This window comes from Belliella calami, assembly GCF_022549695.1.
Classification (GTDB): domain Bacteria; phylum Bacteroidota; class Bacteroidia; order Cytophagales; family Cyclobacteriaceae; genus Belliella; species Belliella calami.
On the sequence record NZ_JAKZGS010000005.1, the window covers coordinates 57,672 to 115,342 of the forward strand.

Consider the following 57,671-nt stretch of genomic DNA (forward strand, 5'->3'; position numbering starts at 1 on the left):
GCTTTCATTTTCTCTTTTTGTAAAATCTCCATTTTCATCTTTGACAATCACATTACCTATAGCTGCATCGTATCTACCGGTGACAGATTCATTACCATAGAAATTGCCAATTGTGAAAACCTTATTTTCTTTTTGGTCATAGTAGATACCGAAAATTGGGGCAAACTGCGATTCATTTGGCAGAGGATGAAGCGTGAATTTTCCGGATCCATCTTTTTTCATAAATGCACTTTCAAACTGATAAGCATTCAGTTCAATGGCATTTTTTCTTTGCTCCTTACTAAAAAATTCTTCCAAACTATATTTTGCGAATTCTGAATATTGGAGGAACCTGCTTTTCCATGAAGGCACTTGGCTGATTAGTTTGTCTCGACCTTCTACTGGATAATGTCCATCTATCAAGTAAGAAAACATAATTGGATCTATACTTTGGTTGTTATCAAAATCATCCGCTATCAATATCAAAGGTCTATCCTTGTCCACATCCCAGCGCGTGTTTTTCCCTGCATTGCCAAGGATATACTGTGGATCCCCTTTATCATCTGAACCTATAGCATGGATACTGTTCCACCAGCCATGTGATTTTTCACTAATGTAATTTTTGGAAACATCCTCAAATAATAGTTTGCCTTCCTTTCTAATCTGCTTAAAAAAAGTCACCGGCATCCACTCACCGACCACGAGCAAGTCGATTAAGCCATCTTGGTCAAAGTCTGTCCATATCGCAGAAGTAACCATCCCAATATCCACTATCTCAGGAATAACTTCTTTCGTTATATCCATAAAATCCCCTTCTTTGAAAGTCAATAATACTGATGGTGGCGGTAGCGGATATTTCCCGGGCCTGACCCTGCCTCCAACAAAAAGCTCGAAGTCTCCATTTCCATCAATATCTGCAGCAATAACAGACGAACCACTAAAGTTGGTATTGGGAATATCTCCTTCAAATTTTCTAAAATTACCCTTTCCGTCGTTTAGATAAAGCCTATCTGTGTAGCTTGGATCTTCATCTGGAAATCTACTTCCTCCACTGACTACATATAGATCCAAATCCCCATCTTGATCTATATCTATCAAAAGACAACCCATGTCATCTACATTCTCTTCGGTAAAGATTTCCTTTTTGATAAATCTCCCAGTTTGATCCTGAATAAACAGGTATCTTGGATATCCTGCTGAACCACCTATAAACAAATCATCAAGACCATTGCCATTAATATCTCCAACGGCCATACCGGGGCCATTTTCCGAATGCTTATGAGGCAAAATTCTTTGTCTGTTGAAGTCATTGTAGTTGCGGTGTTGGTGCGCATGTAAAATACCAATCTGTTCAGAAACCTCTTCGTAACTATAAAAAACTTTCTCTTCTAATGGAGTTTTAACTAGCTCAGCATTTCTATATTCGAGCTGTATGGTTTGGTTTACATTGAGGTTGTTGAGGATTTGTTTTTTGCCATCTGGCCAAGTAACTGTAAGGTTGATATCTTGACTATTACTATCGACCCCAAAGTGCGCTATCGCTTCAACGAAAGATTTGTATCCACGAGTAGGATAATGCTCGTAAAACTGCTTCTTTGATTTACCATTGAGTTTATATTCAAGCAAAAGTTTGGTACCCAAGCCCATGGAGTTAAGTTCGGATCCTATCAATTTAAACCTTAAAAAATCTGAATTCTCTGGATTCTTTTCCCTTAGAAGATTCTGATAAATGTGTGCCTCATCATTGAGATTGTTAAGTACCAAATCCAAGTCCCCATCATTATCTAGATCCACATACACAGCTCCATTGGAGATGGAGGCATGATTCATCCCCCAGTCTGAGCTTTTATCTGTAAATGTTAGATCTCCATTATTCATATAAAAATAATTTTCCAAGCGGACATCTTTCAAACTGGACATTCCTTCAAGTAAAAAAGCTCTTCGTTCTTCCTTAGTTGAGAAAGTACTCAAGTTTTGTTTGAAATTAATGTGATCCAAATCTGTTACATCTTTGCCATAACCATTGCTGATAAATAGATCTTTGTTGCCATCATTGTCAAAGTCAGCAAAAAGTGGACTCCAACTCCAATCTGTCTGTGCGACACCTGCCAAATAACCAATTTCACTAAATAGCCCATTTCCTTGATTCAACTGCAAGGTGTTCCTGACATATTGCGGTTCGTAGCCTCTTTCCAAATTATTGGTAAATAGGTCATAGTTTGCCGTAGGTGCAAACATGGTTTTTTGTCTGTAATTATCAGGAGGAAGCATATCCAATACCATGATATCCACAAGTCCATCATTATTGAAATCAGCAATATCCACACCCATTGCATTAAAGCTCTGGTGTTTTAGCATGTTTTCGATTTGATTGGAAAAAGTCCCATCACCATTGTTAATATAAAGGATATCATTGGTAATAAAATCATTGGCGACATAGATGTCCGGGTAGCCATCATTATTGATATCGCTGATTGCGAGACCAAGTCCATATCCCTCTATCAGAATGCCGGATTCTTTTGTCACATTGGTAAAAGTTCCGTCTCCGTTGTTTCTATACAGTTTGTCATTGCTTTTACCTTTCCCCGTTTTTTCTCTAGGTCGCGAAGTATTTCTCTGAAAAGACTCCATGGCGTTTGAAAGGATGTAAAGGTCCAAATGACCATCCAAGTCATAATCAAAAAATGCAGCTTGGGTATTGTATCCACGATCGTCTATCCCATATTCAGCGGCCATTTCCTTGAAAACAGGTATTCCATCATCATTTATTCCTTGATTGACAAAAAGCAGGTTTGGGTTGGGATTATTTTCATCCCTATTTGATATGCAAATATAAATATCCAGTAATCCATCATGATTGATATCCACAAGCGTGACACCTTCTGCCCAGTGGGAAGTTGTGACATTTGAAGCTTCACTGACATCTTTGAAGTTGAGGTTGCCTTGATTGATATAAAGTCTGCTGGAAGTTTTGTTTCCTGTAAAAAAGAGATCTGGAAGCCCATCATTGTTAAAATCCCCTACTGCAATCCCCCCACCGTTGTAGATGTAATCAAAATCCAAGATATTAAACTCCTCATTGATTTCGATAAAATTATTAAAGTCCACACCTGTTCTTGCCGAAGGGAGTAGCTGAAACAAGGTGTCTTTTGGCTGCTTTGTGTTACAAGCAAAAATCATCAATCCTGTCGAAAAAATGACCACAATCAAAGAACAAACGGAATATAAAAATTTGGTGACTTTGGCTTTTATAATTAGGATCTGATTTTTCACTTGGAGGCTATGTTGGTCTTTGTATTATATGACAGATCAGTTGGATTAAACAGATCTAACAAGTTCCTTATTGGGTTTGAATATAAGGACATTCAAGAATACGGATATACGGAACTTTGCCACAAACTAAAAAAAGCCTGATTTAGCATAGATCCGATATTTAGTGATATTAGATATTCATAGATATTGAACATAAGCAAGCAATCAACCTTGGAATTAAAGCTACTGGCAAAGAAGCGTATAATCATATTCAAGAAATTATTAATTTAAGAAAAGAACAATAATAACCATAAAAACCCAAAGAAAAACTTTGGGTTTTTATGGTTTTAATTATATTTTTTTTTCTACGCTAAATATTAATAACCTGGGTTTTGATCTGCATTTGTTAGAGCCGAATTGTTATCAATTTCAGCAAATGGCAAAGGCAACAAATCATGGTTGGCTCTGAAATTTGGAATGGGTTCATTCTGAAGATACCCAAGCCTTCTCCATCTTCTTACGTCTCTATTCCTAATCTGTTCACCAGGCAACTCCACTTGTCTTTCGTGCTGGATAGCGATTCTCATTTGTGTTTGAGAACCTACAGGATATTGAGAAGTTGGGTAAAGAGGCATATCAACATCAGCACGCTGTCTTGTAGTGTTGAGGTAAGTTAAAGCTGAGGCACTATTCCCAAGCTCATTCTCTACTTCTGCCATCATCAAAAGCACATCTGCATATCTGATAACTCGGAAATTAATACCAGAAGCCATATTTTCAGCACTTTGCTTATATATCATGGTATATTTTCTCCAGCTAGGTCTTTCACTATCTCCTTGCACTGCGTCAGGGGTGAGTGTATTGTTACCATTGTTATAAGTGTCACCTACTCGGTAGAAATTATAAGAGAATCTAGGATCATCTTTTTCGGCTCCATTGGCTACCTTTTCAAAAGCATTTACAAGACCTGGACCTGGTACAAGATTTCTCCAAGCAGTTGGACTATACTCTTGACCTCTGAAGGTGGAGAAGGAAATTCCTGAACCATCACCATCCCAAACATTTGCATCTCCAAAATCCCTTGTCATGTTCACCTCGAAAATAGACTCTTGATTGTGTTCATTTTCTTCCTCAAAATTTGAAAGGTATCTCGGTAAAAGTTCATATTCTCCAGAATTAATGACTGCTTCCAACAATGGTCTTGCATTTTCAAATTCTCCTTTGAAAAGATAAACTTTTGCTAACATGGCTCTTGCTGCAGCATTGGTAGCCCTACCAAGTTCCGCACTTCCATAAGTGCTTTTGTTTGGAAGTTTACTGATCGCCATAGTGAGATCACTGATAGCCTGTTGCATCGTTTCCTCTTCGGTAGATCTTGGTGTAGCACTTGCTATGGATGTGGCCATTGTTGTCATCAATGGTACACCACCCCAAAGAGAACCTAGCTCATAATAAGCCCAACCTCTAAGGAAATATGCTTCGCCCAAAATTCTTTCTCTCAACGGTTCTGTAATTTCTTCAGTGACATTCTCAGCATTGTCGATGACAATATTTGCACGATGGATCACCCTGTACCAACCTCTCCAATTAGAAATAATCAAAGGGTTTGAAGGGTCAATCGCTCCTTGCAAAACCTGGTTTCTATGGGCTTCCAATTGTCCACCACCTGAAGCCACATCATCAGAAAGAAGGTCATGAAGGAAAAAATATTCCCTAATGTAAAGATCAAGACCCTGCAAAGCTGAATATGCGGAATTAATTCCCGCCACCAATTGCGGACCGGAAACAAAAAATGTTTCTACGGATAGTTGATTGGGGTTCACAGGACTGAGTTTTTCATCGTCGCATGATACGATCCCCACCATTAGCAAGCACGCTGTAATTAATAATCTGATTTTCATTTTTTTATTCTTTTAATTTTGGGTTAGAAAGTAAGCTGTAAACCGCCTATTATTGTTCTAGCTGCTGGGAATTGTCCAAAGTCAATACCTTGTCCAAGTGTAGAATTTATGTCTGTTCTTGCTGCAATCTCTGGGTCATATCCAGTGTATTTGGTGAATGTCAAAAGATTTTGGCCTGAGACATACACTCTAACTCTAGATATTGAGCCCTTGCTGATTTGTTCTATTACCGAGCTTGGGATGTTATATCCTAGGCTCAAATTCTTTAACCTTAAGAAGGAACCATCTTCAATCCATCGAGAACTGGCCCTTGCATTTCTGTTAGGATCACCATTGATGGCTCTAGGCACATCAGTCACGGTATTCACAGGAGTCCATCTATCCAAGACTTCTGTACTTGAATTGAATAGTCTAGTCATACCTTCTGTATGAAATCTAAGAAGGTTGAAAATTTCATTTCCTTGAACACCTTGCCAAAACATCGAGAAATCAAAGTTCTTGTAACTTGCCGAAAAATTTAGACCATAAGTAAAATCAGGCATATAGTGTCCAAGATAAGTTCTGTCATTTGCATTGATTTCACCATCTTCATTCAAATCAGTAAATCGAATATCTCCAGCTGCAGTATGAATTCTCGGATCATAAGGCTCACCTTCTGCAGGTAAATTTTGTCTAGGTGCAGAAATTGCCTCCTCATTACTTTGGAATATTGATTCTGTCTGCCAGCCAAAGAAATACCCGATAGGTCTTCCTGCCTCAGTGAAGGTCAAAGGATCTCCTTGGAATTCAGGTCCAAAAATTGTGTTTCCTGAACCCAATGAAACCAACTCATTTCTGACAAAACCAATATTTCCGTCAACTGAGAACTGGAAATCTCCAGAATACTTTCTGTAACCTAAGGTCAACTCAACACCTCTATTGGCCACAGTTCCAACATTGGCTACTGGAGCACCGTCATAGCCTAAAGATGGAGGAATAGGAACTCCTAATATCATTCCTTCAGTCGTGTTGTCAAACCACTCAAACGAAAAGTTTAACCTATCTTCGAACAATCCTAAGTCAAATCCGATGTTCTTCATCACGGTAGTTTCCCACCTTAAATCAGGATTGGCCAAAGTCGAAATGGTACTTGCTGCTGCCATACTTCCACCTAAAGGATAAAAGAAATTACTGTTGATAGTAGCTTGGTAAACATAATTTCCGATTTGGTCATTCCCTGTTTCTCCATAACTTGCTCGCAATTTCAAATCACTTACAGCAGTCAAATCCTGCATAAACGACTCTTCACTTATCCTCCAACCAGCTGAAATGGATGGGAAAGTCCCCCATTTACTATTTGGACCAAATCTAGACCCACCGTCTCTTCTTAAAGATGCGCTGAATAAATATTTTTGATCGTAATCATAGTTTAACCTACCTAGGTAAGAGATCAAAGCATATTCTAACTTTGAACTGTTTGCAGTTTGGTTTTGCACACCCTGAAGTTCCCTGATTTCATTTGTCAGGAAGTTTTGACCAGAACCTGCCAATGTTGTGCTTAAGAATGTTTGCTGCTCCACTACTGCCAACAAGTCAAGATTATGCTTGCCGAAAGACTTGGAATAGGATAATTGATTAGATATCAAAGGAGAGAAAAAACTAAACCTGTTTTGATCAATAACAGCAAAAGGCTGTTCATGAAAATCTCCAGACCTAAATCTTGGTGTATATTCGTTACCCGTTCCCAAGGCTAAATCAGTACCTACCAAAAACTTGTATTTCAAACCTTCATAAATATTGATATCGATGTAGGCTGTCCCCAGAATTTTGTATTCTTGCTGCCTGTTTGTTCTCAAAACAGCGTTCAATACTGGATTTTCAGGATCTGAACCATCTATCCTATCTGGAGAACGAAACCCACCAAGCCTAGTTTCATCTCTCACGGGGATGTATGGCACGGATTTTACCATGTGTTCGAGCTGTGTTCTTCCACTGGTGAATGGTTCCACATTTCTATTGGAATATGCTATGGTAAGCGTTTGACCGATTTTCACTCTTTTGGAGATCGTCATTTCGGTATTTGCCCTGAATGAGAACCTTTCGAAATCAGTACCTCTCATAATCCCTTCCTGTCCGAAATATCCCGCAGAAACATTGTAAACAATAGACTCATTTCCTCCTGATATTCCAACATTGTGACTTTGGATAGAAGCCGGTCTGAACATCTCCCTTTGCCAGTCGGTATTGACATCAGCCAAATCTCCTAGATTATCAAACCTTGAAGGTGCTGCTTCGCCTGCATTGCCGAGAAGGTCTCTACCAAATGCAATGTATTGATCCCTATCAAGAAGATCTAATGTTCTCCATGCGCTTTGGGTACCCACATACGAGTCAACCGATACTACAGCCTTGCCGATTTTACCTCTTTTTGTCGTTACGAGAATCACACCATTTGCCGCTCTAGAACCATATATCGCAGCAGCGGAAGCATCTTTGAGAACTTCTATGGACTCAATATCAGCAGTATTGATTTGATTCAAACCGCCTGCTGGAATACCATCTATTACGTACAATGGATCATTATTCCCAACAGTACCGATTCCTCTAATTCTTACTACAGGATTGGTTCCTGGTGATCCAGCATTTGTGATGTTCACCCCTGCTGCACGACCTTGTATCGCTGAAGCAAGATTTGGAACAGGTAGTTCTGTAATTTGGTCAGATGATATAGAAGTGATGGCACTGGTCACAGTTGCTCTTTTCTGTGTACCATATCCTACTACTACCACCTCTGACAATGATTCTTGCGAAGATTCGAGTGTTATATCGAATATAGTCGTGTTGCCAACGGTTCTTTCCACTTGCGTGTAGCCAATAAAAGAAAAAACCAAGACTGATCTGGAGGAAGGAACAGTCAGACTAAAACTTCCATCGATATCTGTTGCTGTTCCTGTCGTTTCTCCTTTGATGAATACATTGACTCCCGGAAGCGTTTCTCCTGTATCACCATCTTTTACAATTCCTGAAACCTGAATTTGTTGATCTCCTGATTGTGCAAAAGTATCAGTTGGTAAAATTGTCTGCCAAAGAAAAAGCAACACCGATAGTGCAGCGCATTTCCTTAAGATGTTTGATTTTTTTGGGTAAATTAGTTTAAACATTGATTTTTTGGTTTATAAATTTTCATAATTTAATTCAATCCAAAAGCAAATTGGTCGGGTTTGGATTAATTAACTATTGAATTTATAAAAAAGATTATTACTAAAAATCTCTTTTTTGGCCAAAAGACCTGATTTTGGTCATTGAATTTCGTTTAGATATTGGAAAAAAAATCTGCTGAAATTTAGCAATTCTACCTATTAAACCTTATAAATATCGTTTTATAACCTTTTTCGCAATTTTTCAAAATTGTGTTATTGCGCTTAAGTGATAAATGAAAAAATAGTTCAAATAACAAAGAAATCAACCATTTTCTCAAGATTTATGAATCCAAAAGGTTCGTAAAAACTATCAGCTTTGAAAAATTATAGCGCTAAAAACTTACATCTGACAACATGTAAAAATCACTTGTTTTGAAGCAAAAATTCAATCATAGGACACCAATCAAATACCGTATCTTTCCTATCGAGTTCAAAAGCCATGTTTTGCAGCACCAAACCTATCCAGCTTACTTTACTACTCTTTATTAAAAACCTCCCTTATAGCCTCCAAATAATCAAATTTATGACCTTCGGTAGGCTCAATGTAATTGCCTTCCAAATACTCATTCCAACAACACACCATTACCGTATTCCCATTCGTAGCTTTATTCTGGTCAGCAATCAATCTCGCCTCTTCTAGCTTAGCTTTAAAAGTAGATTTGTTGCTACGAACTTTGTCTTTGCCAGGCTCACTTGGTACACCGCTCTGCTGTGGCCACGTCCCTCCCATTGGTCTCATATCCCAACCCATCGCTACTGGAGGCTGAAACTCGAAGCTAGGGTCATTTTTAAATTCTTGAGTCCATTTTTCCCAATGACTTCTATAATTCTTCCTCATATCATCATAGCTCCAATTTGCTTTATTTTCATAGGTATGGTAGATATAAGCGGTCATTCCTTCAAATCCCATTCCTTTTAGCCTTTTGGCGTAATCTTGAAAAAGCAGTTTGTCTGTGTATCTACCACCCTTCCAAGGTTCTCTAGGATTATTGGCGACCCATTTTGTGTGCATTGCATAGGGCATTTCTGCCTGTGTCATTGCACCAGAGGTAGTTGCTATAAATTTGATCCCTGGAAATCCTGCCTTTCTAGCCAATTCCTTTGACCTATCGAGCAGTTCTTTCATGCTAATCCCGTAAAAAGCAGCCCTCGCTTCTGTATCGTGTGGGAAATAAAAATAGACAATAGGTCTTCCAATTGGATCTTTCAGATAATCTTTTCTTTTAAAATACTTATCAATCCAAAGCATAGTGATTTTGTCATGAACTTGCAGATAGGATGCCTTATCAGCTTTTTCACCAGCTACATTTCTTTTGGCTGCTATACTTTCTGGTGAGCCAACATCCAACCAAAGCAACCATTTGGCATCATCGTCATCACACCAGTTGATTGCCCACTTCATTTGCTTAGACTCTGGAAGTTTTTCATTCTCGCGCAACAAAACCGTCAACTGATCCTCCCACTGCTCAATCCCTGGTACTGCCACTCTCTTGTAATTGGAATCATCTACTTTCCATCCTTTTGGATAATATGTATTAGCCTGTGGGGCAAAGCCTAAATGGTAATAATAGTGCCTGCCAAAAAACCAATTATAAGCAAAAAAGTCTATCCCGTAGCTTTTCATATATTCCAATTGCTTTTTGGCAACTTTAGGATCATCTCTTTTATAAAATCCACCCAAACTGCTATGTGGCTTTCTTTCCAAAAAAGGCCCTTCATAAGGGTAACGATTGCTGTAAACTCGGCCTCTAGGCCCCCACATTCCAGTATTTTTAGTAAAACCACAGTCTTCAGGCTTATACAAACATGGCCAAAAACTGTCAACATCCCTATTTGGATCTGAGGAGACATTCCAAGAAGGCATAAAATAAACCCCTACCATGGCTTCACTTGAAGAAGCGACTGTTCTGGCACCAATCCCCTGAATATCGCTTTCATCTTTTTGGTTGATTCCACCATCAGGATTGATACCTGTATCATCTTGAGTAATCTGTTTCACTTCGCATCCCTCCGGAAGCCCTCCTGCAAAAACTAATATGAATAAAAAAGGCAAAAGTGATTTCATATAATTAAATGTTAGGTTGTAAAATTAGAAAAATACAAAGTAATTAAAAAGTTATGGTTCATTTGTGAATGATATAACTTAAAAACGCATCATTTAGTTACTTTTTGTTTCAATGTTTGTTCCGATTCAATCGGAAGCAAAAAGTAAAACGGGTCACCTTCACCTAACAAACCCTTTACCCTGTGGATGTACGCCTCAACACAAGTCAGTCAATGCGTCACAGGCCTACACAACAGCCACAAATACGATCGCTATCGGAACTATGATAGGTTTTCACATCAATCTGGGATTTTTTTCAAGGGCTTTCGGCTAGTGGGCTCAATCTTGTGTGTGGTATATCTAGTTAGCCTCAAACGTGATGTCAAATCCTTTGAGATAATCTTCTATTGGTTCTAACCCCAACTCCTGTCTTCTTTCATTGACAGTTTCTGGAGCTTCTAAATCATATAATTTGCCATTCTTAATTTGGCTTCCAAATATTTGAGGTTTACCCTCATCCATTAAAATTCTATCTTTCATTAAAGCGAATTGTTCATTGCTTAAGTCGCCATTTTTGACAGCTTTTTCAATAAGAGGAAAATACTTAACCCTATATTTATGTTCTGTATGTTGCAAGCCCAGCCAGATTGCATTCATTTCTTGTTGATTTACTTCATTTAAGGTCGGCATTCCGCATTTTTCAATTATACTTATGATCAATTCTTGATTCCTATGGTCTTCTTTTGCATACTTAATTAGATTTTTCTCTTGTCTTATTTTTTGGTCACTTATATAGACTTCACTAAGTATTTCTCTCTTCTTATTGCAGTCAACTTCAACGTAATCCACAGAACCAACATAAGCAAATTTATTTCTGTTAATAAACAAGAATATCGATACTATCAATAATAGAGATATAAAAATAGTGAGGAACACTTTTGTTTTTTTCATTTGTTTTTATTTTTAATTCTGACTAGTGCTAAGAAAATCGCTTAATTTGAGCTGATTACCAATCCTCATTAGTCAGACCGAATTTATCCATTTCCTTTTTAATTCTCTTAACTAAGCCCAACTTTTTTTTTAAAAAACCTTTCAAACCAAATCCCCCAACTTCTTGATCCAGTTACAGGATCTAAGAAATCAAAGGTTGGATCCAAGACGTGCTGAAAAATTAAATTCCCAAATAATAGGTAAGTAACTTATGCCCAATGCAAAAAAAACCACGTCATAACTATCGTTACTTAAAAAAACTACTTCTTAAAATCCAAAAATCATCCTACTATTCCACCTAGTAAACCCTTCACCCTATGGATGACATTCAATACGCCACTATTCCGATGGTTATCGGAACAATGATAGAGTTTTTCTAATATCAGAGCTTAGAAATAGTCTTCGGCATAAGGGCTTTTGGCTAGTGGGCTAAATGTTGGCTGCTGATGTTTTTTCATTATTTATTTTCGGTATTCTTATTTTTTTCGGACTTATAATAACGTAATTTGTTTTCTTTCCGCTGTCTTCTGCTTTCAACATTTCTTTTGCAACTAAATCTTGCAAATCTCGCAAAGCTGTGTCTGTCGAGCATTTGGTAAGTTTAGCGTAGGTTGATGTTCGTAAAAACCCAACTTCTTTACTGTAATTGTCATAAAGATAATTAATTACAAGCCGTTGTCTTTCATTAATGTTTGTAGACTTGTGTCTGTCCCAAAAGTGTGCTTTGTCCAAAATGATTTCCAAATTTTGTTCACTTGCTAACAATGCTCTTTCAAAACAACCAAGAAACCATTCTAAATATTTTGTGATGTCCGATGTTCCTTTTTGTGTTTCTTCAATGATCTTGTTATAGTGTTTGTGCTCTTTGAAGATTTGGTTTGATAAGCTGTAAAAACGAATTTTACTATTATCGCTTTTTGCTAGCCACATATCTAAAATTGCTCTCGCTATTCGTCCGTTGCCATCATCAAAAGGGTGAATTGTAACAAACCAAAAGTGAGCAATGATAGATTTTAGAACTAAATCTATACTTGTATCATTATTCAACCAATTTAAAAATTGTTCCATTTCGTAAGGAACCCTGTCGGCTGATGGTGCTTCAAAATGTACTTTTTCCCTACCAAAATTGCCAGAAACTACCTTCATGCCGCCTGAACGATATTTGGCAACATCTATTTGCTGATAACCACTAAAACCTGTTTGAAAAAGTGAGTTATGCCAACCTAAAAGGCGTGTTTCTGAGAGTGCTTTGTCGAAATTTTGTGTAGCATCTAAAACGACATCAACAATTCCTTCAATATTTCGCGGTGTCTTTATAAAATCAGCATTTTCAATACCTAATTTTCGAGCTATAGACGAGCGAACAAGTTCGGTATTTAAAAATTCACCTTCAATTCTTGATGTATCTACAACATCCAATATAAGCGACTCCAAAGTTGCACGCTCTATAAAATCGAAACCTAAACTTTCCATACGGCCCAATAAACGTCCTTGTAAATGCCTTACAGAAGCCAAGATTGGTGATAACTTATCGTTATCCCAAAAGAAGTTTGTCCAATTTTCTTTTTCGTGTATGTACATAATTACCACCGCAAAGTATGCGGTGAAAATACTGCTTTTAAACCGCAAAACAATCCTTTGCTTTAAAAACCTTTATTTGTCAGATAGTTTGTTCCTTGCTGGGTTGTCTTTTTTACACTTTTGACTGACGCAAAGAAAATCGCTTAATTTGGGCTGATTTCCAATCCTAATTAGTCAGACCGTTCCGATCCTCGGGATGTTTATTTATTCTCTTAACTAAGCCCAATATTCTTTTCTAATCTAAGATAACAAAAACCTCTCAAACCAAATCCCCCACCTTCTTGATCCAGTTACAGGATCTAAGAAATCAAAGGTTGGATCCAAGACATCTCTAAAGCAGAATACCCCAATTTTGGGTAGGGGCTTTTATGCCTTTTCCACAGGCATTGGTCAAATAATAGTAGAAATCGTAACTAATGAAAAATAATTAAACCCATAAAAAGAGTACTAATACACCTAGCAAACACTTCACCCTCCAGTTGTCAGTCAATACGCCGCAGCGCACACAGCAGCCACTAGCAAAAAGCCCTGATAGATTTTTTTTCCTATCAGGGCTTTTTTTCAAAGGGCTTTTCACTAGTGGGCTAAATGTTAGCAAATGTTTTTTTATTCGATTTCATTAATTGTTAGTTCAAAGCTTTCTTCACTTTTGTCTGCCTTATATATTTTAGTTGATGGTAAAAGATGTTTTTTGGCTTTTCCCACTATCTCTTTTGTCCGCTTTTCATCTGCACCACAACCAATTATAATTTGGTCTATCGTTTCTTTTTTTAATTTAACTAGTCTCTTCTCGATATGATTTTTACTTAGTCGCCATTCTTTTTCGTATTCCCATAATTCAGACTTATGAAAAAACTTTTTGTAAAATTGAATAGTCGTGTCGTCTGTCCCGTTAATGATTGGATATTCTTCCTGATATTTTATTGGCTCTAAATAATCAAAATCGTAATCGTTGATTAAGGATTCTGTTCTTAAACCCACAACAAATCCCGTGTGATTCAATGAGTAATGTGACCACATTAAAATATTGTCATTCAGTTTGGAAAGCGAAAATAAACCAATGATTGAATTCCATTTTTCTAATTGTTCTGGTCGTTCTTTTCTAAGCTTTTCAGGATGCCATAAAGTCTTTTCGTCTGTAACCTTTTTGGCATATTCTCTTACCATTTTTTGGTCTTTGTCTTTATGGACTGTGTTAATTAACTCTAGATTTTTTTCAAAACACTCTTCATAGGTCATTAAATCCCATCTTACTGGAATATTTCCGTCAAATGGGTCATTAAATTCTGATGGTCTGGGTAAGTAAATTTCTTGATTTGTAATTAGCTTTTGATGAAATTTATTAGTCCAATCTCTGTATTTAAAGAGTATTGAAGGGATTTTTTCATCTGTTATTCTGCTAATCATATCTTTTAAAGTGTCATTTGTCTTAAAATATTTGCTAACGTTTTGCATATTTGCGAAGGCGGGGATTTTTAGCACAAATGTTCATTTGAAAAACTGAACTTGAACCTTGCACTAAACTTTCATAGAAGCACGAAACCCCCGCTTTTGCAAATATGATGTTAGCAAACGTTTTTTTTGATTTTATCCATCAACTTTTTTGTTATTATGTCAGATATTGTATCATAATCCATCGAAGTTTTAATTTTCAATTCTGATTTTTTTTCTTTTACGATTAGAGTTTCTTTAATTGTTAACTCTTTTTTCAATTTTGTAAGCATAATTTTATTTATTAAAATAGTTAGCCATAAATTGTTTATTTAAACTTTCTTCAAAGTAGTGTTTTCTTTTTTTCCAAATAAATCCATCTCCTTTACTAATTATAGCAACATCAATAGGTCCTCCAACGCTTTCTTCTGTTGATGAAATCCTTCTTTTAAGATAAGTTAGATAAATAAGACTTTCCGCCATTTCAGCCAAGTCTTCTTTTGATAAAATAGCAACGGTGTCAAGAGTCGGTGATATTTGTTTTTCTCTTTTCAAATGGTTCAATTGATTTTTAAATTCATCAACAAGTATTGATAAATCAAAATCATTTACTTTTTGGGCTAAATCATCATTTTCTCCATTTAACAATCCAACAATTGTGCTTGTATACTCTTTTAGTAATTTTTCGAATACAGAAATATAAGTATGGTCTATTTCTGGGTCAATCCCTTTAATGAACATATTTATAACATCAATTTGAGCGTATGGCATTATTGCACCATTATTGTAATCAGAAATTTCACATTTATCGAAATCACAATAACGTAATCTATTGTTGAAAACTTCTGCAACTTGAATAGAAACCATTGATGGGTATATCTCTTTTTCTCCAAAGCCTCCAAACACAATTCCTGTTGTTATACCAATGAAGTTTGTTGTTCTTAAATGGTTAAAGTATAATTCAATTATAGAATTAAAAATTTCATCATTGATTTCTATGCCTTCAAATACTGTATCAGTAACTTCTTTTATTCCGACTTCTGCATATTCTTTGAAATTTTCCAAAGTATAATCTGAAAAATCATTGAGAATATTTGTTGCACCTTCATAGGACTGAATATTAATTTTTAAATCTTCAAGGATTAATTCTTGAAATTCAATTGATAGTTCTATCTCGGTTTTTCCATCTGATAAATTTCCTATTGTTCTGTTTTTTAAAACGTCTAATTGCCAATAAAGAAATTGTTTTAAGTTTAATAGTTGAAAGTCAGTTGTTGTATAATAATCTTTTCCCTTTAAGTATTTTATAAAGTCATCTTTGTATTCTTCAATCGTGTCGAAACTTTTATCTTTTAGTTCTTTTCTATAAAGTTTGATAATTATTTCCCAAGGTGTTGACATAAAAGTTGAGGAATCATATATCATTATACCTACTGGGTGATGTTTTGATAATGTAAAAAGTTTATTGGCAGTATTGTAAATCTTTTTTTGATTACCGCCTGTTACTGTTACTGCACTGTCTGCTGCCATAGTAACTCCGTGTTTATTCAATATTCCTATTACTGCTGTCATATTTTTAAATGTTTGCTAACGTTTTGGCGCTTGGCGCAGTGGCGGATTTCGGAGCACAAAACTGTCAATATACCACAAAAGTTGATGCGAGGTAGAATGTTCAATTAACCACGTCACCCGCCATTGAGCCAAACGCCTGTTATAGCCAGTTATTTTTTTAGTTTGTATCTCTCAACTTGTTTAATTTCTCCCTGACCATAAAATTCAGTCTCTTTTTCTAGAGCTTCTTCTAACTCTTTATTATAAGACCAATCGTCTTTAATAAAAGTCCAATTAATATCAAAATATTCTCCTGTTTTATAAGCCAATACACCAAGGCATTTATTCAATTGGCGTTTATATTTATAAATTGTTGTAAAATTTAGTAGCGCATTTTCCCAATATTCTATTTTATCTTGAAGTAGAGGAATAAATACAAACCCACAACCTGTTCTTGAAATTGTGAAACGATATGGCAAAGAAAGATTTTGAGATTTTACATCTTCAATTATTTGTTTGAATCTTTTTTTAAACTCTAGCAATTCATAGCGCTTTAAACTTGCTATTTCTGTTAAAATCAAATAGTAGTCCTTTGATTCCTTTTGTTCTGCAATACGAATTTTTTCTAAAAAATTATTTAAGAATCCTGAAATATCAAAGTCGTCAATATCATTTGCTAATTTTGAAAAAGTCTCTACATACTTTTCTTGAATATTTGAATCGTCCTCTGTATTAAGAAAATGTCCTAAAATATATTGTTCTGGGTAAAGAGTTATTGTTTCTTTATGCTTTAGGTAAATACGTTCTCTAAACTTCAAATATTCGTCAAGTTCAGTTGGTGTTATGAGAAATTTACACACCCATAAATAATCCTCGATATTGAAAATATGAATATTACCCGATTTTTTACTTTCATAGAACTTCATTGACCTTTTCTCACGACTAATCGGTGAGTTATTAGGCATATAAACAATGACTTTATTAATTCCTATTTTGTTAGCTTTAGATATATCAATTGAATGATTCCTGACATTTTTAATTCTTATCTCCGTGTATCTGTTTAAGTATTCAATTGAGTTAGCAATTTGTTCTTTTGCTTTTTTTATAACCTTGTTATCAAACCAATCGTTTTCCTCGGCTTCAGATTTTATTTCATTGACGTTTCTTTCCTTTACCTGTATTACAAATAACAAGTCACCCAGCCAAAGGACTGTGTCAGCAAGTTCCTTCTTTCCATCTTCTGGATAAAAGTCGTTCTTGTCAAAAGTGAATTCTTTATAAAACACATTTGAACTGATTTTTGCAACGATATTTTCCGATTCTGTTGTCATTTTATAATTGGCTATAACGTTCTCGCGCTACAAGCAGTTTGGGATTAAATTAAGCTTATTCTTCGGATTTGCCCAATCTTCCTGACACAAAACCAACTTCAAATTAAGCCAAATGCCCAAATTGCTTGTAGCGTGTGTTGGCAGTAGTATTTTTATTCATACCAACTATCTGTATCTACTTTATAACTTTCAATTTCAACTTTTGATTTTTCTAACTTTTTTGCAAGTTTAACTTTGAGAATACTAGAAAACGGAAAATTATCTTCCATTTCGTGTCCATCGCCTCTTCTTAAATCTCCATCTGAACCATATTGTAACGTTACGTGAATTGTTCCATTTGCTTCGATTGTAATTTCATCACTTTCAATTATAGTTAATTTATGATTTTCAACATCTATTTCGTTTATTGTATGATGAGTTGCTAAAATATCTATCTCATCACTAACTTCCCACATTGCTTTTTCTATAACTTCATTAGTGATTTTATCTTCTAAAGTACTTAATATAATTTGTCTGCATTCTTTTATCATTTCTGCAAAATTTTCAAATGCGCTTATTACTTGTAAACATTGCTTGTCAATTTCAGATTGCGGAATGTCAAATGTATTTTCATTTACGTGTGTAAATTTATTTAAAAGCTCAATAGATTTAACCAACTTACTTTTCAAATCATTTATATAATCTATTTCAACAATTTCTCTATTTAAGAAAACATCTGTTAAGCCACCTTGTATTGCATATTTTATTCTTTCTCCTCTTGAAATTACATTTATATCTTTTGTTTCATTTTTGTACCAAACACATTTTTTAACATCATTGTCTGGCGATAAAGTTTTTAAAAAATGTCTAGATAATTCTCTAATACTATATGCGAAATTATTGAACTTTAATTCATTTTCGGTTTGTAAATTCTTAAAGCAAGCGTGAAGTAACTTTTTTTCAAAATCATTACTTACTAGGCTTTCTAAATTTTTTATCGTTTTATCGTAATTTTTCATTCAGCGATTTTTTTGGTAATATTACTGCCAACTCCAATATACCCGATACATCTTTCGCATAGTAAACTTCAATATAGGAAAATATGCGAAGGTTATACGCTAGAATTGGATAGGGTAATTTACTAATACCCCAAACCTACTCATTCCCCATCTTTTAAAAAATACCAACTACAGGGTATTTTTTGAGAATTTAGTAAATAAAACTTAATTTATTATTTCAAAATTGCCTAAGTCTCTCGATGTCTGCTTCCAGTTCTTTTAGAATGGCTTTTTTCTCATAATAAATCCGCCATCTGTGATTTTGTAAGCCAAACAGTTTCTACCTCCAATCGAACATCTACTTTGATATTGCCTTCTAGGTTTTGATAAATCTTGTGTAGCTATAGTTGATTATTATATATTCCAAAATGTCGAACCTTATTAAAACGTGTCCGTTTTTTGAACTTTTTTACCCATGTTATTGAAACATGGGTAATGTTTACCCATGTTCTCAAGATCCTCTTTTTAGCAATTTATATAGCTTGATATTCATGTAAATCACTACTTTTCCCTTTATCTCTGCTGTTAAAACCTCCAATTCTTCAAGGCTTTTCAAATAACTTCCCGCGGTTTTTCTATTCATCTTTAGATTTTCTACCAAAAACTCAATCTTGCAGTAAGGATGGATAAATAGCTGCTCTATCAAATCTTTTGAATAGATTCTAGGTAACTTCTCCTGTACTAATTTTTGTGTTTCGATGAATAGTAGATTGATTTTGTTGATTTGCTTTTATCTCTGCTACTTTCAGTGCTTGTGTTCCTAAATCTTCGTCTTGAATTTCATACAAAATCTTGTCCCTTAATTGATTAGAATGACATAAGTATTTTCCACAAAAAAACCACAGCTTATCTCTAAACTGTGGCTTGTTTTTAAAGAAATTGTAGATTTTAGATCTAAAATCTTAAATCTACAATCTAAAATCTAAAATCTAAACCTTACTTTCTTGCGATCGCTTTTTTAGCTGCTTTTACAATGTTCTCAGCGTTGAGGCCGTATTTCTCCAATAGTTCGGTTGGGGTTCCTGATTCTCCGAAGGAATCATTTACACCTACATATTCCAATGGCGCTGGATTGTTTCTGATAAGGGTTTGTGCGATGCTATCCCCTAGCCCACCATTCAGTTGGTGCTCTTCGGCGGATACTGCACAACCTGTTTTCTTTACTGAAGCGATGATCGCTGCTTCATCCAAAGGCTTGATTGTATGGATATTGATCACTTCTGCAGAAATGCCTTCTTCTCTAAGCATTGCCTCAGCTACTACTGCTTCCCATACCAAGTGGCCGGTGGCGAAGATGGTCACGTCTGTTCCTTCGATCATGTGCCATGCTTTTCCGATCTCGAACTTCTGGTCAGCTGGTGTAAATATCGGCCAGCTAGGACGTCCGAACCTTAGGTAAACTGGACCTTCAAAATCAGCGATCGCCATCGTGGCTGCTTTTGTTTGGTTGTAGTCACATGGGTTGATCACTGTCATGTGAGGAAGCATTTTCATCATGCCCACATCTTCCAAGATCTGATGCGTAGCACCATCTTCTCCCAATGTCAAACCTGCGTGAGAAGCACAGATTTTCACATTCTTGTCAGAATAAGCTACTGACTGTCTGATCTGATCATAAACACGACCTGTAGAAAAGTTAGCGAATGTTCCTGTGAATGGGATTTTACCATTAATCGTCATCCCTGCTGCCAAACCAATCATGTTTGCCTCAGCGATACCTACCTGGAAGAATCTTTCAGGAAATTCCTTCTGAAAAGCACCCATCTTTAGGGAACCGATCAAATCTGCACAAAGCCCTACTACATTTGGATTTTTTCTTCCTGCTTCCAGCAAACCATCCCCAAATCCAGAACGTGTATCTTTTTTCTCTGTATATGTATATTTTAAATCTAATGTCTTATCCATTGTTCCTGTTATTAATAATCCCCTAAAGTTTCTTCTAATTGACCTAGTGCATTTTCAAGTTGCTCGTCGCTTGGGGCGATTCCGTGCCACTTGTGTGTACCCACCATAAAATCAACTCCATATCCCATCTCGGTGTGTAAAAGATTCAATACAGGCTTTCCTTTTCCAGTCAGAGATTTTGCTTTTTCCAATCCTTCAAGTACAGCTTCCATGTCGTTGCCTTTGAAGGTTTCGATCACTTCCCAGCCAAATGCTTCCCATTTTGCCTTCAAGTCTTTCAGATCCATCACATCTTTGGTTGGTCCATCGATTTGCTGTCTGTTGAAGTCAATCGTCGCGATCAAGTTGTCCACTTTGTGGTGTGCTGCATACATACAAGCTTCCCATACCTGACCTTCTTGCTGCTCTCCATCTCCCATCAATACATAGACTGTGCTATCGTCTTTATCGATTTTTTTTGCTTGTGCAGCACCGATCGCTGCAGAAAGTCCCTGACCCAAAGAACCGGATGCAATTCTGATTCCTGGTAGGTTTTCCTCAGTTGCTGGATGTCCTTGAAGACGGCTATTCAGTTTTCTGAAAGTCTTCAATTCTTCTGCTGGGAAATAACCACTTCTTGCCAATACAGAATACCATACTGGAGAAATGTGGCCATTCGAAAGGAAGAAAAGATCTTCACCAGCGCCATTCATGTTGAAGTTGCTATCATGCTTCATTTGATTGAAGTATAGCGCTACGAAAAACTCTGTACAGCCTAAAGAGGCTCCTGGGTGTCCAGACTGAACGGCATGAACCATGCGGAGAATGTCTCGTCTGACTTGGCTCGAAATTTTAGTAAGTTGTGCTAAAGGTTGCTTATCCATTGGTTGGAATATTGTTATTTGAGAATTTGATTCGTGTGTTCTTTTGTTTTTACTTTTTCTATGATCTCTTCGATCTTGCCCTCTTCATCGATGATAAAGGTCGTACGTGCCGTACCCATGTATTTTCTTCCGTACATAGACTTTTCTACCCATGTGCCATAAGCTTCATGAACTGTCTTGTCTTCATCGGCAATCAATGAAAAAGGAAGCTCTTGTTTTTCGATAAATTTCTGATGGGATTTTTCAGAGTCTGTGCTGACTCCCAATACCACATATCCTGCTTTTTGCAAGGCTTCATAATTATCTCTCAAATTGCAAGCTTGGGCGGTGCAGCCCGGTGTATTGTCTTTTGGATAAAAGTAGAGTACTACTTTCTTTCCTTTGAAATCTGAAAGTTTGATAGTGTTCCCATTTTGATCTTTTGACTCAAACTGTGGAGCGGAATTTCCAACTTCTAACGACATAATTTAATATTTAAGGTTAATTATTTTATAGTGCCAGACCATACAGCTTCATTACCAGCCATATCTCGGACTTTCAATAAAACCTCTCCCTTGAAAGGTTGTTTATCTGATTTTTCGGACCATATAGTAGCTTGCTTATGCTCATAGCGCATCAATATCCATTTGCCATCAACAAAAGCTTCAAAATCCCTGATACCAGATTTGTCATCCGATATTTTGAATTTGATTTCATTGGCATTTACTTGAATTGGATAAATATTAGGGGAGACAAAATCGCTGTCGATTACAAAAGTACCAAAATTTCTGGTTTTAAAACGAATATCTTCACCTTCCCATTCACCTCCGACAAAACTTTTTCTACCGTTGTTCGCTAAGGAATAGATGTGACTCTTACTTTTATCACCTTTATAGTCCGTATTATTTACGTGAACAGTCATATTATTCTGAAGGTAGTCACCCGATGGATTGATGGTAATAGCTACATTTCCACTGGTGTTTTTTCTTGTCATTCTGAGAAATAAATCATCCAACAAGGTGTTTTCTTCAAAATCTATTCTTACATCCTTATTGCTAAAAGAAAGTTCCTGACCAAATGGAATCTTTGTCAAGACTTCCGGTACAATCACCTCTGTACATACATCTATTGAATCAGGAACACCGAAATCCATATCCCAAAGATATATCCTCTTTCCGTTTTCTTCATAAGCTGGAGGAATTTCCATAACCCTGGCATCGGTATATATTTTTGCCAAATTCCCTTCATTGGATTGCTTCGTCTCTATGACCATGACTTCCCGTTGGTAGTAAACCTTTGTCTTTTGGTCTTTTGAAAACGCTCCACCCTGCTGGTATGCTGGCGCCTCTCCTTCCACTTCAAAATTCAATACCCTCGTGTTTCCAAAATAATCCTTCAAATTCACTTGAAGCTTTTTCTTCGTACCAATCATTGCAGTGATTTTACCTTTGCTGATAGAATCTGCTTCATAGAGTTTAATTTGGTTGTTTGGATAGTCGTAAAGCCTAGTAAACCTATTCAAATAAGTATGGCTCAACAAAAATCGCCCCTTGTTGAAGTCTATGTTATCGACATTAATTCGGTAAAGCGGCTTTTCATCTTCGAGCAATTCATAAACTGGGATGCCAAAGATATTATTCACACCATCTTGCTTGTCAACTCCATAGATTTCAACACCTACGTTTCCTGAGATTTTTACAGTTTGGGGAATCACATAATTTCCTCCCTCCAAGATTGGCGTAAACTCCTGCCTTTCAAATTTCCCGTTGACCCTAGATTCATAATCCAAAGGTCTTAGCGCGACCTTGTATAGGATCGGAGGTGTGTTATCGACTATCTCTTTGCGGAAATTGAATTGGAATGGATCTATAGCCCTATCGAGACTATCCCTGATTTCGAAGTGCAAATGCGGCCCACCTGAGCTACCGGTATTTCCTCCATTTGCAATAATGTCTCCCCTCTTGACTGGAAGGGCATCTTCGTCAAAATATACCTCGAGCTCGTTTTTTTGAGCTTGGTACATTTCCTGTCGCATTCGCTCCGAAATCGTAGGGGAAAATTTCTGCAAATGTGCATACACGGATGATTGTCCATTGTAATGCTTGATGTACAAAACATTTCCGTATCCATAAGAAGAAACCTTTGCCCTATAGACATAGCCGTCGGCGATTACTCTGATCGGTTCTCCATCTACCCCTCCTATTTTCACATCTATTCCACTGTGAAAATGATTGGGTCGGATTTCGGCAAAATTCCCCGAAAGAAAATTCCTCTGCCCAGGCTTTACTGGGAAAAGATAATCTTGAGCGGAAACCTGAATGCTCAAAAAATAGACAAAAACGATTACAGCTTTATTTAACTTCAAAATCCAGTAGTTTTTGATCCTCAATATAAGCTTCCAAACGATCCCCTATATTTACCTTACCTACTCCTGCCGGAGTGCCTGTAAATATAAGGTCTCCTTTTTTCAATGTGAAAAACTGGGACACATATTCTATAATTACCCCAAAATCAAATAGCATCATTGAAGTATTTCCTTTTTGTCTTTGTTCACCGTTGATTTCAAGATGAAAATTGATGTTTTTCATGTCTTTGATTTCACTGGTTGGCAAAAACTCACCAATCGGCGCTGAGCCATTGAAGGCTTTGGCGATTTCCCAAGGAAGGCCTTTTGCCTTACATTTGTCTTGAAGGTCTCTTGCTGTAAAATCTATTCCGATCCCGATTTCTTCAAAATATCTATGGGCAAATTCTCTCTTGATATATTTCCCTTCTCTGTTGATCTTCAATACAAGCTCCACTTCATGATGGACATTTTCTGAGAAATCAGGATGAAAAAACGGCATATTATTTTTCAAAACCGCTGTGTCTGGCTTCAAAAACACAACTGGCTCAGTTGGTTTTTCATTTTGAAGCTCTTCTATATGCTCAACATAATTTCTACCTATTGCAATAACTTTCATTTTGGGTTAAATTAGTTTGGTTAATCACTCAACCTGCTTAGAGCTGGTTTAAACTTTATCCTTTGGTCTACGATTGCGCCTCTTTCGCTCACTCTTCGGCTATTTTCGGAGATGTAGCAAAGCTACGACCCCGAAAACGAGCCTCGATTGAACAAAACATGCATCAATCTCGGCTTCAAAAACAAAATTTAAACAAGCTCTTATGATCATAAATATAAGCAAGTAAAATTTTATTAAGTGTATTTTTTACATTTATTTTTTCAAATATTCTCCAATCAATCTTTCTGCACATCTTTCCCCATCCATGGCAGCAGAAACTATGCCTCCTGCATAGCCTGCACCTTCCGCACAAGGATAGAGCCTTTTTACAATTGGATGTTCAAATGACTCTTTATCCCTTGGAATTCTCACTGGCGATGAGGTTCTACTTTCTACCCCTATCAATTGAGATTCGTTGGTAAAATAACCTTTCATCTTATTTCCAAATGCCCTAAATCCATCTGCCAATCTATTGGAGATAAAATCAGGAAGTACTTCATGCATATTGACTGATTTCAAACCAGGCTGATACGAAGTATCCAAAAGCGATTGGCTTTGCTTTCTATTGACAAAATCAACCATTCTCTGAGCGGGTGCCGTCTGTGTACTTCCTCCTGAAATCCATGCTTTCTTCTCTACCTCTGCCTGAAACATCATCGCAGCCAAAGGCCCATGTTTGGCGTATTGTGGAAGATCTTCAAGTTCTACAGACACTACAATCCCCGAATTGGCAAATTTGCTATCTCTTCTACTTGGACTCATGCCATTCACCACCAATTCTCCTGGAGCGGTAGCCGAAGGAACGATAAACCCACCTGGACACATGCAAAACGAAAAAACCCCTCTTTGTTGTCCTTTGAATTTACTCTGATGCACCAAAGAATAACTTGATGCTGGCAAATATGGCCCTCTATCAACCTCGCAATGGTATTGAATCTTGTCTATCAAGTTTTGACTATGCTCTATTCTAACACCAAGTGCAAAAGGTTTTGCTTCAATCAAAATCTTCTTCTGATGGAGCAAATGGTAAATATCCCTTGCTGAATGCCCTGTAGCCAAGATGACTCCCAATCCTAGAATTTTCTCCCCATCATGGGTGACTACGCCTTTCATTTCGTTGTCTTCCAAAATAAAATCCACAACTTTGGTATTGAACAAGACTTCTCCTCCTGCTTGAATAATGGATTCTCTAAGTTCGGTAACGATTTTTGGAAGCTTGTTAGTACCAATATGTGGGTGTGCATCCACCAAAATCTCCTCAGTAGCACCGTGGGCAACAAATATTTCCATGATCCTTCGGATATCACCTCTCTTTTTGGATCTGGTATAAAGTTTTCCATCAGAATACGTTCCTGCTCCACCTTCTCCAAAGCAATAATTTGATTCTGGATTGACGATATGATCTTTATTGATCGCTGCCAAGTCTCTTCTTCTGGCACGGACATCACTTCCTCTTTCAATCAAAATAGGTTTCACTCCAAGTTCTATTGCCCTCAATGCTGCAAACATCCCAGCTGGGCCTGCACCAACAATGATGATTTGTTCTGCATTACTGACATTTTGATAAGGTTTTGAGGCATCCAACATGGGTGGCACCTGCTCATCGATAAAAACTTCTGCGGTTACATTTACCTTCACTTGCCTTCCTCTAGCATCTATAGATCGCTTGATTTGCCTTGCTTGGATTTTGGAATCTTGTAAAGATACCCCCAGTTTTTTGCTGACTGTTTGTTGAAAAACTACCTCATCATAAGCTTGTTGAGGGGTGAGTTGTAATTGGATTTCTTTTTTCATTTTAGTGTAAGGTTTTTATCCTTAAAGGTTTTATGTGAGATTGGGGAATTGGAAGACTTAAGGGTAATGGTTGGAATGTTTTAAAGTTGGAAAGTTAGAAGGTTGTGGGAGTTTAGAAGAACTTGTCCGCCGTGGTGGATTGGAAGATTATAAGATTTTAAGATTTTAAGATTGTAAGATTGTAAGATTGTAAGAAATTGTTAGTCGTGGTGGATTAGGATAGGGGTATCTGGTAGGTATTTTTTTTTTGGTTTTTTAAATTGTGTTACTTTAATCCTTTTCTCGTTCTGAAAATGGTTGACACTTTTTTATTTGATTTTTCTTTATTTTCGATTGCTATTCAATTGCCCTGTCAGGGCAGAGATGAATATATCTTTTTATCCAAGCATAGGGTTACAACCCTATGTTAATGTCAAAAGCCTCCCGATATCCTCGGGACAGGCGTTTCAGGGCAAATAGGGACGAGACCTCCCGGCAAGTCTGCGGGACAAGCTTCTCCCGAATGCTTTCGGGATCGAGGTGACAGGCTGTTCTTCATTCTTACTTCTCATAACTCAAATCTCACGTCTTGTTTCTCGCATCTCGCTTCTAGTCTCTCACATCTCACTCTTCTCCAAATATCTCCTTTACTACCCAGCCTTTGCCCCAATCATCTTTTTCTGAGTCTGTCCAAAGTTCGGGATAGAAAATTACTTTTTGAAATCTTGGAGGCAAGTATTTTTGCCAGTTTGTCCCGCCTGTAGCTGAAATATCTACTGGGTCTTTTTGGAGATAACGAACGGCAGATTTATAATGTGCGAGAGGCCAAAAAACGTTGGCTTTCAAGTCTAGCGAACGCATCAGTTCCATAAGGTCCTGATCTTTGTCTTTGCAAGATTGGTACTTTTTCCAAATATTGCCGGACTTATAATTTTCTATCAATTCTTTGAGCTCCTTTCCATATTTGGCTTCAAAGGTTTTTAGTGTGAGTGTTTTTTCACCCGTGGCCAATTCGATAGCTCCTTGCTGCCAATAGAGGTTGTCAAACAAGTCGTCGATTGTTGCGTTATCATTGAGTGAAGCTCTTTTGTCAATATGGACTAAATTCTTCACTTCTGCGGAAAGTATCTCAATTATGCGGTATTGGGCACTTTGAAATCCACTTGATGGCAACAGAGACATTCTGAATTTCAAAAACTGTTCTCTTTCCATTCCTTTCCACATCACTGCAAAGGAAGAAATCAAGTGATCAAAATACATGATGACTCTTTCAAGTCTGGCCTTGAAAAATTCAGCTTTGATTTCTTCTTGTTCAGATATTTGCTCAAGCTCCCAGATGATCAATTTGAAATACAATTCTGTAATTTGGTGATAGATTATAAAGATTTTCTCATCTTTCATCGAAGTTTTGGGTTGCTGGAGAGAAAGCAAAATATCCAAGTTGATATAATCCCAATAATTGAGGTAATCTGCGTAAAGCAAACCCTCTAGGTAAGATGAAAGATCTTGACCAGAGGCTTTAAATTTCTCTTGGAGTAGTTCTATTTTATCAAAAATATCTTTTTGAGTTTGTGCTGGGCTCATGTTGTAATATTTTATGAAATAGGTAGTATTTTTACCTAGTTCTTATTTAATTCAGGGTAGGAATAAGAATTGATGGCGGTGCAAAAATCCGTTATAATTGGCAATAAACCAAAACAGATATGAATCCAAATGAAACAATGACCAAATCCACCAAAAAAGACATGTTTGAAGGTGTAGATTTTTATGGTATTGATGATCTTTTGACTGAAGAACATAAACTTATTAGGTCTTCAATTAGAGATTTTGTTAAAAAAGAAATAAGTCCCTATATCGAAGACTGGGCACAAAATTCTCATTTCCCCTATGAAATCGTCAAAAAATTTGGTGATGTAGGTGCGTTTGGCCCTCAAATTCCATCTGAATACGGTGGTGGCGGACTTGACTATATTTCCTATGGATTGATTATGCAGGAAATAGAAAGAGGTGATTCTGGAATGCGCTCAACTGCATCAGTACAAGGCTCGTTGGTAATGTATCCAATATTCAAATTTGGTTCTGAGCAGCAAAAGAAAAAGTTTCTACCTAAACTGGCATCTGGAGAGATGCTTGGTTGCTTTGGTCTGACAGAGCCTGACCATGGATCCAATCCTAGTGGGATGACCACCAATTTTAAGGATATGGGAGATCACTATCTTTTAAATGGAGCAAAAATGTGGATTTCAAATTCACCAAAAGCTGATGTTGCGGTGGTTTGGGCCAAGGATGAAAATGGAAGAATTCATGGATTGATAGTTGAAAGAGGCATGGAAGGATTTTCAACGCCAGAGACACATAACAAATGGTCTCTCCGCGCATCTTGCACAGGTGAGTTGGTCTTTGACAATGTAAAAATCCCTAAGGAGAACCTACTCCCAGGTAAATCTGGTCTTGGAGCACCTATGATGTGTTTGGACTCTGCCAGATATGGTATTGCATGGGGAACCTTGGGTGCGGCTATGGATTGTTATGACTCTGCAAGGAGATACGCTCTTGAGAGGATCCAATTTGACAAACCTATAGGATCATTTCAATTGGTACAGAAAAAATTGGCAGAAATGCTTTCAGAAATCACTAAAGCACAACTTTTGGTGTGGAAGCTTGGAAAAATGATGGATGAAGGGAAGGCAACGACTGCACATATTTCTTTGGCTAAAAGAAATAATGTTGCCATGGCGTTGGATATCGCTCGTGAAGCGAGACAAATTCATGGTGGTATGGGAATCACTGGTGAATATTCTTTGATGCGCCATATGATGAATTTAGAATCTGTAGTGACTTATGAAGGAACCCATGATATACATTTACTGATCTTGGGGCATGAAATAACAGGTATTCCTGCATTCAAATAATGTAGATAAAAAAAAACGTGATAGCTAAACAGCTATCACGTTTTTTTATGGTAATTTGATTTTTACAAATTACTTGGTCAATTTATCAGCTTCCGCTTTTGCTTTTTTGGTCAACTTATCAACCTCACTTGAAGCTTCTGAAACTTTCTTATTAAGGCCATCCAAAAAAGTGTTTACTTTTCCATTTACCTCGTCTAAGTACTCATTGCCTTTTTTACCAATTTTTTTTCTTGTGTTAGCACCTTTGTCAGGAGCTATTAAGATACCTACTTGTACACCGACTGCTGCACCAAGAAGTGCACCTAAAAGAAATTTTGTAGAACTCATATAATTTTGGTTTTGAGTGGAAATAAAATAAAATTTATAAATACCGAATTCGTATAATTCAATATCAAACTACTTTATAACCAACGAAAACTGTGCCACAAAGTTAAAAAAGTAGGTCTTTCTACATTATTTTATCATACTTCTAATCACTATTGTTCTAATTGGATTTAATGGATCATTGGAAAAAATACTTATATGTTTATGATCAATTCCACGCCTCCCCTTTGGATCAAAGGTAATTTGCAGATCTGTAGATTCGCCACTTTTCAATATGGCATCGTCTGCCACAACGGTCAGACATTCACAGTTTGAAATCATTTTTCTAATTTGCAGTTCCTCTTGTCCCTGATTTGAAAGCTTAATTTTTCTTTTTACAACATTATTCGAATTAATTTCCTTCAAATCTATATCAACTTCATTGATCCCTAATTTAGGTACAATCATTTCCATTGTTTTAGGTACAGGTTCAAAATGTTCAAATATATTCGCCATCAGCCTCAATCCTACAGGTTCTGGCTTATTGTTAAAATTCAAAATCAATAGATCTTCCACATACCCAAAATCATTTCTAATAAGCCCATCGTATTCCAACGAAATCAATCCTCGTTGATTTGGTTCTACAATTTGGGGAATCAGACTGACTTTGAGGAATTCGGGTTGATTATTGATGCTATCAGGCAGTACAAGCTTATCGTAGCTGAAATTAAAAATTTCTATAAACTTACTTTTGGGTTCATTTGTATAAACATTGCCCATATTTATAGCTGAAAGTCTGAAACCGATATCTTGATCCCTATGTGTATAGGCATTTTGTAAATCCTCTGGAAAAGGAATGTTAAAGCCTTGCAGATATAGTGTATCCCCGTAGATATCCTGGTTGGTTCTCACGATAATCATTTTAGTAAAAGCCCCACCTCTATGATCTGGATCAAAATTCACTTTAATGCTTCCAATTTTACTTTGGTAAATCGTGTCTTGGCTATAGTCTACAGTGGTACAACCACAATCTGTCACAATGTCTTTGATTAGAATGACAGAGTCTGATTGGTTTAATCCCAAAAACTCAACTTCGACGACTCCATTTTCTTCTAAAATTGTCCCGATATTTATAGTTCGATTCTCCCAAAACAGCAATTCTCGCTCAATCTCCTGAGCATCAGCAAGTCCACAATGAAATAAGGTAATTAGGAAAAGGAATAGGGTGAAATTCAATTTATTCATAATGGCAAATAACGTCAAAAATCAATCGAATTGTACCCATATTTAATTAATTTGCACCAAAATTCTAAATAATGGCAAGAGTATTAACAGGTATTCAAAGTTCCGGGCGACCTCATCTAGGAAATATCCTTGGTGCAATAGTCCCTGCAATCGAATTAACCAAAAAGGATCAAAATGAGTCTTTTATTTTTATCGCTGATATGCATTCTCTCACCACCATCAAAGATGGCAATATAAGGCGAGAGAATACACTGGCTGTTGCTGCTGCATGGCTTGCTTTTGGGCTTGATATCGAAAAAACCATTTTCTACAGGCAATCACAAATCCCTGAAGTATCAGAGCTTACTTGGTACTTGAGTTGCTTCACTCCTTTTCCTATGCTGGCCAACGCCCATAGTTTCAAGGATAAATCTGACAGACTGTCAGATGTCAATGCAGGATTGTTTACATATCCAGTATTGATGGCAGCAGATATTTTATTATACAGTGCAGATCTAGTCCCTGTTGGTAAAGACCAGCTTCAACATCTTGAAATATCAAGAGATATCGCTTCAACTTTTAACAGAAGATTAGAAGAAGAAATACTGACTTTACCTGAACCAAGAATTAGCGAATCTGTGAAGATTATTCCCGGGACAGATGGTCAAAAGATGAGCAAATCTTACAACAACTTCATTGACATATTTCTTCCAGAGAAGGAATTGAAAAAGAACATTAACAGTATCGTGACAGACAGTACCCCTCTTGAAGATCCAAAAGATCCAGATATTTGTAATGTGTTCAAACTATATTCATTAGTGGCAAACCAAGAACAGACACAGGAATTGAGGGGAAAATATTTGGCTGGTAATTTTGGCTATGGTCATGCTAAAAAAGAATTTCTAAGTTTGATTCTCGAAAAATATGCAGAGGAAAGAAAGCTTTTCAATTATTACATGACGAACCAATCAGAATTGGAGCAAAAGCTTGCAGAAGGAGAAGCTAAAGCCAGAGTTGTGGCGAAAGAAATGCTTGCTAAGATCAGAGAAAAATTGGGATTCTAATAAAAAAACGCCTGAATCAAATTCAGGCGTTTTTTTTTTCTTATGTAAGGAAATTATAATTCAATTTCGGAAAACCGATCCCAAATTATCCCACTATTAATAACAAACTATTATCTTGACCTCCAAAGGTCTTTCAGTGATCTTCCATTGATTTGCATCACGAATCTAGTTGGATTTGGGATCAATACGATTCTAACATCCTGCTTATCAAACTGCTCAGATTCAATTGGCACACCCTCTGCTCCTTTTACTTCATAGGAAATGACTCCGTTTGCATCGGGTAACATTGGAGTATAAGCATTGGCAAGGTATGCTGAAGGAAGCAAAACGTCATTATCAGACTTGAGCTTGGCGTAAATTTTTTCTAACTCAGATTCCAATTCATCGCCATATTCTTCATTAAAATCATCTTCAAGATCATGTAGCTCTTCTTCAATATCATCATATCTCTCGTCAGCATAAGTGATCTTACTCAGAGCGATTCTCTTTTCAACAATTGCAGTTAGTTCTTGATCAAGTTTGTTTAAATCCATCGATTAATCTTATTTTTCATTAATATGCGAAGGTATTGAATCTCGTGAGTGAATCCAAAATAAACGAGGATTTAAGCTCCTACATTTTTCTCGTGCATTTCTTTGATTTTCCTTCTCAAAATCTTCCCAACGTTTGTTTTTGGCAATTCATCTGAGAAATAAATCTCCTTTGGAATCTTGTAATTAGTCAAGTTTTCTTTTGTGTAAGCGATTAGTTCTTCCTCGGTAACTGACTTGTCTTTAGGCACAACATATGCTACTACTTTTTCAGTAGATCTGGGATCAGGCATACCAATCACACCTACTTCTAGTACTTTGGGATGTGATGCTAATGTATTCTCTACTTCGTTGGGATAGACATTGAATCCAGAAACTAAAATCATTTCTTTTTTTCTATCTACAATTTTCACAAAACCATCTTCGTCAATGACGGCAATATCTCCAGTTTTGAACCACTCCCCTTCCATTACTTTCTCTGTCTCATCTGGTCTGTTCCAATATCCTTTCATGACTTGCGGACCCTTGATACATAATTCACCCTTTTCACCTACTGCCAATTGGTTTCCATCATCATCAATTACCTTAATATCCGTCATAGGAAGAGGAACCCCAATAGTACCATTTCTTTCTGTTCCATCTATTGGATTACAGGTCGCAACTGGGGAGGTTTCTGTCAAACCATACCCTTCTGCCAATGGAGTTTTGGTTACTTTTACCCATTTTTCTGCAGTCGCTTGCTGCACAGCCATACCACCACCTACTGCTATTTTTAACGAAGAAAAATCAAGCTTTTGGAAATTTTCCTGATTTAGTAAACCATTGAAAAGTGTATTTACTCCTGTGAATACCGTAAACTTATGCTTTGATAGCTCTTTGATAAATCCAGGCATATCTCTAGGATTGGTAATCAGGACGTTATGTGCACCTATTTTCATCATAGCGAGACAGTTTACCGTAAGAGCGAAAATATGATAAAGTGGTAAAGCTGTAATCACCACTTCTTCTCTCTCCTTCAATTTTGGCTTCATCCAAGCAGAAATCTGCTGCATGTTCGCAACAATGTTTCCGTGTGTCAATTCTGCTCCTTTCGAAACACCCGTTGTGCCGCCTGTATATTGCAAATAGGCCGGTTCGCCCAAAGTCATATTTTCACGCTTAAATTCTTTGGAATTACCACCTGACATAACAGATTTCCATTTGATGGCAGAAGGGAGATTATATGATGGAACCATGTTTTTGATGTACTTCACCACAAAGTTTACGATCCCACCTTTCAGGCCTCCTAACATATCACCCAACTCAGTAACGATGATATGTTTTGCAGAAATGTCTTTCTTTATTTTTTCAAGATTTACGGCAAAATTGGCCAAAATCACGATGGCATCGGCACCTGAGTCATTGAACTGATGCTTCATTTCACTAGAGGTATAGAGTGGATTGGTATTTACTACAACCATACCAGCTCTCAACACTCCAAACATAGCCACAGGATATTGGAGACAATTAGGCATTTGGATGGCCACCCGGTCTCCTTTTTTCATTTTCAATTCATTCTGAAGATATGATGCGAAAATTCTCGAAAAATGATCCACTTCATGAAATGAAAGTGTTTTTCCCATGCATTCATATGCCACAGAATCGCCGTATTTTTTTACACTTTCTTCAAAAAGATCTACAACTGAAGAATAGGCTTCTACATCGATATTTTTTTCTACAGATTGCGGATAAAATTTATACCAAGGATAGTCTTGCATGAAAATCTAAATATTTTGGGTTAAGAATTGATTTTTATTTTGATACGGTTAAATATAAAATAAATCTGCATTTTTAAAAAAAGAAAGCTCATTTAGCAGAGAATATTTTAGATTTTAGATCTTAAATTTTAGATTGTAGATTTTAAATTATGAGTATCCGCAATGTTGAACGTTAGGTAAGAAGTAGCTTTTTAAGTTGCGGATACTCGTCAGCAGACAACAGCTCGCAGTCAACAGAAACACAAATCGTTCATCCAACAATCCATTGTTTGGCTATGTGCAAGAAAGCGGATAGTCATATTTTAAATTTAATATCCACAATCTGCAATCTAAAATACCAAAACCAAATCAATCTTTCTTAAGGATTTTTCTTGCTATTAGTTCTTTCATGATTTCATTTGTCCCTGCATAGATTCTCTGAACTCTTGCGTCTGCATAAGCTCTTGCCACGGGATATTCCCACATATATCCATAGCCACCATGAAGCTGGACGCATTCATCGGCTACATCGCATTGAAGTTCAGTCATGCTGTATTTAGCTGCTGAGGCCATGGCAGAATCTACTTTTTTGTCATTGTGAAGCAATACAAGCTGATCACAATATATCCTAGCCATTTCAAGTTTTGCTGACATTTCAGCTATTTTAAATCTTGTGTTTTGGAAGTCAGAAACTGTCTTCCCAAAGGCTGGTCTTTCCTTGACATAATTCACGGTAGAAAGAAAAGTGCCTTCTGCAAGCGCCAAAGCAGCAAGGGCTACTACCAATCTTTCTTGTGCCAATTCAGTCATCAAGTATTTGAATCCTTCTCCTTCATTCCCCAAGAGATTTTCTTTGGGTACTTTCACATCTTCAAAGAAAAGCTCACAAGTATCTTGGGCATGAAGTCCGACTTTTTCAAAAGGAACCCCTTTGGTAAATCCTTCCATGTCTGTATCTACAATAAAAAGACTGATCCCTTTTGCACCAAGGCCTGGGTCAGTTTTTGCAGCTACTACTACCAAATTGCACAAAAATCCATTCGTGATAAATGTTTTAGAGCCATTGATCAAATAGTGGTCTCCTTTGTCTATGGCACTAGCTTTAATGTTTTGGAGATCACTTCCAGCACCTGGTTCTGTCATCGCCACCGCTGAAATCATCTCTCCAGACACCATGCCGGGTATGTATTTGGCTTTAGCGGCTTCCGTACCATAATGCAGGATATAAGGAAAAACGATGTCACTGTGAAGTGGATAGCCTATAGCCGGACCAGAGCATCCGCTCAATCCCAACTCTTCAATAAAAAGTGCATTGTATCTAAAATCATCTATTCCCATCCCACCAAATTCCTCTGGAGCTTGGATGCATAAAAAACCATTATTACCAAGGTCTGTCCATGATTCTCTAGATACCATTTTGTTTTTTTCCCATTCGGCATTTTTCGGACTAATCTCTTTGGCTATGTAGTCTCTCACCGATTGCCTAAACATCTCATGTTCTTCTGTGAAAATCGTTCTTGGAATTCCGTTCATATTTGTTTATTTGGGTTTATGTAAATTTTCAGAATTATATAATGTTATCAAAACTTATACTTGATTGAACAATTAAATGTAAATGTATTTTAAATATTTACCAACCATAGTTCTGAATTAATAGCTAGACTGCCAAACTTTTTAAATTTATACAACATAAATAAAAAAGAGCTGATAATATACCAGCTCTTTTATTAACTCTTTTATTTGTCCCAAGGTTTTCTTGGGAGTTTTTGATCTCTTTGGGCAGTGTTGTAAACCATGGCTGCCACGATGATGGCTGCTTGGGTCATGTCTCCTTGCTGCATCCTTTCGTAAAGATCCATATTTGTGTGATAACCTCTTCCATAATCGATAGGGTCTTGGATAAATTGAAATCCAGGCACCCCTACTGCATCAAAGGCAACATGATCTGTAGAACCAGTATTTCTTCTCGTGATTGTTTTGGCGCCCATTTCGTGAAATGGCTCAAACCATTTTTCAAAAATCGGAACAAGCTGATCATTTCCTTCCAAATAAATACCTCTGATTTTTCCAGATCCATTATCTACATTATAATAAGCTGAGATTTTATCCCATTCACCTTTTTTATCAAATGTTTGTCTATCTGCTACATATTTCTGAACATAACCTCTTGACCCATAAAGTCCTTGCTCCTCTTCACCCCATAATGCAATCCTGATAGTTCTCTTAGGCTGAACTCCCAAAGTCTTCAAGATTCTAATGGCCTCCATCATCACTACTACACCGGCGGCGTTATCATTGGCACCAGTTCCGGCGTGCCAGCTATCCAAGTGAGCCCCCAATAAAACAAGCTCAGGCTTCAAAGTTTTATCAGTTCCAGGGATTTCGGCTAACACATTGTAACCTTTATAATCATCATCCAACCATTCCACTTCAATCTCTGCATCAACAGTTACGGTTTGGCCATTTTTAAGAAGCCTTTCGATTCTTCCAAAATGTTCCAAAGCAATCTCCATCTCTGGAATAGTCTTGTTCTTTGCTGTACTATAAGATCCAGCTCTAGTATGAAATACTGTACCAAAATTACCTCTAGTACCAGAGATACGCAATGCTATTCCTTCTTCCAAAAGAAAATCATTTACCTTTTGGTCTAAAGCACGCTGATCTCTCATTTGTTGAAGTTGGGCTGGTGAATATCTTGCTCCTCCCCCACCTATTGATACTTCTTTTCTATTTGACAAATCCTCTTCGGTCAATCTTCTAGCTTCAGGCTCAAAAGCTGGAGAAGTTGATAAAGTAGTAGGAAGCATGATTACTTTTCCGTTAAGCGTCCCCTTGTATTTTTCAAAATCTGCTTCTGATTGAATATCCAATAGGATGACTTCACTATTTATCAATCCTCCAGTTCCATCAGTCCAAGCTTTAGGATAGCCTATCAGTGGCGCATAATATGGATCTTTCATGGCGATGTATGATTTCTTCACATCCCAACCTCTTCCAAATTCTCCATAAGTATCTATTTTGACATTTGACAAACCCCATTCTGTGAATTTATCTGCTGTCCATTGCCTTGCTCTTCTTAAATTTGTAGAACCTGATAGCCTAGGCCCCATCAAATCGGTAAGGTTATATGCTAGGTCTTGAATTTGAGAATTTCTAATCCCTTCTGTTTTGATCTTATAGATCATTTCCAAATCTGTGTTTTCTTGGCTGTAAGCAGGGGCAGAAAACAAGAAAGCAACAAAGAGGATTAATGAAAATTGGTATTTGTATTTCATCATAATTGGATTGATTATTTTTTTTTGAATTTTTAAAAAAACGTGTTATTGAATAATCAAAAATGTGAAAAAAAATTAAGCTAAAAGAACCGCTAGTGTAATATAAGGGCATAAAAAAAGTCCCAGGTTTGGCTGAGACTTTCTCTTCAAGGATATAGTTTATAAATTTTGTGATTTTATAGCTGAATGGTTTTTTGTCTCCCTTTGATATCTTCAAGCATCATGACTTTACCTTTTGCAGAAGAATCTTTGAATTTATAATACTTTATAAAGCCATTTTCTTCGTTGATGGTCTCTTTGAAAAGTAGCTTACCAAATTCATCCTTGATCGTCACTTTTAGACCTGGTTTTTCTAGACCAAAAACAGTGAGCTTCACTTTGTTCTGATCTTCAATTTTTCCGGACGCCATCAATGGTAGTACCATTTCACTTTTAGGTTCTTTTGTTTCTACTTCAAAATTCGTTTTTCCAAGGACATCCTTCTTATCCATGCTTTCGACTGCTATATTGAAAGTACCTGTAGGAAAATCAGTTAGATTAAAGGGGACGATCACGTTAGATTTCACGAAGATTGTAGATCTATAAAGCGTCTTTCCTTTGACATCTTTGATGGTCAATCTTACTTTACCCAGGTCTTCTCCAAGAGAAAGCTTTACTATTTTCCCTTCAGTTTTTACAAAAGAAGATGCTGCGACATTTGATGTTCCTTCTCTGGCGAAGGTACTTGTACTAAGACTTAATGCTAATGCGAATGTTAAGAGCGTTTTCATAATTTTATATGTTTATTGGTTTTGTTGTCTGTCAGGATTTATTCACGATTTGTACCAAGAATTTTGAAGAAAATTTTCCTGTGACAAAACTGAAGAAACAAACCTTATTTATCTAAAAACTAATAGGTTACAACCCAATCAAAACTGTATCATAAACAATCAAAACACTGTACGACTGTTTCAAAAATGAACAAATTCTTAATGAAAATTCAGTTATTGAAGCTTTCTGAGGGTTGCATCAAACTAAAAAGTTTTTAAAAATATATTTTGAAAAAAATTCAACGCTCCTGATTTTTATAAAAAGCCAAAAAAAACCTGTACAGGAGCGTACAGGTTTTGGGTCAAATCGAACAATTTTGATGCATTGCTAATCTTCTCTAAGCTTATTCTTAAGATATTTCACCCTTTCGGCAATAGTCATATTTGAGATATCTATATTTTCTGATGTGGCTTTTAAGAAATCTTCCACACCACCAGAGTGATTTGTCGAAATCCCATCTTTAATTGTTACGTATCGCATTGTCGTCCAAAGCAGGGTCTTCAATTCTTTCATATTATCATCAGTCATATAATACTCTACTACGACTGTATTTTGATTATACCAAAGGATTCTACTTTTGATCCTCACCCATTCTCCGACTTTGGCAGGTTTGACATACGCTATATTATGATTGTAAACAACCCATGCTGCCTTATACTTCTGTATAAAATCGATCATTTCTACACCATAAAGCTTAGGAACCTGATCTTCTCTTGCATTGAAAAAATAATCAAAGTATTTGGCATTATTGAGATGCTGCAAAGGATCACAATCTTGAAAGCGGACGACTACCCTACTTTCAGTTTCTTTTGGATAATGTTTATCCGGATTCAATTCAAACATGATAACTCTAAATTACTGTAACCTATCAATTACTAATTCAACTCTTCTATTCTGTGCTCTACCTTCTTCGGTATTTGTATCTGCTATAGGTTTGGAACCTCCCCAGCCTGTTATTCTGATTCTTTCAAAATCTATCCCTTTCAGGGTCAAATAACCTCGGATTTTTGAAGCTCTGTTCATAGACAACTCCTTATTAAGCTGGGGATCTCCCACATTGTCTGTATGGCCTTCGAGTCTCACGCGTAGAGTTGAATTTATTTTCATAAACTCTACCAAGTCATCCAAAAGTTGGATAGATCTGGCATCGGCAAAATCTGATGTTCCTCTATTGAATTGAATATTGCTCAAAACGATACTTGCCCCTGCTTTTACAGGCATCAGCAAAATTGATTCTGAATTGTATTTCGACCATTCTTCAGAACCAAAATCTTTTGGTATATAGCCATTCGAAGAAACCACAAATCTATCTAGTGAATTATTTTCTATTTCATTTTGAAGAATCGAGAAATCACCTGCATTTTTTTTGATTCCTTGCTTGTTGGTGTATGTGATTATGAAAGGAATAGCTTCTGAGGTGTTTGCATCCAAAACTTTATAATTTGTAGAATTACTCTCCTCAGCACTTACCATTGCCGAATCGATTACTTCTTCGATTACTTCCACTGGAGCTTCTTTGACTTTCTCGGTAGAAATTGCGACACTTTTTTCCTCAATGTTTTCTACTGTTTTCTCTTCTACAGTTTCACTTTTCTCCTCAATGATTTCTGCTTTTTCCTCTTCTATAGTTTCTACTATTTCAGTTTGGGGTTCTGCATTCTTTTGGGAAATCGCTAAAGTTTCTTCCACAGATTTCTCTTCATCTTGGTGAATTACCATCATGAGATCCCCAAAACCTTCGGAATTTTGCGTTGAAGTATAAAAGGCTATATTTCCCAATTCTTCAAAAACTACATAACTCAACTCTGCACCTGATGAATTCACTTTTTCCATCTGGCTTGGTTTAGACCAATTCTCCCAAGTATCATCCAATCTTTGGGAAGAATATATGTTTCTTCCAGAATTGGATGTATTTGAATTGGTGGAAAAATATAAAGTCTTCAAGTCTTTTGAAAGTGAAGGTGTCAATTCTTGCGAAAAAGTATTTATGTCTGTTCCCAAATTTTGTGGAGATGACCAACTCCCTTCTCGAATTTGTCTGGAAACATAAATATCTTCATTTCCGTACGAGCCAAAAGAGTTCATTGACATGATGATTACCGAATGATCCTGGCTGAGTCTACCGCTAAAATGGGAACCTTGATTTCTGAAGTTGCCCATTTCCAAAGGTCTGACATAATTCCACTCAGACCCAAACCTTGAATATTGGTGGATTCCTTGACTTTTTCCATTACCACTTCCGCTATGGTAAACGTAGGCAGTGAGAGCATCTGGGAAGCCAACAATTACGTCATTTCCTGCTGTGGACAAACTTTTGACATGAACCGGGGTTCCCCACTCTCCATTTGGTGTCTTTTTGGTCATCCAGATATCTCCAAAGTCAGTTTCTCCTCCCAAGTTTTCAGGATGGTAACCGACTGAATAAAAAATCTCCTCTGTTGGAGAGATCACGGGATGTTGCTCGTCATAAGGAGAGTTTAAGTTTTTCAAAGTAGAAATACTTTGAGAATGAGCAATTGTCGTTAATGAAAAAGCAAGCAGGAGAAACCCGCTTGCCTTTTTTATATTATTCATAAAATCAAAATTCATCATAATTGATTCTTATCAATTATTGATCCAAAACTATCGCAAACACCAAAGGGGCGACGATAGTGGCATCAGATTCTATGATATACTTTGGTGTATCAATCCCAAGTTTTCCCCAAGTAATCTTCTCATTTGGCACAGCACCGGAGTATGAGCCATAAGAAGTTGTAGAATCTGAAATTTGGCAGAAGTAACCCCAAAGTGGAATACTGTCTCTTTGAAGATCCTGATGAAGCATCGGCACGACACAAATCGGGAAGTCTCCAGCGATCCCACCTCCAATTTGGAAGAAACCTACAGTGCTGTCTTCCTTGGCGTTATTCGTGTACCAATCTGCCAAGAACATCATGTATTGAATACCTCCTTTGACAGTATGTACATCTTTGATATCACCTGAAATCACATGACCAGCATACATATTACCCAGTGTAGAATCTTCCCATCCTGGAACAATTATAGGGAGGTTTTTCTTAGCAGCTTCTAGCAACCAACTATTTTTAGGGTCTATCTGGAAAGATTTATCTAATTTTCCTGAGAGAAGAATTTTATAGAAAAACTCATGAGGAAAAAACGCTTCTCCTGCTTGATCAGCTTTGACCCATTCTTCCAAAATGACATCTTCTATCCTTCTCATAGCTTCCATCTCAGGAATACATGTGTCAGTCACTCTATTCATGTGTCTGGCAAGCAAGTCATTTTCCTGCTCTGGAGACAGGTCTCTATAGTTTGGAATTCTCTCGTAATAATCATGAGCTACAAGGTTGAAAACATCCTCTTCCAAGTTGGCACCAGTACAAGTGATAATTTGGACTTTGTCTTGGCGGATCATTTCGGCAAGAGAAATTCCCAATTCAGCTGTTGACATTGCACCAGCCAAAGTGATCATCATTTTTCCATTGTTATCAAGGTGAGTTTTGTAACCTTCTGCGGCATCGATTAATGCAGCCGCATTGAAATGTCTGTAATTATGTTTTAAAAATTCAGTTATTTTCATAAGTAAATGATTTGTTTTTCTTATTGAATGAAGGTTCTCGCGTTCCAGACTAACTACTTATTAAAATAATTAGCAGACCGAATGCTGAAATTCATCAAATTTGAATGTATTTTTTTTGAGACCCTAAAATTATCAATTAAAACGACACAAAAAAAGCCCAGTGGACTGGGCTCTTTTTATAATATGTATAATTTGACTAATTATTTTGCTGGAGTCTCCGGTTGGTTTTTACTAGCAATGAATTTTTCATTCAATCCTTTTGTAACCTTATCCGTAATATCCAATGATTTTTTTGAATACCAAACTGCTCCACCTCTTGTATAGGAAAGGATCATTTCAAGATCATTTGCTTCAGCATATTCAGTAAGATATTCTTGGATCTCATCGATTACATCACTATATAGTTTTGATTCGTCAGTCTGAAGCTCTTGCATCAAGTTATCTCTGTAAGTCACAAGATTTCTTTCTTTTTTCATCAGATCTTCTTGCTTTGCACGGGCTTGATTTGGGGTCATTGAACCTGCAGTTTGCTCAAAGTTTGCTACTTCTTGCTCAAAACCTCTAGCTCTACTTCCCAATTCAGTTTCGAATTTTTTACCCTTTTCAGTGATTTGACCTGATTGCTCTTTGAAGAAATCATAATTTGCTATTACACTATCTGTGAGGATATATGCGATCTTGAGATCGGAAATACTTACTTCAGAGTTTTCTTCTGTGCTTGGGTTTGATTCTGGGGCGGTACCTGAATTATTGCAGGAGGAGAATACAATTGTTGCAAATCCTAGAACACCCAATACTTTCGATAATTTTTTCACGTTTGTTTGCTTATTATTTGTACTTGGCGCAAATATAAACAAAGTATTGTTTGTTCAAATTAATATGGAATTCCTAATTGTTAATTTGAGTTAAATCTAAGATAATTTTACTACTCAAATTACATTAACTTATTGATAGATAAGATGGAGGTGGTTATTTTACTTTATTTGATTTTTTTAGCAATATTTTTCATTTTAGAAAAATATTTCTTGTGCCAATCTGTATGTATTGGCATGAGCTTCGATAATATTGCTTATTTTGGGTGAATAACCACCACCCATACAACACATTACTGGTATACTATTTTTTTTGGCCATTTCAAGAACTATCCGATCTCGTTCTTTGCAGCCAAGTATTGACAAACCCAATCTTCCCAACTTATCGGATTCCAGTACATCTACTCCACATTGATAGATAATATAATCGGGCTGAACAGTCTCCAAAAGTGGGTAGATGTTACTTTTAAGGATTTTTAAATATCCAGAGTCATCAATTTTGTCCGGCAACCCTATATCTAGATCAGATTTCTCCTTATGCATTGGGTAATTAGAAGCACCATGCATACTAAATGTGAAAACCTCCTCTGTACTTTCGAAAATCTGAGCGGTTCCATTTCCTTGGTGAACATCCAAATCAACTACTAAAATTTTTCTTGCTAAATTATTACCAAGTAAATAATTAGCAGTGATGGCAATATCATTCAAGAGGCAAAAACCTTCGCCTCTATCGGTAAATGCATGATGTGTACCTCCAGCAATGTTCATAGCCACCCCAAATTCCAAAGCAAACAAAGCTGCTTGAACAGAACCATCCATGATGTGGATCTCTCGGTTTACCAATTCTCCACTCAACGGAAAACCTGTTTTCCTGATTTCTGATTTTGTAAGGGAGAGGTGTTTTAGCTTAGAGAAATAGCTAGTATCATGAGTGTTCAGTATCCATTTTTCATCCAGAATGCCCGGTTCGAAAAAGTTATCGGTATTTACTGTTCCTTCATACAGTAATTGCTCTGGAAGCAATTCATATTTTTCCATAGGAAACCTATGGCCTTGTGGAAGCGGGTGTGCATAGATGGACGAGTGGGCAATCTTTAACATAATAAAAAACGCTTGTTAGATAACAAGCGAATTAAAATATTGTTGGAAAGAAAATATAAATCAATCTTCTTCTTCATAATCTTCTTCGGCAGACTGAAATGAATAATGTGTATCATCAAGCTTGATACTATCATCATTGAATTCCTTAATGAATTTTTCAATCACACTTTCATCAATAAACTCGACATTCAGAGCAGCATCCACCCCGATTCCATAATCATGGTGTGTATCAATATCAATAAATTCCTGCACTTTAACAGTTTCCTCTTCCTCTATATCCATAATGATTTCAGTTATAAACCATCCGATCTCTTCTTCTTCACTAGAAAGTGGTTTCAAATTTCCATTTTCATCCTCCTCATATTTGATACCCTTAAAATTCGGGAATTTTTTGGCTGCTTCGTGTTCTGCAAGCTCGTACACTTCGGAAGAATGATGGAGCCTCAATGTATAAAGTGCTGCATCATATATGACTTCTTTGCCTTCAAATACTCCAATGAAAAGAAAATTTACAAAATCCTCTGTATTTTCTTCTTCACCTTCTATCACTTTAAAGGACTTATTTGAAGACACAAGCTCTTTTTTGAGTGCATTTACTATTTCTGGATCAAATCCTTCGTTTGGATAATTCATGTTTTTCAAAATTCTTGATTTATTTTGACAACTTACAATGTTAAAAGGTAATTTGAAAACGTTTTAGCGATATCACATTCAATATAATTTTAAGTATTTAAAATACAATCAAATAATTTAAAAAAAAATGTTTTACCCGATAAATGACCCTGATTTTGTAAAAAGTTTAATCAAACAAAATGAATCTGATGAACTGGACTTTAAATTGAACATTTCGGACAGTCTGAAATTCGCTAAAACACTTGTGGCTTTTGCAAACACCAAAGGAGGAATTGTAGCCATCGGAATAAATGACCAAAAAGTCATCAAAGGGATCGACCCTGATGAAGAGCTATATATGGTTGAAAAAGCAGCTATTGAATTTTGCGTACCCAAAGTGAATTTCGAAAGTTATATTTATGAGATTGATTATTTGGAAGATGAAAAACTAGAAGAAAGTCTTTACATCCTTATAATCAAAGTCGAAAAATCTTCAGACACCCACTATTTGACATCAAAAAGCGAAAAAAAAACAAAATACACCAGGCGGGGCGACAGCAACTTTCCTGATGTATCTTTTGAATAAATTAAGCTTGTTTTGCTCCCAAGGACACTCCTAGTAGCGAATTGATCAAACCGAGAATCAAACCAAACAAAACAGCCCACCAAAATCCGTCGACAGTAAATCCATTGATAATTTTTGCTGCAATCAAAATCAATAATGCATTGATTACGATCAAAAACAACCCTAAAGTGACAATCGTAATTGGGATAGTAAGAATGACAAGTATAGGTTTTACAGTTATATTCAATAGTGCAATCAATGCTGCGATGACTATCCCTGTGAGAAAATCATCCACACTTACACCTGGAAGTAAATAGCTGGTGATCAACACCGATAGCCCTCCCAACAATATTTGCACTAGTATCCCCCAAGTTTCAGAAGCTTTACTCATATTTAGATAGATTTTTAAATTTAAATTAACGCCATACTAATATAGTATAAATTTGAATTTTGGTAATAATTGAAGAAAAATAACATTCTAAATATAATTGTGAAAATTAGGTTTTATCTTTACGCATTAATCAAAATAACCATAAAAAGTGATTTTAATAATTTTCTTCTTATTACACTGGTATTTCTCTTTGTTTTGCCAAAGTTTCTTTCTTCATCGGTATGCTGCCCATCAGATGTTTTTCATGTCTAAATACTGGGAAAAATTCTTCTACATATTTACATGGATGACCCAAGGGAGCAGTTACCTATCACCAAGAGCCTATGCGATTCTTCACAGAATGCACCACGCTTACAGTGATACACCCAAAGACCCACATAGTCCTCACCATACAGAGAACTTATTCACGATGATGTGGAAAACAAAAAACATTTACAACGACTACTTCAGTTTCAAATTAAAGCCTGAGGAAAGATTTTCCAAAGATGTTCCAGACTGGAACAAGTTTGATCTTTTTGCAGATTCCATGATTGCCAGAGTTGGTTGGGCTTTGGTTTATATCTTGATTTATGTCCTTTCAATTTCTGTATTCGAACTTGCAGGTACTCACTGGTGGATGTACTTCTTGCTTCCAATACATTTGATGATGGGGCCAGTTCATGGTGCCATTGTGAATTGGAGCGGTCACAAATACGGATACGCCAATTTTGACAACAACGATAAATCCAAGAACAGCTTATTATTGGATGTATTAATGTTGGGTGAATTATTCCAAAACAACCACCACAAATTACCGAATAGACCAAACTTTGCTGTGAAATGGTATGAATTTGATCCTACCTACCCTATTGTAAAGCTTTTGCATGCTAGTGGAATTATCAAACTCAGAACTACATAATTGTAATCCAAATACTTAAAACTGAAAGAGTCGATTAAATCGGCTCTTTTTTTATTTCAAATTGAAAATAACTAAGATTATATTTTTTCACCTAATTATTTATTACTAAATTTATAGATACCAATAGAAAAGATTCGTTCTTTAATATTTGCTTTTTCGAAACTAAGTGAATAATTTGAAGCGTAATTTAAACTTAAACACATATTATGAGAAATCTAACAAGAGCAGAAGAGCAGGTGATGCAAATTCTGTGGGAAGCAGAAAAAGGATTCGTGAAGGATCTTTTAGAAAGAATGACTGAGCCAAAGCCAGCGTACAACACAGTATCTACCATCATCCGGATACTTGAAAGAAAAGGTTTCGTACAGCACAAAGCTTATGGAAAGTCCCATGAATATTATCCAATCGTCACCAAAGACGAGTACAGGAGCCATTCGATCAAGAATTTACTTTCAGGTTATTTTGGAGGATCTTTCACGAAAATGGCATCATTCTTTGCCAAAGACGAAAATCTTGACATCAAAGAACTAGAAAAAATCATGAATGAGGTCAAAGAAGATGTAAAATAACCTTCATATGGCCATTCTAATAGATTATATCTGGCAAAGCACCTTCTGCCTTTTCTTCTTCTTTGGAGTATATTGGGTATTTCTTAGAAATGAAAAAGTATTTGTTTTTACAAGGGTTTATTTATTAATCACCCCCATTTTGGGACTGCTGTTTCCCTTAGTAAAAATACCAGTTAGCTTTTACAAGCCAGATATATCGTTAGAACAATCACAACTATTTCGGGCACTTTCCATTGAGCAAGTGCCCGAAGATGTTGCTGGTTTCTATGGATTGCCAGAGGTGACGGTACAGAGCACCAAGCTACCAATGCTATTAGAGTTAAAAGACTATTTTATTATTTTTTATCTTCTGATTTTTGCTTTATTGGCAGTGAAAGTTTTTTGGCAGTTTATCCAATTACGACTCTTAAAAGAAAAAGGCTGGTATCAGACTGTTTTCAAACTGAAAGAAAAGTATTTTCTGATTCCAACATTTGGTCTTGCCCCTATTTTCTCTTACTTCAACGAATTGTATTGGGATGAAACACAAGACTTGAGCAATGAAGAAAAAGATCAGATAATCAAGCATGAAATAGAACACATCCGACAAGGTCACTCTTGGGACATTCTATATTACCAAATTATGAGTGTGGTATTTTGGTTCAATCCGGCAATGCATTTGATGCGCTCTGCACTTGTTGATGTACACGAATACCTAGCTGATGAAAATGTTTTAAAACAAACAGCAAACAAAGAAAACTATCCGAAATTAATCGTGAAAATCGCATTTAAGGGAATGGATCTTCCTATTGGTAACTATTTTATTAGATCAACAACCCTTAAAAGAATTTTAATGATGAAAAATTCAAAAAAACCTAACAGGTTTAAAATGATTATGATACTTCCATTGACTTTGATGTTATTGGCATTGGTATCCATGAAAACAAAAGTAGGACTGAACGACCTCTTGAGTTCAAGTACACAAAAGATTGAATTTATTAAAGATCAATTGACTGCCTCTCAAGATTCACTTGAAGTAGCTATCAAAGTCAAGAAAATAAAAAACCCAAATCATTACGAACTTATTGGGCCTTTGGAAGGTGAAAAGCTTACAGCGCAGCTAGGTGAATTGATGTATGAATTTTCCGAAATATCCTCTGACGACGAGTATGTGAAGGTAAGAAGTCTTATCAATAGCCTGAAGAGCAATTCGAGAATTGTGAAAAACTACGGTCCTGTAAAAACTTATGGTCAGGTTTCTGTAAAGCCTACTCCAAAAGAAGGAGAAGAAGTTTGGGAGAAAAATTTGGCAAAATCCATAGCCGAGTTTATTCCCGAAAAAGAAATGGAACTTGGTTTGATTTCAAGAATTGAAATAGAGTACGTTATCACCAAGGATGGGTCAATCAAAGATCCTATTATCAAACAAAGTTTTGGTGGAGGTGTAGATAAAAAAGTTTTAGATATGCTCACCAATTCAGATTTGCCAAAATGGACACCTGGAGAGCTTAATGGTGAAAAAGTGGAGGTAGTGCATAGCACCAGTCTCAATATTTCACTACCTTCCAAAATCAGCCAAAATAAAGACGACCTTAATTTTTTCCCACAAACAATAGATATTCCAATTTATAAATCCAAGAACACTGTCATCAACGATGATACTGTTTTTGACGTAGTAGAGACGGCACCAAATCCTCAAGGAGGAATGGAAGGTTGGAATGAATACTTGAAATCGAATCTAAGGTATCCAGAAGTAGCCAAAGCCAATGGAGAGGAAGGAACAGTTTATGTAGTTTTCGAGGTAAATAAAGATGGGTCTATAAGCGAAGTTGATATTTTAAGAGGAGTAAGTCCTGCAATCGATGCAGAGGCAATCAGAGTAGTCAAAGCATCACCAGCATGGGAGCCTGGCAAACAAAGAGGTAAAGAAGTCAATGTAAGGATGAGACTTCCTATTCGATTTAATAATGATAGTAAAAATGCTACAGCCTCTTCAAAAGATCAAGTTGGTGAAGTAGTTGTTTTTAAAGATGGTGCATATGATAAAGTAGACACTCCTCCTTCACCACAAGGCAAAATGGAAGGTTGGAAAAAGTATTTAACAGAAAACTTAAATTACCCAAATTCCGCTAAAGAGCAAGGTGTAGAAGGTACTGTTTATTTAGTTTTTGTAGTAGGAAAAGATGGCTCAATTGGAGAAGTAGATGTCTTGAGAGGAATTGGTGCTGGATGTGATGAAGAAGCAATGAGAATTGTTAAAAATTCACCAAAGTGGACTCCGGGAATGCACGATGGAAATCCAGTTAATGTAAGGATGAGACTTCCTATTCGCTTTAACCTTGGTAAATCTTCGGCAGCTTCAGAAGAGGTCTCTCCTACTAAAGCTTTTAACACACATCTCACCAAAAACATTAAATTCCCATTAGAAGCAAGAAAAAATGAGAATACAGGAACTGTGCTTGTTCAACTAGAATTAGACTCCAAAGGCAAAATTTCAAATACAGAGATAATACAAGGAGTAAGTAAAGAAATAGACGAAGAGGTCAATAGAGTTGTAAACACCTCTGCTCCATCTTGGAATGTCCCTTTGAATGGCAATAGTTTCAAGACAATCCTACCTATAACATTTAGACTAGGTGATGTAAACAGTGAATCTAGATCAAGAGAAGGAATGAAAAATGAAATTGTCGTAGTAGGCTATGGTAGCAGTACTTCTCTCCAATCCAAAAAAGTAATTAATGATTTTGAAAACAACCAAGTGAACTCTACTATTTTTGGAAAATTTGACTCATCTTCAAAAAGTAAGACTTTTGATCCTATTTATGTTTTGGATGGTAAAATAAGAGATCGCGATTCCATGAATAAAATAGAACCAACCAATATCAAAAACTTGAATATAGTAAGAAATCCAAGTATAGATGAATTGGGTAAATTTGGTGAAGAATCAAAAAAAGGCATTATTTATGTAGAGACTAAAAATAAATAACTTAAACACGCTTAGTATCTAAAAGTAAAAGTCCTCACTTATTGTGAGGACTTTTTTTATGTTTATCCGATTCCATACCAGTAACCAAACAAAGTGGTGAGTTTTAAAGCAATTGGTCCACTAATAACCCTTGTCCGGTGAGGCGTAAATAACAATTATCAGAATGATCATTTCCGGAAAATTATGCGTACCGATATCATAGCTGATAATTATAATTTTTATTTCAAGCTCAATCTACCTTGTGATGCACCATAGAGATTGGCCATTCTGTAAAGTATTCTTGCTCCTACATTTCCATCCCATTCATCTCCTTCTGGACCTGGTGCTACTTCCACTAAGTCAAAACCAATAATTTTCTTACCAGATTTAACTAACTCCTTCATTAAATACATCACTTGCTCAAGTTCAAAACCTCCAGCTACAGGTGTGCCAGTATGCGGACAAAGTTTCGGATCTAGCCCATCAATATCTATGGTTATATAGACTTCTTCAGGTAATTGATCTACGATTTCATCACTTATGATTTTCCATGCTTTGCCTTCATAAGATTCCTTTTTGAGTACTTTGTCATAGAAAGTCGTAATTCTATTGTTTTCCTTAGCCATGATATACTCTGCTTCGCAATAGTCTCTGATTCCTACTTGCACCAACTTGCTTATTTGAGGCAGTTTCAAAGCATTATAAGCTATAGAAGCATGAGAATACTCAAAGTTTTCGTAAGCTACTCTTAGGTCAGCATGTGCATCAATCTGTAGAATCCCGAAGTTATCATGATCATTCGCTATCGCTTTGATTAGGCCAAGCGGTGTACTATGGTCTCCACCCAACAAGGCAACCATTTTTCCAAGTGCTCTGTATTTCTTTGCCTGTTCATGTACCCAATCATTCATTTCTGCACAAGCCTTATTGATCAAATCAGGGACTGCTGCAAACCGCTCTAGATCCTCTTCTGGTGATCCTCTTTCCAACCAATCTATATAATTTTTAGCCAAGATTCTGTAGTTGGAACTTGTATTTACCATATCTTGCGGAATTGGAAGCATGTAAATACCCATTTTCCATGCATCCTTAATATCATCTTCAAAAAGATCAACTTGAAGTGAAGCATTCAGGACTGCTTCTGGTCCATCTGCTGTTCCAGAGGAATAAGAAACTGTTACTTCCCAAGGAACTGGGATTATGATCATTTCAGCTGTATTTTCATCAAAAGGAAGCCCAAAAAGAGAATTGTGCGTACTAACTCCATTTGGATCAAAATTATCAATGATCTGATGTTTAATAGACATATTTTTTAGTTTAAGTTTAATATACAAATATAACTTTTATGATTTCACGAATACATGTATCAATTCGGAATATTAAATTGCAAAGTAAAGAAAGCTGAAAAATGATAGGAAAATTAATGATCCTTTATTTAATGAGTGTCGGTAAGCCTTTCATTATCAAAATAAAATATTATGATTATAAGTTTCTTTGCCAGTAGCTTTAATTCCATGGTCGATTGCTTGCTTATGTTCAATATCTAAGAGCATCTAATATCAATTAATATCGGATCTATGCTAAATCATGCTTGTCTTTAGTTAGTAGCAAAGTTCCGTATATCCATATAAAATATTGGCATCTGTAGGGTTAAAAGAGAAGTAAAAAGACACTTTAAATATTGAGGATACTAGTCAACAACGTGTGCTCAGTAGTAAAGACAACAGGTCACAATTATGTGATTCTACATTGTCAACAGAAATTCAATAGAATGGATAAAGAATATAGCTGATTTGTTTATTGCATCACTTCCCTAACGATCCCTGTACCAATTCCCAAATGGCTCCATTTTTCGATTGCGAGTTCAATTATGACTAGCATACCAGGTTGCATATTCAAATAGCCCTGATCCGCGATTGTCGATACCAGAGCACTGACACCAGGATTGTGTCCAACGATCATCAAGTTATTTATATCATCGTTGACTCCAGAAATCACTTCAAAGAGAATAGAAGATTCAGCTTCATAAATTTCATCAGAAAATTGAATGATGGAATCAGGCAAATCCGAGGCAATAATTTCAGCAGTTTGTGTTGTCCTCAAAGAAGAGCTTGACACAATTTTATCTAATTTGACTCCTGTTTTTTCAAAAAGCTCTTTGATGCGAGATAATTGATTCAACCCATTTTGATTTAATTCTCTTTGGAAATCTGTTCTATTCCCAAAACTAAAATCGGCCTCTCCGTGCCTTAAGACAACTAATATTTTACTTTTTTGCATAAATTAATTACTTTTCCAGCTACCGAAATACTTGAAATAATCATGCCAATTCTAATATAGTATCTTTCATAATTTGGAATAGAATGTAATCGCATCTATTTTTAGGATTTAAATGGATCTTTTGTAAAGACTCTATTCATAAATATATAGAAAATATGTCAAAAAATTTAGTGATAGTAGAGTCACCTGCCAAAGCAAAGACGATAGAAGGATACTTGGGAAAAGATTTTAAGGTGGCTTCTAGTTATGGTCATGTACGGGATTTGCCAAAAGGTGACAAAGCAATAGACATTCAAAATAAATTCAAACCAACTTACGAAGTCACTGCCGATAAAAAGGAAGTGATCAAACAATTGAAAAAGCTTGTGAAGGAATCAGAAATGATTTACCTGGCGAGTGATGATGACCGCGAAGGAGAAGCCATTAGCTGGCACTTAAAAGAAGTCCTCAAATTGAAGGATGACAACAGCAAGCGAATTGTATTTAGAGAAATCACCAAAAATGCGATTACAAAAGCTATAGAAAATCCACGAACCATCGATTATGACTTGGTCAATGCACAGCAAGCCAGGAGAATTTTGGACAGATTGGTTGGTTTTGAATTATCGCCAATACTTTGGAAGAAAATCAAAGCAGGTCTCTCTGCCGGTAGAGTACAATCTGTAGCTGTTAGGCTGATTGTAGAAAGAGAAAGAGAAGTTGAGAAATTCAACACCAAGTCTTCCTTCAAAATCACTGCGCTTTTTGATGTAGAAGGAAAAACGCTATCTGCCGAACTTCCCAAGAAATTCGATACCCAAGAGGAAGCTGAGGAGTTTCTAAAGAAATGTATTGGTGCTGACTTTAGCATCAAGAGTTTGGAGAAAAAGCCAGGTAAAAAGACCCCTGCAGCACCATTTACTACTTCTACCCTACAGCAAGAAGCTAGTAGAAAATTGAGTTTCTCTGTAGCACAAACAATGTCTGTAGCACAGAAGCTCTATGAAGCTGGAAAGATTACTTATATGAGGACTGATAGCACCAACCTTTCGGATGATGCCATGACAGCCGCTAAAAATGAAATCACTTCGGCATATGGTTCAGAATTCCATAAATCCAGAAAATACACCACAAAATCTGAAGGTGCACAAGAAGCTCACGAAGCTATAAGACCGACTGATTTCTCTAAGCATGATACTTCCGGGGATCGAAACGAACAGCGTCTATATGAATTGATATGGAAAAGAGCCATTGCTTCCCAAATGGCCGATGCAATCCTAGAAAAAACAAATGTAAGTATTGCTATTTCTACAATGCCGCAGACACTTTCTGCAAGTGGTGAGGTGATCAAGTTTGAAGGTTTTTTGAAAGTGTACCTTGAAAGTACGGACGAAGAGCCGGATGATGAGGAAAGTACAGAAAAAGGACTATTGCCTCCTTTGACAGTTGGGCAAAATTTGGGATTGATAGAAATGAAAGGCAGGGAAACATTTACAAGACCTGCGCCAAGATATACAGAAGCATCTCTTGTGAAGAAATTGGAAGAAATGGGTATCGGTAGACCATCTACTTATGCTCCTACCATTTCTACTATCCAAAAGAGAAATTATGTGATCAAAGAATCACGTGATGGGAATGAGCGGAAGTATGTAGAAATGAAAATTGCAAAGGGCGAATTTAAGAAAGAAAACAAAACTGAAATTGCCGGTGCTGACAAGAATAAATTATTCCCGACCAATATCGCAATGGTCGTGAATGACTTCTTGGTAGAACATTTTCCAAATGTGATAGATTTTACATTTACCGCAAGAGTAGAAAAAGAATTTGATGAAATCGCCCATGGAAATCAGAATTGGGAAGATATGATTCAAAACTTCTATGGGGCATTTCATACCAGGGTCGAGGAAACAGCAAATGTGGCGAGAGCTGATGTAAATAGCTCTAGGGAGATTGGGATCGATCCAAAAACTGGAAAAATGATCATTGCAAGGCTCGGGAAATTTGGGCCATTGGTACAGATCGGTGATCAGGAAGACGAGGAGAAACAGTTTGCCAGTCTCAAAAAAGGACAATTCATCGAAAACATTACCTTGGAAGATGCTTTGGAATTGTTCAAATTACCAAGAGATGTAGGACAATTTGAGGACAAAAAAATTGTAGCAGCAATTGGAAGATTTGGTCCATACCTTAGACATGACAGTAAATTCGTCTCTTTGGGAAAAGAATATGATCCATTGAGCATCACAGAAGAAGAAGCTATCCAACTTATCAAAGATAAACGCAAAGCAGATGCTGAGAAACATATAAAGACCTTTGAGGAAAACGAGGAAATTCAAATTCTCAATGGTAGATGGGGTCCTTACATCAAATTTGGTAAAAACAATTTCAAAATCCCTAAAGACAAAGAAGCTGCTGAATTGAGCTATGCCGAAACTATTGAAATTATAGAAAATCAACCTGAAAAGAAAAAAGGTAGGTTTACCAAGAAAAAGTAATTTAAAGCAGGATTTATTTCCTGCTTTTTTTTGTCTAATTTGAAACTAAAAGATAAAATTTAGGATCTTTGGGGATTATGGAATATAAATATCCGCAATGATACCAATAATTTAAGTCGAGAGTTCTCTTTGATTCATTTAGATCCGCCTAAAGCGCACAAATTATTAATTGATATTAGATATTTATAGATATTGACCTAAAACAAACATTAATACGAGAATCATAGTCTACTGGCAAAGTAGTGTATATTCATATAGGAATCATTCAAAAAAAATAAAGCCAAGGTTTCCCAACTTATGAAAGTTACAAAAGCAATACTAAGTGCTATTTTTTTCTTTTGCATTTCTATCTCCAACAGTCAAACCAAATTGGAGGGAATTATAGAAAATGTGGAAAATCAAACACCAATTCCTTACGCAATGGTTTTCTTGACCAATACAAGCAATGGAACATTAAGTGATTCACTAGGTAGATTTTCTTTAGAAATCCCCAACGGAAAACATGAGTTGATTATCAAAACTCTAGGTTTTACGACATTGAGCTTTGAGTTTGATCACAATGCTCTCCAAAACAAACTGTATCGGTTTCGATTGGCAGCAGATGATATGGAACTTTCCGAATTAGAAGTAAATTCAATCAGAGACAAAGCATGGTACAGTAATCTAGAAATCTTCAAAAGGTATTTTATTGGCACAAGTTCTAATTCAGAAAAAACAATGCTTGAAAACCCGACCAAGCTTGTATTGGATGACCAATCAATTCCGAGAACGCTATTAGCAAAAGCCAATGAAGCGATAGTGATTGAAAATGTCAACTTGGGTTATAAGATTAAATACATTTTGCAGAGTTTTGAATATTCAAAATCAAATTTTCGGGTTTTTTATGGAGGTTATGCCCTTTTCACATCTGACTCTACACTTTCCAGGAGGAAAAATAAACAAGTAGAAAAAAATAGAGAGATCGCTTACTTTGGAAGCTCGATGCATTTTCTAAGAGCTGTTTATCAAAATAAGGTTGAAGAAGAAGGCTTTTTGGTAAGAAGGCTAAGGAAGATACCAAATATTAACAGACCTGATGACGAGGAGTTGAATGCTGTGGCAGAGAACTTCAGGCTAGGTCGTCCAACACCATATACTTTTGAGGAATTTGCAAGACTAAGGAAACTGCCAAAAACGATTGATGTTTTGGAGAAAGACCCAATCGATTTAAGCCAAATTATAGAAGAAGGCGAAGAAGGACAAATGATTTTGAAATTTGATGATTATCTTCAAGTGATATATCAAAAAGCTAAACCAAACCAAAACTATCCCGACGCACACAAATTACCCAACCAAGAAAGTTTAATCCATTTTATAAACGGGAAGATTGAAATTTACGAAAATGGGAGTTTTTCCCCTCCTTATGATCTTTTGTTTGAAGGGTACATGGGTTGGATGAAAATTGGAGATATGCTTCCCTTAGATTACTATCCAAATCCAAAATGAAAAAGAAATTAGTAGTGCTTACAGGTGCAGGTATATCTGCTGAAAGTGGTATAGCCACTTTTCGAGACAGTAATGGACTATGGGAAGGTCACAATGTCATGGATGTAGCTTCCCCAGAAGGCTGGAGGAAAGATCGGGCATTGGTCTTAGATTTTTATAACCAAAGAAGAAAGCAGGCGCTAGGTGTGAAACCGAATGAAGCCCATTTGGAATTGGCCAGGTTAGAAAAATACTTTGATGTCACGATCATCACTCAGAACGTAGACAACTTACATGAAAAAGCTGGTTCAAACAATGTGATCCACCTCCACGGAGAGTTGTTCAAATCGCAAAGTACTATGGATCCTTCATTGGTATATAAAATGGATGGTTGGGAATTAAATATTGGAGACAAATGTGAGAGAGGAAGCCAATTGAGACCTTTTATAGTTTGGTTTGGGGAGATGGTACCAATGATAGAACCAGCCATCGACATCGTAAGCAAAGCGGATATTTTTGCAGTGATAGGCACTTCACTTCTTGTGTATCCAGCTGCTGGCTTGATTCAATATGCTCCAAAATCATGTATAAAATTTATCATTGATGTAAAAACCCCGGATTTAGGCAATATCCATAAGCTTTATCCGATTGAAGGACTTGCTTCTGTTGGAACTAAAAAAATGTCACAAGAGATTATCGAAAAATTCATTTGATGTTAAATTAAAAGTTGGATTTTCATTCATAAATATCTTTTCTGTGACCAACTTTTCTGTTTTTGCTGTCAGTTAGATAACTTATCCCTTTCATAATTTTTACTTTTATACTTAAATGTAAAAATTTTTCATAAAATTGATTCATTCTAAAATGATTTGTCAAAAGATCACAGAATCAAATAAATTCAAACCTAAAACCAATTTTGGACAATAAGACAAGAAGGTTTCCAATATTTAAACTGAAGAGCAAAAAAAAGGGGCAAATCAAGCTTGCCCCCTTATTTTTCCTTTAAATCCTATTTCCAATTTATCTTTGCTGATTTGACATCTCTTGAATTTCCACCAATCATGACCTCAAATTCACCTGGTTCAAAAACAAAATCTATATCGTAATTGTAGAATTTCAAATCTTCATTAGTCAGCTCAAAAGTGATGGTTTTTGATTCTCCTGCCTTTAACTTGACTTTTTGGAATCCCTTCAATTCTTTTACTGGGCGTGTAATCGAGCCCACCATGTCGCGCACATAGAGCTGCACTACTTCTGCACCATCAAATTTCCCCGTATTCTTCAATTCAATACTAGCTGTTAGCTTTTGCTCACCTTCTAGCGCTGCTGCACTTAATTTGACATCACTATATTCGAACGAAGTATAGCTCAGCCCAAAACCAAATGGATAAAGAGGATCATTTGAAACATCTAGGTAATTTGACCTAAACTTCTGGAACCACTCTCCTTCCGGCAACGGGCGACCAGTGTTTTTGTGGTTATAAAAAATAGGTACTTGACCTACATTCTGCGGAAATGTAGCAGTCAATTTCCCGGATGGATTTACATCTCCAAAAAGCACATCAGCAATCGCATCTCCTGCTTCACTTCCTGCAAACCAAACATTCAAGATAGCTGGTACATTTTCAGATTCCCATTTGATCGCCAAAGGCCTACCTGTAAACATCACCATGATCACTGGCTTACCAGTCTTCAACAAGGCTTTCATAAGGTTTCTTTGGTTTTCGGGAATCTCGATATCCGATCGACTTGATGCCTCGCCACTCATTTCGGCAGATTCACCCATAGCTGCAATGATGACATCTGCATTCTTTGCTACTGCTAGAGCTTCTTTGATCATTTCTTCTTCCGACCTTTCATCTCGATAAGTAGGTTTCCCAAAAATACTAACCCTAGATTCCAAAATAGAATCAGAAGTAATATTTGAACCCCTCGCATAGACTACTTTTGCTTTGTCTCCAACTGCATTCTCAAGACCTTCCCTGAGGGAAATCGCCTTATCAAACTTTCCTGCTACACTCCAAGTTCCAGCCATGTTTTCTTTATTGTCAGCCATAGGACCTACCAGGGCAATTGTACTTTCTCTTTTGATAGGAAGGATATTACCCTCATTTTTTAGCAGCACAAATGTTTGGGAAGCAATTTCCCTCGCTATTTTTCTATGTTCAGCATTGAACACATCTCTTTTTGACCTTTCTGGATCAGCATATTTGTAGGGATCATCAAAAAGTCCAAGTTTGAACTTTGCGATCAAAATTCTCCGCACTGCTTCATCAATTTGATTTTGGGAGATCTTACCTTCTTCAAAGGACTTCTCCAAAGTGGTCAA

The 57,671-nt window shown here is 36.5% G+C and carries 44 protein-coding genes (2 of these 44 cut by a window edge); 9 read left to right on the plus strand and 35 right to left on the minus strand.

The window, feature by feature from the left end; translation table 11 throughout:
* From MM236_RS08580 to MM236_RS08660, 18 genes are all read right to left on the minus strand, one after another.
* A protein-coding gene (locus tag MM236_RS08580) for a VCBS repeat-containing protein (RefSeq protein WP_241274554.1) crosses the window boundary here: on the minus strand, nucleotides 1-3,252 show its 5' portion. The gene continues 339 nt to the left of window position 1, outside the view; 3,252 of the gene's 3,591 nt are visible here — the first part of the coding sequence; it begins with the start codon at nucleotides 3,250-3,252; its stop codon lies off the left edge, out of view.
* A gap of 356 nt (nucleotides 3,253-3,608) precedes the next feature.
* Nucleotides 3,609-5,132: a RagB/SusD family nutrient uptake outer membrane protein gene (locus tag MM236_RS08585; protein ID WP_241274555.1), complete on the minus strand. Its 1,524-nt coding sequence runs from the start codon at nucleotides 5,130-5,132 to the stop codon at nucleotides 3,609-3,611.
* Nucleotides 5,133-5,155: 23 nt separating this feature from the next.
* A complete protein-coding gene (locus tag MM236_RS08590; RefSeq protein WP_241274556.1) occupies nucleotides 5,156-8,272 on the minus strand; it encodes a SusC/RagA family TonB-linked outer membrane protein in 3,117 nt (1,038 codons plus the stop codon).
* Between the two features lie 514 nt (nucleotides 8,273-8,786).
* Nucleotides 8,787-10,376 carry a glycoside hydrolase family 99-like domain-containing protein gene (locus MM236_RS08595; protein WP_241274557.1) on the minus strand — a complete coding sequence of 530 codons (1,590 nt, stop codon included), beginning with the start codon at nucleotides 10,374-10,376 and terminating at the stop codon, nucleotides 8,787-8,789.
* Between the two features lie 339 nt (nucleotides 10,377-10,715).
* Nucleotides 10,716-11,306 (minus strand): DUF6624 domain-containing protein, encoded by a 591-nt coding sequence (locus tag MM236_RS08600; RefSeq protein ID WP_241274558.1) that lies wholly within the window; start codon nucleotides 11,304-11,306, stop codon nucleotides 10,716-10,718.
* A gap of 468 nt (nucleotides 11,307-11,774) precedes the next feature.
* Complete coding sequence (locus MM236_RS08605; RefSeq protein WP_241274559.1) at nucleotides 11,775-12,926, minus strand: Fic family protein; 1,152 nt, start codon at nucleotides 12,924-12,926, stop codon at nucleotides 11,775-11,777.
* Nucleotides 12,927-13,532: 606 nt separating this feature from the next.
* Entirely contained in the window at nucleotides 13,533-14,381 is an 849-nt protein-coding gene (locus tag MM236_RS08610; RefSeq protein WP_241274560.1) for a DUF2971 domain-containing protein, read from the minus strand.
* A 273-nt stretch (nucleotides 14,382-14,654) separates the two neighbouring features.
* Nucleotides 14,655-15,929, minus strand: a complete 1,275-nt coding sequence (locus tag MM236_RS08615; protein ID WP_241274561.1) for a hypothetical protein — start codon at nucleotides 15,927-15,929, stop codon at nucleotides 14,655-14,657.
* Nucleotides 15,930-16,078: 149 nt separating this feature from the next.
* Complete coding sequence (locus MM236_RS08620) at nucleotides 16,079-17,239, minus strand: hypothetical protein (protein WP_241274562.1); 1,161 nt, start codon at nucleotides 17,237-17,239, stop codon at nucleotides 16,079-16,081.
* A 152-nt stretch (nucleotides 17,240-17,391) separates the two neighbouring features.
* Nucleotides 17,392-18,237 carry a pPIWI-associating nuclease domain-containing protein gene (locus MM236_RS08625; RefSeq protein ID WP_241274563.1) on the minus strand — a complete coding sequence of 282 codons (846 nt, stop codon included), beginning with the start codon at nucleotides 18,235-18,237 and terminating at the stop codon, nucleotides 17,392-17,394.
* A 490-nt stretch (nucleotides 18,238-18,727) separates the two neighbouring features.
* Nucleotides 18,728-19,000, minus strand: a complete 273-nt coding sequence (locus MM236_RS19695; RefSeq protein ID WP_439648015.1) for a Fic family protein — start codon at nucleotides 18,998-19,000, stop codon at nucleotides 18,728-18,730.
* Nucleotides 19,001-19,212: 212 nt separating this feature from the next.
* Nucleotides 19,213-20,181 carry a transketolase family protein gene (locus tag MM236_RS08630; RefSeq protein WP_241274564.1) on the minus strand — a complete coding sequence of 323 codons (969 nt, stop codon included), beginning with the start codon at nucleotides 20,179-20,181 and terminating at the stop codon, nucleotides 19,213-19,215.
* 11 nt (nucleotides 20,182-20,192) lie between these two features.
* Nucleotides 20,193-21,044 (minus strand): transketolase, encoded by an 852-nt coding sequence (locus tag MM236_RS08635; RefSeq protein WP_241274565.1) that lies wholly within the window; start codon nucleotides 21,042-21,044, stop codon nucleotides 20,193-20,195.
* Nucleotides 21,045-21,058: 14 nt separating this feature from the next.
* The gene (gene bcp / locus MM236_RS08640) at nucleotides 21,059-21,508 is read right to left on the minus strand and encodes a thioredoxin-dependent thiol peroxidase (protein WP_241274566.1); all 450 of its coding nucleotides are present in this window, start codon (nucleotides 21,506-21,508) and stop codon (nucleotides 21,059-21,061) included.
* Nucleotides 21,509-21,528: 20 nt separating this feature from the next.
* A complete protein-coding gene (locus MM236_RS08645; RefSeq protein ID WP_241274567.1) occupies nucleotides 21,529-23,388 on the minus strand; it encodes a M23 family metallopeptidase in 1,860 nt (619 codons plus the stop codon).
* Nucleotides 23,375-23,986 (minus strand): fumarylacetoacetate hydrolase family protein, encoded by a 612-nt coding sequence (locus tag MM236_RS08650; RefSeq protein ID WP_241274568.1) that lies wholly within the window; start codon nucleotides 23,984-23,986, stop codon nucleotides 23,375-23,377. The genes MM236_RS08645 and MM236_RS08650 overlap by 14 nt, the downstream gene beginning before the upstream one ends.
* A gap of 252 nt (nucleotides 23,987-24,238) precedes the next feature.
* Nucleotides 24,239-25,819, minus strand: a complete 1,581-nt coding sequence (locus MM236_RS08655) for an NAD(P)/FAD-dependent oxidoreductase (protein WP_241274569.1) — start codon at nucleotides 25,817-25,819, stop codon at nucleotides 24,239-24,241.
* A gap of 603 nt (nucleotides 25,820-26,422) precedes the next feature.
* Nucleotides 26,423-27,382 (minus strand): tryptophan 2,3-dioxygenase family protein, encoded by a 960-nt coding sequence (locus MM236_RS08660; RefSeq protein WP_241274570.1) that lies wholly within the window; start codon nucleotides 27,380-27,382, stop codon nucleotides 26,423-26,425.
* Between the two features lie 119 nt (nucleotides 27,383-27,501).
* Between MM236_RS08660 and MM236_RS08665 the strand changes: the two genes are divergently transcribed.
* Nucleotides 27,502-28,710 (plus strand): acyl-CoA dehydrogenase family protein, encoded by a 1,209-nt coding sequence (locus tag MM236_RS08665; RefSeq protein WP_241274571.1) that lies wholly within the window; start codon nucleotides 27,502-27,504, stop codon nucleotides 28,708-28,710.
* Between the two features lie 69 nt (nucleotides 28,711-28,779).
* Here the strand turns inward: MM236_RS08665 and MM236_RS08670 are convergent, their stop codons facing one another.
* Together MM236_RS08670 and MM236_RS08675 are read right to left on the minus strand one after the other, a co-directional pair.
* Complete coding sequence (locus MM236_RS08670) at nucleotides 28,780-29,037, minus strand: YtxH domain-containing protein (protein WP_241274572.1); 258 nt, start codon at nucleotides 29,035-29,037, stop codon at nucleotides 28,780-28,782.
* Between the two features lie 126 nt (nucleotides 29,038-29,163).
* Nucleotides 29,164-30,258, minus strand: a complete 1,095-nt coding sequence (locus MM236_RS08675; RefSeq protein ID WP_241274573.1) for a DUF1573 domain-containing protein — start codon at nucleotides 30,256-30,258, stop codon at nucleotides 29,164-29,166.
* Nucleotides 30,259-30,329: 71 nt separating this feature from the next.
* Between MM236_RS08675 and trpS the strand changes: the two genes are divergently transcribed.
* On the plus strand, nucleotides 30,330-31,301 hold the full coding sequence (gene trpS / locus MM236_RS08680) for a tryptophan--tRNA ligase (RefSeq protein WP_241274574.1): 972 nt from the start codon (nucleotides 30,330-30,332) through the stop codon (nucleotides 31,299-31,301).
* A gap of 110 nt (nucleotides 31,302-31,411) precedes the next feature.
* Here trpS and MM236_RS08685 read toward each other — a convergent pair whose 3' ends face one another.
* From MM236_RS08685 to MM236_RS08735, 11 genes are all read right to left on the minus strand, one after another.
* Nucleotides 31,412-31,834: a hypothetical protein gene (locus MM236_RS08685; RefSeq protein ID WP_241274575.1), complete on the minus strand. Its 423-nt coding sequence runs from the start codon at nucleotides 31,832-31,834 to the stop codon at nucleotides 31,412-31,414.
* Between the two features lie 71 nt (nucleotides 31,835-31,905).
* Nucleotides 31,906-33,588 (minus strand): AMP-binding protein, encoded by a 1,683-nt coding sequence (locus tag MM236_RS08690; RefSeq protein ID WP_241274576.1) that lies wholly within the window; start codon nucleotides 33,586-33,588, stop codon nucleotides 31,906-31,908.
* A gap of 348 nt (nucleotides 33,589-33,936) precedes the next feature.
* On the minus strand, nucleotides 33,937-35,100 hold the full coding sequence (locus MM236_RS08695; protein ID WP_241274577.1) for an acyl-CoA dehydrogenase family protein: 1,164 nt from the start codon (nucleotides 35,098-35,100) through the stop codon (nucleotides 33,937-33,939).
* Nucleotides 35,101-35,303: 203 nt separating this feature from the next.
* Entirely contained in the window at nucleotides 35,304-36,842 is a 1,539-nt protein-coding gene (locus MM236_RS08700) for a M20/M25/M40 family metallo-hydrolase (RefSeq protein ID WP_241274655.1), read from the minus strand.
* Nucleotides 36,843-37,018: 176 nt separating this feature from the next.
* Complete coding sequence (locus tag MM236_RS08705; RefSeq protein ID WP_241274578.1) at nucleotides 37,019-37,612, minus strand: DUF3244 domain-containing protein; 594 nt, start codon at nucleotides 37,610-37,612, stop codon at nucleotides 37,019-37,021.
* Between the two features lie 367 nt (nucleotides 37,613-37,979).
* A complete protein-coding gene (locus MM236_RS08710) occupies nucleotides 37,980-38,495 on the minus strand; it encodes an acyl-CoA thioesterase (RefSeq protein ID WP_241274579.1) in 516 nt (171 codons plus the stop codon).
* 12 nt (nucleotides 38,496-38,507) lie between these two features.
* Complete coding sequence (locus MM236_RS08715; protein WP_241274580.1) at nucleotides 38,508-40,226, minus strand: OmpA family protein; 1,719 nt, start codon at nucleotides 40,224-40,226, stop codon at nucleotides 38,508-38,510.
* A gap of 34 nt (nucleotides 40,227-40,260) precedes the next feature.
* The gene (locus MM236_RS08720; protein WP_241274581.1) at nucleotides 40,261-41,232 is read right to left on the minus strand and encodes a deoxyhypusine synthase family protein; all 972 of its coding nucleotides are present in this window, start codon (nucleotides 41,230-41,232) and stop codon (nucleotides 40,261-40,263) included.
* 200 nt (nucleotides 41,233-41,432) lie between these two features.
* Nucleotides 41,433-42,047 (minus strand): OmpH/Skp family outer membrane protein, encoded by a 615-nt coding sequence (locus tag MM236_RS08725; protein ID WP_241274582.1) that lies wholly within the window; start codon nucleotides 42,045-42,047, stop codon nucleotides 41,433-41,435.
* Nucleotides 42,048-42,242: 195 nt separating this feature from the next.
* Nucleotides 42,243-43,145 carry a histone deacetylase family protein gene (locus MM236_RS08730; RefSeq protein ID WP_241274583.1) on the minus strand — a complete coding sequence of 301 codons (903 nt, stop codon included), beginning with the start codon at nucleotides 43,143-43,145 and terminating at the stop codon, nucleotides 42,243-42,245.
* A gap of 60 nt (nucleotides 43,146-43,205) precedes the next feature.
* A complete protein-coding gene (locus MM236_RS08735) occupies nucleotides 43,206-43,778 on the minus strand; it encodes a hypothetical protein (protein ID WP_241274584.1) in 573 nt (190 codons plus the stop codon).
* Between the two features lie 127 nt (nucleotides 43,779-43,905).
* Between MM236_RS08735 and MM236_RS08740 the strand changes: the two genes are divergently transcribed.
* Nucleotides 43,906-44,343, plus strand: coding sequence for an AlbA family DNA-binding domain-containing protein (locus MM236_RS08740; protein ID WP_241274585.1), 438 nt, complete (start codon nucleotides 43,906-43,908; stop codon nucleotides 44,341-44,343).
* 1 nt (nucleotide 44,344) lies between these two features.
* Here the strand turns inward: MM236_RS08740 and MM236_RS08745 are convergent, their stop codons facing one another.
* Entirely contained in the window at nucleotides 44,345-44,713 is a 369-nt protein-coding gene (locus MM236_RS08745; RefSeq protein WP_241274586.1) for a phage holin family protein, read from the minus strand.
* Nucleotides 44,714-44,861: 148 nt separating this feature from the next.
* Here MM236_RS08745 and MM236_RS08750 point away from each other — a divergent pair, with 148 nt between their 5' ends.
* The 3 genes from MM236_RS08750 (at nucleotide 44,862) to MM236_RS08760 (ending at nucleotide 49,145) form a co-directional block, all read left to right on the plus strand.
* A complete protein-coding gene (locus MM236_RS08750; RefSeq protein WP_241274587.1) occupies nucleotides 44,862-45,611 on the plus strand; it encodes an acyl-CoA desaturase in 750 nt (249 codons plus the stop codon).
* A gap of 206 nt (nucleotides 45,612-45,817) precedes the next feature.
* Nucleotides 45,818-46,180 (plus strand): BlaI/MecI/CopY family transcriptional regulator, encoded by a 363-nt coding sequence (locus MM236_RS08755; RefSeq protein ID WP_241274588.1) that lies wholly within the window; start codon nucleotides 45,818-45,820, stop codon nucleotides 46,178-46,180.
* Nucleotides 46,181-46,187: 7 nt separating this feature from the next.
* Nucleotides 46,188-49,145, plus strand: coding sequence for a TonB family protein (locus MM236_RS08760; RefSeq protein ID WP_241274589.1), 2,958 nt, complete (start codon nucleotides 46,188-46,190; stop codon nucleotides 49,143-49,145).
* Nucleotides 49,146-49,363: 218 nt separating this feature from the next.
* On the opposite strand, the gene MM236_RS08765 is transcribed toward MM236_RS08760, so the two are convergent.
* Entirely contained in the window at nucleotides 49,364-50,431 is a 1,068-nt protein-coding gene (locus MM236_RS08765; protein WP_255742361.1) for an agmatinase family protein, read from the minus strand.
* A 490-nt stretch (nucleotides 50,432-50,921) separates the two neighbouring features.
* Nucleotides 50,922-51,404, minus strand: coding sequence for a SixA phosphatase family protein (locus MM236_RS08770; protein WP_241274590.1), 483 nt, complete (start codon nucleotides 51,402-51,404; stop codon nucleotides 50,922-50,924).
* 155 nt (nucleotides 51,405-51,559) lie between these two features.
* Here MM236_RS08770 and topA point away from each other — a divergent pair, with 155 nt between their 5' ends.
* The 3 genes from topA (at nucleotide 51,560) to MM236_RS08785 (ending at nucleotide 56,055) form a co-directional block, all read left to right on the plus strand.
* Nucleotides 51,560-53,878 (plus strand): type I DNA topoisomerase, encoded by a 2,319-nt coding sequence (topA, locus tag MM236_RS08775; RefSeq protein WP_241274591.1) that lies wholly within the window; start codon nucleotides 51,560-51,562, stop codon nucleotides 53,876-53,878.
* Nucleotides 53,879-54,175: 297 nt separating this feature from the next.
* Complete coding sequence (locus MM236_RS08780; protein ID WP_241274592.1) at nucleotides 54,176-55,363, plus strand: carboxypeptidase-like regulatory domain-containing protein; 1,188 nt, start codon at nucleotides 54,176-54,178, stop codon at nucleotides 55,361-55,363.
* Entirely contained in the window at nucleotides 55,360-56,055 is a 696-nt protein-coding gene (locus tag MM236_RS08785; RefSeq protein ID WP_241274593.1) for an SIR2 family NAD-dependent protein deacylase, read from the plus strand. The genes MM236_RS08780 and MM236_RS08785 overlap by 4 nt, the downstream gene beginning before the upstream one ends.
* Nucleotides 56,056-56,351: 296 nt before the next feature.
* Here the strand turns inward: MM236_RS08785 and bglX are convergent, their stop codons facing one another.
* On the minus strand, nucleotides 56,352-57,671 hold the 3' portion of the coding sequence (bglX, locus tag MM236_RS08790; protein ID WP_241274594.1) for a beta-glucosidase BglX. 972 nt of this gene lie beyond the right edge of the window; the window shows 1,320 of its 2,292 coding nt (coding positions 973-2,292); the start codon falls outside the window, past its right edge — the gene reads right to left on this strand; it ends in the stop codon at nucleotides 56,352-56,354.

What these genes read in the sequence shown, in the direction of transcription:
- MM236_RS08765 (WP_255742361.1), bottom strand. Translation starts at nt 50,431, where the DNA reads ATGTCTATTAAACATCAGATCATTGATAATTTTGATCCAAATGGAGTT.
- MM236_RS08760 (WP_241274589.1), top strand. Translation starts at nt 46,188, where the DNA reads ATGGCCATTCTAATAGATTATATCTGGCAAAGCACCTTCTGCCTTTTC.
- MM236_RS08690 (WP_241274576.1), bottom strand. Translation starts at nt 33,588, where the DNA reads ATGCAAGACTATCCTTGGTATAAATTTTATCCGCAATCTGTAGAAAAA.
- MM236_RS08705 (WP_241274578.1), bottom strand. Translation starts at nt 37,612, where the DNA reads ATGAAAACGCTCTTAACATTCGCATTAGCATTAAGTCTTAGTACAAGT.
- MM236_RS08755 (WP_241274588.1), top strand. Translation starts at nt 45,818, where the DNA reads ATGAGAAATCTAACAAGAGCAGAAGAGCAGGTGATGCAAATTCTGTGG.
- MM236_RS08770 (WP_241274590.1), bottom strand. Translation starts at nt 51,404, where the DNA reads ATGCAAAAAAGTAAAATATTAGTTGTCTTAAGGCACGGAGAGGCCGAT.
- MM236_RS08675 (WP_241274573.1), bottom strand. Translation starts at nt 30,258, where the DNA reads ATGAATAAATTGAATTTCACCCTATTCCTTTTCCTAATTACCTTATTT.
- MM236_RS08700 (WP_241274655.1), bottom strand. Translation starts at nt 36,842, where the DNA reads ATGAAATACAAATACCAATTTTCATTAATCCTCTTTGTTGCTTTCTTG.
- MM236_RS08720 (WP_241274581.1), bottom strand. Translation starts at nt 41,232, where the DNA reads ATGAAAATAACTGAATTTTTAAAACATAATTACAGACATTTCAATGCG.
- MM236_RS08620 (WP_241274562.1), bottom strand. Translation starts at nt 17,239, where the DNA reads ATGACAACAGAATCGGAAAATATCGTTGCAAAAATCAGTTCAAATGTG.
- MM236_RS08590 (WP_241274556.1), bottom strand. Translation starts at nt 8,272, where the DNA reads ATGTTTAAACTAATTTACCCAAAAAAATCAAACATCTTAAGGAAATGC.
- MM236_RS08630 (WP_241274564.1), bottom strand. Translation starts at nt 20,181, where the DNA reads ATGGATAAGACATTAGATTTAAAATATACATATACAGAGAAAAAAGAT.
- MM236_RS08635 (WP_241274565.1), bottom strand. Translation starts at nt 21,044, where the DNA reads ATGGATAAGCAACCTTTAGCACAACTTACTAAAATTTCGAGCCAAGTC.
- MM236_RS08615 (WP_241274561.1), bottom strand. Translation starts at nt 15,929, where the DNA reads ATGACAGCAGTAATAGGAATATTGAATAAACACGGAGTTACTATGGCA.
- MM236_RS08745 (WP_241274586.1), bottom strand. Translation starts at nt 44,713, where the DNA reads ATGAGTAAAGCTTCTGAAACTTGGGGGATACTAGTGCAAATATTGTTG.
- MM236_RS08715 (WP_241274580.1), bottom strand. Translation starts at nt 40,226, where the DNA reads ATGAATAATATAAAAAAGGCAAGCGGGTTTCTCCTGCTTGCTTTTTCA.
- bcp (WP_241274566.1), bottom strand. Translation starts at nt 21,508, where the DNA reads ATGTCGTTAGAAGTTGGAAATTCCGCTCCACAGTTTGAGTCAAAAGAT.
- MM236_RS08660 (WP_241274570.1), bottom strand. Translation starts at nt 27,382, where the DNA reads ATGAGCCCAGCACAAACTCAAAAAGATATTTTTGATAAAATAGAACTA.
- MM236_RS08655 (WP_241274569.1), bottom strand. Translation starts at nt 25,819, where the DNA reads ATGAAAAAAGAAATCCAATTACAACTCACCCCTCAACAAGCTTATGAT.
- MM236_RS08710 (WP_241274579.1), bottom strand. Translation starts at nt 38,495, where the DNA reads ATGTTTGAATTGAATCCGGATAAACATTATCCAAAAGAAACTGAAAGT.
- MM236_RS08650 (WP_241274568.1), bottom strand. Translation starts at nt 23,986, where the DNA reads ATGAAAGTTATTGCAATAGGTAGAAATTATGTTGAGCATATAGAAGAG.
- MM236_RS08670 (WP_241274572.1), bottom strand. Translation starts at nt 29,037, where the DNA reads ATGAGTTCTACAAAATTTCTTTTAGGTGCACTTCTTGGTGCAGCAGTC.
- MM236_RS08625 (WP_241274563.1), bottom strand. Translation starts at nt 18,237, where the DNA reads ATGAAAAATTACGATAAAACGATAAAAAATTTAGAAAGCCTAGTAAGT.
- MM236_RS08585 (WP_241274555.1), bottom strand. Translation starts at nt 5,132, where the DNA reads ATGAAAATCAGATTATTAATTACAGCGTGCTTGCTAATGGTGGGGATC.
- MM236_RS08695 (WP_241274577.1), bottom strand. Translation starts at nt 35,100, where the DNA reads ATGAACGGAATTCCAAGAACGATTTTCACAGAAGAACATGAGATGTTT.
- topA (WP_241274591.1), top strand. Translation starts at nt 51,560, where the DNA reads ATGTCAAAAAATTTAGTGATAGTAGAGTCACCTGCCAAAGCAAAGACG.
- MM236_RS08785 (WP_241274593.1), top strand. Translation starts at nt 55,360, where the DNA reads ATGAAAAAGAAATTAGTAGTGCTTACAGGTGCAGGTATATCTGCTGAA.
- MM236_RS08595 (WP_241274557.1), bottom strand. Translation starts at nt 10,376, where the DNA reads ATGAAATCACTTTTGCCTTTTTTATTCATATTAGTTTTTGCAGGAGGG.
- MM236_RS08780 (WP_241274592.1), top strand. Translation starts at nt 54,176, where the DNA reads ATGAAAGTTACAAAAGCAATACTAAGTGCTATTTTTTTCTTTTGCATT.
- MM236_RS08735 (WP_241274584.1), bottom strand. Translation starts at nt 43,778, where the DNA reads ATGAATTATCCAAACGAAGGATTTGATCCAGAAATAGTAAATGCACTC.
- trpS (WP_241274574.1), top strand. Translation starts at nt 30,330, where the DNA reads ATGGCAAGAGTATTAACAGGTATTCAAAGTTCCGGGCGACCTCATCTA.
- MM236_RS08665 (WP_241274571.1), top strand. Translation starts at nt 27,502, where the DNA reads ATGAATCCAAATGAAACAATGACCAAATCCACCAAAAAAGACATGTTT.
- MM236_RS08685 (WP_241274575.1), bottom strand. Translation starts at nt 31,834, where the DNA reads ATGGATTTAAACAAACTTGATCAAGAACTAACTGCAATTGTTGAAAAG.
- MM236_RS08730 (WP_241274583.1), bottom strand. Translation starts at nt 43,145, where the DNA reads ATGTTAAAGATTGCCCACTCGTCCATCTATGCACACCCGCTTCCACAA.
- MM236_RS08610 (WP_241274560.1), bottom strand. Translation starts at nt 14,381, where the DNA reads ATGCAAAACGTTAGCAAATATTTTAAGACAAATGACACTTTAAAAGAT.
- MM236_RS08605 (WP_241274559.1), bottom strand. Translation starts at nt 12,926, where the DNA reads ATGTACATACACGAAAAAGAAAATTGGACAAACTTCTTTTGGGATAAC.
- MM236_RS08740 (WP_241274585.1), top strand. Translation starts at nt 43,906, where the DNA reads ATGTTTTACCCGATAAATGACCCTGATTTTGTAAAAAGTTTAATCAAA.
- MM236_RS08600 (WP_241274558.1), bottom strand. Translation starts at nt 11,306, where the DNA reads ATGAAAAAAACAAAAGTGTTCCTCACTATTTTTATATCTCTATTATTG.